At 60.7% G+C, this 49586-nt stretch carries 64 protein-coding genes and 1 tRNA gene (1 of these 65 cut by a window edge); 41 read left to right on the forward strand and 24 right to left on the reverse strand.

What is annotated here, in order from left to right; translation table 11 throughout:
* The 5 genes from AB4048_RS17665 to AB4048_RS17685 all read left to right on the forward strand — a co-directional run.
* Positions 1 to 437, forward strand: the 3' portion of a protein-coding gene (locus AB4048_RS17665; protein WP_442203292.1) for a thymidylate synthase. Its footprint begins 358 nt before the window's first position; the window shows 437 of its 795 coding nt (coding positions 359-795); the start codon falls outside the window, past its left edge; it ends in the stop codon at positions 435 to 437.
* An 11-nt stretch (positions 438 to 448) separates the two neighbouring features.
* Positions 449 to 961 (forward strand): dihydrofolate reductase, encoded by a 513-nt coding sequence (locus tag AB4048_RS17670; protein WP_442203293.1) that lies wholly within the window; start codon positions 449 to 451, stop codon positions 959 to 961.
* Between the two features lie 181 nt (positions 962 to 1142).
* Positions 1143 to 2243: an FtsH protease activity modulator HflK gene (gene hflK, locus AB4048_RS17675; protein WP_442203294.1), complete on the forward strand. Its 1101-nt coding sequence runs from the start codon at positions 1143 to 1145 to the stop codon at positions 2241 to 2243.
* Positions 2243 to 3196 (forward strand): protease modulator HflC, encoded by a 954-nt coding sequence (gene hflC / locus AB4048_RS17680; protein WP_442203295.1) that lies wholly within the window; start codon positions 2243 to 2245, stop codon positions 3194 to 3196. Before hflK ends, hflC begins: the two co-directional genes overlap by 1 nt.
* Positions 3197 to 3376: 180 nt before the next feature.
* On the forward strand, positions 3377 to 5068 hold the full coding sequence (locus tag AB4048_RS17685) for a DegQ family serine endoprotease (RefSeq protein ID WP_442203296.1): 1692 nt from the start codon (positions 3377 to 3379) through the stop codon (positions 5066 to 5068).
* A 38-nt stretch (positions 5069 to 5106) separates the two neighbouring features.
* Here AB4048_RS17685 and AB4048_RS17690 read toward each other — a convergent pair whose 3' ends face one another.
* The 4 genes from AB4048_RS17690 to serB form a co-directional block, all read right to left on the reverse strand.
* Complete coding sequence (locus AB4048_RS17690) at positions 5107 to 5721, reverse strand: GNAT family N-acetyltransferase (RefSeq protein WP_442203297.1); 615 nt, start codon at positions 5719 to 5721, stop codon at positions 5107 to 5109.
* A 40-nt stretch (positions 5722 to 5761) separates the two neighbouring features.
* The gene (locus tag AB4048_RS17695) at positions 5762 to 6076 is read right to left on the reverse strand and encodes a helix-turn-helix domain-containing protein (RefSeq protein WP_442203298.1); all 315 of its coding nucleotides are present in this window, start codon (positions 6074 to 6076) and stop codon (positions 5762 to 5764) included.
* Positions 6073 to 6396 (reverse strand): type II toxin-antitoxin system RelE/ParE family toxin, encoded by a 324-nt coding sequence (locus tag AB4048_RS17700; RefSeq protein WP_442203299.1) that lies wholly within the window; start codon positions 6394 to 6396, stop codon positions 6073 to 6075. Before AB4048_RS17700 ends, AB4048_RS17695 begins: the two co-directional genes overlap by 4 nt.
* 79 nt (positions 6397 to 6475) lie before the next feature.
* Positions 6476 to 7366: a phosphoserine phosphatase SerB gene (gene serB, locus AB4048_RS17705; RefSeq protein ID WP_442203300.1), complete on the reverse strand. Its 891-nt coding sequence runs from the start codon at positions 7364 to 7366 to the stop codon at positions 6476 to 6478.
* On the opposite strand from serB, the gene miaA reads away from it, so the two are divergent.
* A complete protein-coding gene (gene miaA / locus AB4048_RS17710; protein WP_442203354.1) occupies positions 7365 to 8261 on the forward strand; it encodes a tRNA (adenosine(37)-N6)-dimethylallyltransferase MiaA in 897 nt (298 codons plus the stop codon). The two genes, serB and miaA, sit on opposite strands and share 2 nt — an antisense overlap.
* Positions 8262 to 8280: 19 nt before the next feature.
* Here the strand turns inward: miaA and AB4048_RS17715 are convergent, their stop codons facing one another.
* The gene (locus tag AB4048_RS17715; protein WP_442203301.1) at positions 8281 to 10269 is read right to left on the reverse strand and encodes an ATP-binding protein; all 1989 of its coding nucleotides are present in this window, start codon (positions 10267 to 10269) and stop codon (positions 8281 to 8283) included.
* Positions 10270 to 10597: 328 nt separating this feature from the next.
* On the opposite strand from AB4048_RS17715, the gene AB4048_RS17720 reads away from it, so the two are divergent.
* Both AB4048_RS17720 and ilvN read left to right on the forward strand, forming a co-directional pair.
* Entirely contained in the window at positions 10598 to 12391 is a 1794-nt protein-coding gene (locus AB4048_RS17720; RefSeq protein ID WP_442203302.1) for an acetolactate synthase 3 large subunit, read from the forward strand.
* Positions 12392 to 12414: 23 nt separating this feature from the next.
* On the forward strand, positions 12415 to 12987 hold the full coding sequence (ilvN, locus tag AB4048_RS17725) for an acetolactate synthase small subunit (RefSeq protein WP_442203303.1): 573 nt from the start codon (positions 12415 to 12417) through the stop codon (positions 12985 to 12987).
* A gap of 32 nt (positions 12988 to 13019) precedes the next feature.
* Here ilvN and AB4048_RS17730 read toward each other — a convergent pair whose 3' ends face one another.
* The gene (locus AB4048_RS17730; RefSeq protein WP_442203304.1) at positions 13020 to 13865 is read right to left on the reverse strand and encodes an aldo/keto reductase; all 846 of its coding nucleotides are present in this window, start codon (positions 13863 to 13865) and stop codon (positions 13020 to 13022) included.
* Positions 13866 to 13936: 71 nt separating this feature from the next.
* On the opposite strand from AB4048_RS17730, the gene AB4048_RS17735 reads away from it, so the two are divergent.
* The 6 genes from AB4048_RS17735 to AB4048_RS17760 all read left to right on the forward strand — a co-directional run bounded on the left by AB4048_RS17735 (position 13937) and on the right by AB4048_RS17760 (position 16952).
* Complete coding sequence (locus AB4048_RS17735) at positions 13937 to 14206, forward strand: AbrB/MazE/SpoVT family DNA-binding domain-containing protein (RefSeq protein WP_442203305.1); 270 nt, start codon at positions 13937 to 13939, stop codon at positions 14204 to 14206.
* Positions 14193 to 14558 carry a type II toxin-antitoxin system PemK/MazF family toxin gene (locus AB4048_RS17740; RefSeq protein ID WP_442203306.1) on the forward strand — a complete coding sequence of 122 codons (366 nt, stop codon included), beginning with the start codon at positions 14193 to 14195 and terminating at the stop codon, positions 14556 to 14558. The genes AB4048_RS17735 and AB4048_RS17740 overlap by 14 nt, the downstream gene beginning before the upstream one ends.
* Positions 14559 to 14646: 88 nt before the next feature.
* Positions 14647 to 15240: a LysE family translocator gene (locus AB4048_RS17745; protein ID WP_442203307.1), complete on the forward strand. Its 594-nt coding sequence runs from the start codon at positions 14647 to 14649 to the stop codon at positions 15238 to 15240.
* A 23-nt stretch (positions 15241 to 15263) separates the two neighbouring features.
* Positions 15264 to 15908 carry a nitrile hydratase subunit alpha gene (nthA, locus tag AB4048_RS17750; RefSeq protein ID WP_442203308.1) on the forward strand — a complete coding sequence of 215 codons (645 nt, stop codon included), beginning with the start codon at positions 15264 to 15266 and terminating at the stop codon, positions 15906 to 15908.
* Entirely contained in the window at positions 15905 to 16564 is a 660-nt protein-coding gene (nthB, locus tag AB4048_RS17755; protein WP_442203309.1) for a nitrile hydratase subunit beta, read from the forward strand. Before nthA ends, nthB begins: the two co-directional genes overlap by 4 nt.
* Before the next feature lie 16 nt (positions 16565 to 16580).
* The gene (locus AB4048_RS17760; protein WP_442203355.1) at positions 16581 to 16952 is read left to right on the forward strand and encodes a nitrile hydratase accessory protein; all 372 of its coding nucleotides are present in this window, start codon (positions 16581 to 16583) and stop codon (positions 16950 to 16952) included.
* On the opposite strand, the gene AB4048_RS17765 is transcribed toward AB4048_RS17760, so the two are convergent.
* The 4 genes from AB4048_RS17765 to AB4048_RS17780 form a co-directional block, all read right to left on the reverse strand.
* Positions 16949 to 17545, reverse strand: coding sequence for a hypothetical protein (locus AB4048_RS17765; protein WP_442203310.1), 597 nt, complete (start codon positions 17543 to 17545; stop codon positions 16949 to 16951). The genes AB4048_RS17760 and AB4048_RS17765 overlap by 4 nt on opposite strands.
* Positions 17546 to 17710: 165 nt before the next feature.
* On the reverse strand, positions 17711 to 18499 hold the full coding sequence (locus AB4048_RS17770) for an anti-sigma factor family protein (RefSeq protein WP_442203311.1): 789 nt from the start codon (positions 18497 to 18499) through the stop codon (positions 17711 to 17713).
* Positions 18496 to 19050 (reverse strand): RNA polymerase sigma factor, encoded by a 555-nt coding sequence (locus AB4048_RS17775; RefSeq protein ID WP_442203312.1) that lies wholly within the window; start codon positions 19048 to 19050, stop codon positions 18496 to 18498. The genes AB4048_RS17770 and AB4048_RS17775 overlap by 4 nt, the downstream gene beginning before the upstream one ends.
* Positions 19034 to 19414, reverse strand: coding sequence for a COG4315 family predicted lipoprotein (locus tag AB4048_RS17780; RefSeq protein ID WP_442203313.1), 381 nt, complete (start codon positions 19412 to 19414; stop codon positions 19034 to 19036). The genes AB4048_RS17775 and AB4048_RS17780 overlap by 17 nt, the downstream gene beginning before the upstream one ends.
* 136 nt (positions 19415 to 19550) lie before the next feature.
* Between AB4048_RS17780 and AB4048_RS17785 the strand changes: the two genes are divergently transcribed.
* On the forward strand, positions 19551 to 20678 hold the full coding sequence (locus AB4048_RS17785; RefSeq protein ID WP_442203314.1) for an ATP-dependent DNA helicase: 1128 nt from the start codon (positions 19551 to 19553) through the stop codon (positions 20676 to 20678).
* Positions 20679 to 20893: 215 nt separating this feature from the next.
* Positions 20894 to 21232, forward strand: coding sequence for a hypothetical protein (locus AB4048_RS17790; protein ID WP_442203315.1), 339 nt, complete (start codon positions 20894 to 20896; stop codon positions 21230 to 21232).
* A gap of 51 nt (positions 21233 to 21283) precedes the next feature.
* On the opposite strand, the gene AB4048_RS17795 is transcribed toward AB4048_RS17790, so the two are convergent.
* Positions 21284 to 22408 (reverse strand): LLM class flavin-dependent oxidoreductase, encoded by a 1125-nt coding sequence (locus AB4048_RS17795; protein WP_442203316.1) that lies wholly within the window; start codon positions 22406 to 22408, stop codon positions 21284 to 21286.
* Between the two features lie 186 nt (positions 22409 to 22594).
* Here AB4048_RS17795 and AB4048_RS17800 point away from each other — a divergent pair, with 186 nt between their 5' ends.
* Entirely contained in the window at positions 22595 to 23191 is a 597-nt protein-coding gene (locus AB4048_RS17800; protein WP_442203317.1) for a winged helix DNA-binding protein, read from the forward strand.
* Here the strand turns inward: AB4048_RS17800 and AB4048_RS17805 are convergent.
* Positions 23188 to 23880: a MerR family transcriptional regulator gene (locus AB4048_RS17805; RefSeq protein WP_442203318.1), complete on the reverse strand. Its 693-nt coding sequence runs from the start codon at positions 23878 to 23880 to the stop codon at positions 23188 to 23190. The two genes, AB4048_RS17800 and AB4048_RS17805, sit on opposite strands and share 4 nt — an antisense overlap.
* A gap of 446 nt (positions 23881 to 24326) precedes the next feature.
* On the opposite strand from AB4048_RS17805, the gene AB4048_RS17810 reads away from it, so the two are divergent.
* Positions 24327 to 25079 carry a pyridoxine 5'-phosphate synthase gene (locus AB4048_RS17810; RefSeq protein ID WP_442203319.1) on the forward strand — a complete coding sequence of 251 codons (753 nt, stop codon included), beginning with the start codon at positions 24327 to 24329 and terminating at the stop codon, positions 25077 to 25079.
* A gap of 82 nt (positions 25080 to 25161) precedes the next feature.
* On the opposite strand, the gene AB4048_RS17815 is transcribed toward AB4048_RS17810, so the two are convergent.
* Complete coding sequence (locus AB4048_RS17815; RefSeq protein WP_442203320.1) at positions 25162 to 26049, reverse strand: SDR family oxidoreductase; 888 nt, start codon at positions 26047 to 26049, stop codon at positions 25162 to 25164.
* Between the two features lie 141 nt (positions 26050 to 26190).
* Between AB4048_RS17815 and AB4048_RS17820 the strand changes: the two genes are divergently transcribed.
* A complete protein-coding gene (locus AB4048_RS17820) occupies positions 26191 to 26604 on the forward strand; it encodes a winged helix-turn-helix transcriptional regulator (protein ID WP_442203321.1) in 414 nt (137 codons plus the stop codon).
* Positions 26605 to 26623: 19 nt separating this feature from the next.
* Here the strand turns inward: AB4048_RS17820 and AB4048_RS17825 are convergent, their stop codons facing one another.
* The 4 genes from AB4048_RS17825 to AB4048_RS17840 all read right to left on the reverse strand — a co-directional run bounded on the left by AB4048_RS17825 (position 26624) and on the right by AB4048_RS17840 (position 30304).
* The gene (locus AB4048_RS17825) at positions 26624 to 27850 is read right to left on the reverse strand and encodes an MFS transporter (protein WP_442203322.1); all 1227 of its coding nucleotides are present in this window, start codon (positions 27848 to 27850) and stop codon (positions 26624 to 26626) included.
* A gap of 50 nt (positions 27851 to 27900) precedes the next feature.
* The gene (locus AB4048_RS17830; protein WP_442203323.1) at positions 27901 to 28518 is read right to left on the reverse strand and encodes a TetR/AcrR family transcriptional regulator; all 618 of its coding nucleotides are present in this window, start codon (positions 28516 to 28518) and stop codon (positions 27901 to 27903) included.
* Between the two features lie 72 nt (positions 28519 to 28590).
* Positions 28591 to 29523, reverse strand: coding sequence for a bifunctional helix-turn-helix transcriptional regulator/GNAT family N-acetyltransferase (locus AB4048_RS17835; RefSeq protein WP_442203324.1), 933 nt, complete (start codon positions 29521 to 29523; stop codon positions 28591 to 28593).
* A 64-nt stretch (positions 29524 to 29587) separates the two neighbouring features.
* Complete coding sequence (locus tag AB4048_RS17840; RefSeq protein WP_442203325.1) at positions 29588 to 30304, reverse strand: aspartate/glutamate racemase family protein; 717 nt, start codon at positions 30302 to 30304, stop codon at positions 29588 to 29590.
* 158 nt (positions 30305 to 30462) lie between these two features.
* On the opposite strand from AB4048_RS17840, the gene AB4048_RS17845 reads away from it, so the two are divergent.
* Positions 30463 to 30927 (forward strand): Lrp/AsnC family transcriptional regulator, encoded by a 465-nt coding sequence (locus AB4048_RS17845; protein WP_442203326.1) that lies wholly within the window; start codon positions 30463 to 30465, stop codon positions 30925 to 30927.
* A 21-nt stretch (positions 30928 to 30948) separates the two neighbouring features.
* Here the strand turns inward: AB4048_RS17845 and AB4048_RS17850 are convergent, their stop codons facing one another.
* Positions 30949 to 31278, reverse strand: coding sequence for a hypothetical protein (locus tag AB4048_RS17850; RefSeq protein WP_442203327.1), 330 nt, complete (start codon positions 31276 to 31278; stop codon positions 30949 to 30951).
* Positions 31279 to 31399: 121 nt separating this feature from the next.
* Positions 31400 to 32443 carry an NAD(P)-dependent alcohol dehydrogenase gene (locus AB4048_RS17855; protein WP_442203328.1) on the reverse strand — a complete coding sequence of 348 codons (1044 nt, stop codon included), beginning with the start codon at positions 32441 to 32443 and terminating at the stop codon, positions 31400 to 31402.
* 199 nt (positions 32444 to 32642) lie between these two features.
* On the opposite strand from AB4048_RS17855, the gene AB4048_RS17860 reads away from it, so the two are divergent.
* The 3 genes from AB4048_RS17860 (at position 32643) to ilvC (ending at position 35401) form a co-directional block, all read left to right on the forward strand.
* The gene (locus AB4048_RS17860) at positions 32643 to 33569 is read left to right on the forward strand and encodes an AraC family transcriptional regulator N-terminal domain-containing protein (protein ID WP_442203329.1); all 927 of its coding nucleotides are present in this window, start codon (positions 32643 to 32645) and stop codon (positions 33567 to 33569) included.
* Between the two features lie 116 nt (positions 33570 to 33685).
* On the forward strand, positions 33686 to 34339 hold the full coding sequence (locus AB4048_RS17865) for a TetR/AcrR family transcriptional regulator (RefSeq protein ID WP_442203330.1): 654 nt from the start codon (positions 33686 to 33688) through the stop codon (positions 34337 to 34339).
* Between the two features lie 42 nt (positions 34340 to 34381).
* Positions 34382 to 35401 carry a ketol-acid reductoisomerase gene (ilvC, locus tag AB4048_RS17870; RefSeq protein WP_442203331.1) on the forward strand — a complete coding sequence of 340 codons (1020 nt, stop codon included), beginning with the start codon at positions 34382 to 34384 and terminating at the stop codon, positions 35399 to 35401.
* 47 nt (positions 35402 to 35448) lie between these two features.
* Here ilvC and AB4048_RS17875 read toward each other — a convergent pair whose 3' ends face one another.
* The gene (locus AB4048_RS17875) at positions 35449 to 36036 is read right to left on the reverse strand and encodes a class I SAM-dependent DNA methyltransferase (protein ID WP_442203332.1); all 588 of its coding nucleotides are present in this window, start codon (positions 36034 to 36036) and stop codon (positions 35449 to 35451) included.
* Positions 36037 to 36222: 186 nt separating this feature from the next.
* Here AB4048_RS17875 and AB4048_RS17880 point away from each other — a divergent pair, with 186 nt between their 5' ends.
* Positions 36223 to 36477, forward strand: coding sequence for a type II toxin-antitoxin system ParD family antitoxin (locus AB4048_RS17880; RefSeq protein WP_442203333.1), 255 nt, complete (start codon positions 36223 to 36225; stop codon positions 36475 to 36477).
* Positions 36477 to 36773, forward strand: a complete 297-nt coding sequence (locus tag AB4048_RS17885; protein WP_442203334.1) for a type II toxin-antitoxin system RelE/ParE family toxin — start codon at positions 36477 to 36479, stop codon at positions 36771 to 36773. The genes AB4048_RS17880 and AB4048_RS17885 overlap by 1 nt, the downstream gene beginning before the upstream one ends.
* Positions 36774 to 36881: 108 nt before the next feature.
* Here the strand turns inward: AB4048_RS17885 and AB4048_RS17890 are convergent, their stop codons facing one another.
* Positions 36882 to 37139 carry a GlsB/YeaQ/YmgE family stress response membrane protein gene (locus tag AB4048_RS17890; RefSeq protein WP_442203335.1) on the reverse strand — a complete coding sequence of 86 codons (258 nt, stop codon included), beginning with the start codon at positions 37137 to 37139 and terminating at the stop codon, positions 36882 to 36884.
* Between the two features lie 149 nt (positions 37140 to 37288).
* Between AB4048_RS17890 and AB4048_RS17895 the strand changes: the two genes are divergently transcribed.
* The 8 genes from AB4048_RS17895 to AB4048_RS17930 all read left to right on the forward strand — a co-directional run bounded on the left by AB4048_RS17895 (position 37289) and on the right by AB4048_RS17930 (position 43202).
* The gene (locus AB4048_RS17895; protein ID WP_442203336.1) at positions 37289 to 37738 is read left to right on the forward strand and encodes a YidB family protein; all 450 of its coding nucleotides are present in this window, start codon (positions 37289 to 37291) and stop codon (positions 37736 to 37738) included.
* A 242-nt stretch (positions 37739 to 37980) separates the two neighbouring features.
* A complete protein-coding gene (locus AB4048_RS17900) occupies positions 37981 to 38238 on the forward strand; it encodes a type II toxin-antitoxin system Phd/YefM family antitoxin (protein WP_442203337.1) in 258 nt (85 codons plus the stop codon).
* A 6-nt stretch (positions 38239 to 38244) separates the two neighbouring features.
* On the forward strand, positions 38245 to 38655 hold the full coding sequence (locus AB4048_RS17905; RefSeq protein ID WP_442203338.1) for a type II toxin-antitoxin system VapC family toxin: 411 nt from the start codon (positions 38245 to 38247) through the stop codon (positions 38653 to 38655).
* Positions 38656 to 38758: 103 nt separating this feature from the next.
* Entirely contained in the window at positions 38759 to 39988 is a 1230-nt protein-coding gene (locus tag AB4048_RS17910) for an aminotransferase-like domain-containing protein (protein ID WP_442203339.1), read from the forward strand.
* Positions 39989 to 40172: 184 nt separating this feature from the next.
* Positions 40173 to 41285: an endonuclease/exonuclease/phosphatase family protein gene (locus AB4048_RS17915; RefSeq protein WP_442203340.1), complete on the forward strand. Its 1113-nt coding sequence runs from the start codon at positions 40173 to 40175 to the stop codon at positions 41283 to 41285.
* Entirely contained in the window at positions 41285 to 42013 is a 729-nt protein-coding gene (locus tag AB4048_RS17920; RefSeq protein ID WP_442203341.1) for an NUDIX hydrolase, read from the forward strand. Before AB4048_RS17915 ends, AB4048_RS17920 begins: the two co-directional genes overlap by 1 nt.
* Positions 42014 to 42083: 70 nt before the next feature.
* Entirely contained in the window at positions 42084 to 43001 is a 918-nt protein-coding gene (locus tag AB4048_RS17925; RefSeq protein ID WP_442203342.1) for a PhzF family phenazine biosynthesis protein, read from the forward strand.
* A 125-nt stretch (positions 43002 to 43126) separates the two neighbouring features.
* A tRNA-Lys gene (locus tag AB4048_RS17930) sits at positions 43127 to 43202 on the forward strand.
* A 54-nt stretch (positions 43203 to 43256) separates the two neighbouring features.
* On the opposite strand, the gene AB4048_RS17935 is transcribed toward AB4048_RS17930, so the two are convergent.
* The 3 genes from AB4048_RS17935 to AB4048_RS17945 form a co-directional block, all read right to left on the reverse strand.
* The gene (locus tag AB4048_RS17935; protein ID WP_442203343.1) at positions 43257 to 44321 is read right to left on the reverse strand and encodes a tyrosine-type recombinase/integrase; all 1065 of its coding nucleotides are present in this window, start codon (positions 44319 to 44321) and stop codon (positions 43257 to 43259) included.
* 389 nt (positions 44322 to 44710) lie between these two features.
* Positions 44711 to 45112, reverse strand: coding sequence for a hypothetical protein (locus AB4048_RS17940; RefSeq protein WP_442203344.1), 402 nt, complete (start codon positions 45110 to 45112; stop codon positions 44711 to 44713).
* Positions 45113 to 45186: 74 nt separating this feature from the next.
* Entirely contained in the window at positions 45187 to 45849 is a 663-nt protein-coding gene (locus AB4048_RS17945; protein WP_442203345.1) for a helix-turn-helix domain-containing protein, read from the reverse strand.
* Positions 45850 to 45982: 133 nt separating this feature from the next.
* Here AB4048_RS17945 and AB4048_RS17950 point away from each other — a divergent pair, with 133 nt between their 5' ends.
* The 8 genes from AB4048_RS17950 to AB4048_RS17985 all read left to right on the forward strand — a co-directional run bounded on the left by AB4048_RS17950 (position 45983) and on the right by AB4048_RS17985 (position 49480).
* Positions 45983 to 46192, forward strand: coding sequence for a transcriptional regulator (locus tag AB4048_RS17950; RefSeq protein WP_442203346.1), 210 nt, complete (start codon positions 45983 to 45985; stop codon positions 46190 to 46192).
* Between the two features lie 184 nt (positions 46193 to 46376).
* Positions 46377 to 47126 (forward strand): hypothetical protein, encoded by a 750-nt coding sequence (locus AB4048_RS17955; protein WP_442203347.1) that lies wholly within the window; start codon positions 46377 to 46379, stop codon positions 47124 to 47126.
* The gene (locus AB4048_RS17960; RefSeq protein ID WP_442203348.1) at positions 47123 to 47320 is read left to right on the forward strand and encodes a hypothetical protein; all 198 of its coding nucleotides are present in this window, start codon (positions 47123 to 47125) and stop codon (positions 47318 to 47320) included. The genes AB4048_RS17955 and AB4048_RS17960 overlap by 4 nt, the downstream gene beginning before the upstream one ends.
* A complete protein-coding gene (locus AB4048_RS17965) occupies positions 47317 to 47823 on the forward strand; it encodes a hypothetical protein (protein ID WP_442203349.1) in 507 nt (168 codons plus the stop codon). Before AB4048_RS17960 ends, AB4048_RS17965 begins: the two co-directional genes overlap by 4 nt.
* Complete coding sequence (locus AB4048_RS17970) at positions 47820 to 48002, forward strand: hypothetical protein (protein WP_442203350.1); 183 nt, start codon at positions 47820 to 47822, stop codon at positions 48000 to 48002. Before AB4048_RS17965 ends, AB4048_RS17970 begins: the two co-directional genes overlap by 4 nt.
* On the forward strand, positions 47999 to 48190 hold the full coding sequence (locus AB4048_RS17975; protein WP_442203351.1) for a hypothetical protein: 192 nt from the start codon (positions 47999 to 48001) through the stop codon (positions 48188 to 48190). Before AB4048_RS17970 ends, AB4048_RS17975 begins: the two co-directional genes overlap by 4 nt.
* The gene (locus AB4048_RS17980; RefSeq protein ID WP_442203352.1) at positions 48183 to 48686 is read left to right on the forward strand and encodes a hypothetical protein; all 504 of its coding nucleotides are present in this window, start codon (positions 48183 to 48185) and stop codon (positions 48684 to 48686) included. Before AB4048_RS17975 ends, AB4048_RS17980 begins: the two co-directional genes overlap by 8 nt.
* A 554-nt stretch (positions 48687 to 49240) precedes the next feature.
* The gene (locus AB4048_RS17985; protein WP_442203353.1) at positions 49241 to 49480 is read left to right on the forward strand and encodes a hypothetical protein; all 240 of its coding nucleotides are present in this window, start codon (positions 49241 to 49243) and stop codon (positions 49478 to 49480) included.
* Positions 49481 to 49586 lie beyond the last annotated feature (106 nt).

The following is a 49586-nucleotide window of genomic DNA, read 5'->3' on the forward strand; positions in this document are numbered from 1 at the left end:
AGACCAATCCCAATTCGCGCCGCCATATCGTTTCGGCGTGGAACCCGGCCGAGGTCGACGAGATGGCGCTTCCGCCCTGCCATTGCCTGTTCCAGTTCTACGTGGCCGACGGCAGGCTTTCCTGCCAGCTCTACCAGCGTTCTGCGGATATTTTCCTGGGCGTACCCTTCAACATCGCCTCCTACGCGCTCCTGACCTTGATGGTCGCGCAGGTGACCGGGCTGAAGCCCGGCGATTTCGTCCACACGCTCGGCGACGCGCATCTCTACAAGAACCATTTCGATCAGGCGCGTATGCAACTGGCGCGTACGCCGAAGCCGTTGCCACGGATGCGCATCAATCCAGCGGTCAGGGATATCTTCTCGTTTCGCTATGAGGATTTCGAGCTCGTCGGCTACGAAGCGGACGCCAGTATCAAGGCGCCGATCGCCGTGTGAGACAAAGCGACATGACGGACATCAAGACGACCATCGTGGTCGCGGCTTCGAGAAACGGGATCATCGGCAGGGATGGCGACATGCCCTGGCGCCTATCGACGGATCTCAAGCGCTTCAAGGCGCTGACGATCGGCAAGCCTATCATCATGGGCCGCAAGACCTTTCAAGCGATCGGCAGGCCTTTGCCCGGGCGTCCGAATATCGTCATCACCCGCGATGAAAGCTTTGCCGCCGATGGCGTGGAGACGGCGCATTCGCTCGGAGCCGCGATCGATCGCGCACGCGGTCTCGCGCTAGAGAGCGGCGCGGACGAGATCTGCATCGTCGGCGGCGGCGAAATCTATCGCCAGGCGATCGCCATGGCCGACATTCTTCATGTGACGCACGTCGAGGCCGATGTCATCGGCGACACCTCATTTCCGGCGATCGATCCGGCAATCTGGGCCGCCGAAGGTGAGCTCGATGTCCCGCCTGGCGAAAAGGATACCTTTCCGACGCACTTTGTCACTTATCGCAGGCGCTGACGGGCGCGGCTCGGCACGTTGTCGCATTCGGCAAAAGCAACTATTTTTCAATAAAGCCAGATAAGTTCCTAAGGCTGCGTTGAAAGCGCAGGACGCGATACCTATAACGGAAGCAGTCATTGCCGCCCCGGGTTCAACGGAGGGCGGCGACGGGGAATGTGGCACCAGCGAAGAGGTTTTAATGCCCTGGAGCAATCAGAACGGCGGCGGCCCTTGGGGCGGCGGCGGCGGTAACAATCAAGGGCCTTGGGGGCAGGGACCGAACCGGCCGCGCGGCAGCGGCGGTCCTCCAGATCTCGAAGAGATGATCCGCCGTGGTCAGGATCGGCTGAGGGGCTTGGTACCTGGGGGTTTCAACGGCGGCGTTTTCCTGGTGATTGCGGGCGTCATCCTCGTGTTCTGGCTGTTTCAGTGCATCTATACCGTTCAGCCGGATGAGCGCGGCGTCGAGCTGCGGTTCGGCAAGCCCCGCAACGAAGTCTCGCTGCCCGGCCTGCACTTCCATTTCTGGCCTATGGACAAGGTTGAGATCGTCAAGGTCACGGAGCAGCAGCAGAACATCGGCGGGCGCTCCGGCTCTTCGTCGAGTTCCGGCCTGATGCTGACGGGCGACCAGAACATCGTCAACGTGCAGTTTTCCGTGCTGTTCACCGTGAGCGATCCACGGGCCTATCTCTTCAACGTAGAGAACCCGGCTGAAACGCTGCAGCAGGTCGCTGAAAGCGCCATGCGCGAGATCGTCGGGCGCCGCCCGGCTCAGGACGTTTTCCGCGACAATCGTCAGGTGGTCGCCGAAGAGGTGAAGGCGATCATTCAGGATACGATGGACCGCTACGGCTCGGGCATCTCCATCAACGCCGTGCCGATCGAGGATGCCTCGCCGCCGCGCGAAGTGGCCGATGCCTTCGACGAGGTGCAGCGTGCCAACCAGGACGAGGACCGTTTCGTCGAGGAGGCCAACCAGTACGCCAACCAGAAGCTCGGCCGTGCTCGAGGCGATGCCGCCCAGATCCGTGAAGAGGCCGCCGCCTACAAGGACCGCGTCGTGAAGGAAGCGCAAGGTGAAGCCCAGCGCTTCGTCTCGATCTACGACTCATATGCCAAGGCGCCGGACGTGACCCGCACTCGCCTGTTCCTGGAAACCATGGAATCCGTCTTGAAAAATTCGAACAAGATCGTCATCGACGACAAGCAGGGCGTTCTTCCGCTGCTGCCGCTGAACGATATCGGCAAAGCCGCGGCAGCCGCCGCCGCACAGCCGCAAGCGAAGGAGGTCAAGTGATGACGTCCAACCGTTTGCCGGCCATTCTGATTGCCGTGGGCATCGTGCTGCTTCTCGTCTATTCCTCGGTTTTCGTCGTCAACGCCCGCGAGCAGGCGATCGTTCTGCGGTTCGGACAGATCCGCGAAGTTCGCTCGGAGCCAGGGCTCTACTTCAAGCTGCCCTTCGCTTTCATGGACGCTGACCGCGTGCAGTATATCCAGGATCAGCAGCTGCGCTTCGATCTGGACAATATCCGTGTCCAGGTGTCGGGCGGCAAGTTCTACGAGGTGGACGCCTTCGTCGTCTACCGCATCAAGGATCCGCGCCGTTTCCGGGAAACCGTATCGGGCGATCGTGATGCCGCCGAATCGCGGCTTCGCACCCGCCTCGACGCTTCGCTGCGCCGCGTTTACGGTCTGCGTGGCTTCGAAGCCGCGCTTTCCAACGAGCGCGCGGAGATGATGGCCGAAGTGCGTGACGATCTGCATCGCGACGCCGAGACGCTCGGCCTCAACATCGAAGACGTCCGCATCCGCCGGACTGACCTGACGCAGGAAGTCTCGCAGCAGACCTATGAGCGTATGAAGGCCGAACGTCTTGCCGAGGCGGAGCTCATCCGCGCACGAGGCAATGAGGAAGGCCAGCGGCGCCGCGCCATCGCGGATCGCCAGGTGGTGGAACTCGTTGCCGATGCGCATCGCGATAGTGAGATCCTGCGCGGTGAAGGTGACGGCGAGCGCAACCGCGTCTTCGCGGATGCCTTCTCGCGGGATCCGGCTTTCTTCCAGTTCTATCGCTCGATGACGGCCTACGGACAGGCTCTGACGTCGCCGGGCACCACGCTGGTGCTGTCGCCGACCTCCGACTTCTTCCGTTATTTCAATAGCGCTGGGGGCTTGCCGGGCACGCCCGTGCCCGGCGCACCGGCGCTGGCCGCTCCCTCGGCCCCGGCGGCTCCCGCTGCCAACTGACCGACGGAAAGACTGTTTTTCCAAACGCAAGGGCCGCTCTTCGGGGCGGCCCTTGCTGCAAGTGGGTGGCTTAGAACGGTCGGGAGATCGCGCGGGAAATTCGCGAAAAGGTGATTTCGTCCTTCATCAATCCGCCGTATGTTCATGTTCAAAACCTCCCTTTCGATACGAGGAAATTTGATGGCTTCGACCATTCGCCCGACCTTGAGACGTTCGTTCGCCCTGCTTGCCGGCACAGTTCTCCTCGCCGGTCCATTGCTGAGCGGCGTCCAGGAGGCACGCGCGCAGTCGGCCGTTGCCGCACCGGGCGTACCGGCGCGGAACGAAATTCCCGTCGCGCCGCCACCACCCGCTGCACCGGCGCCGGTTCCGCCCTCGGGCACGACACCGGCAGCCCCCGCCGTACCCGGTGTATCGGCCGGCCCGGCTTCGGTGGCCGATCTCGCTGCCGGCCTTCTCGATGCCGTCGTCAATATCTCGACCTCGCAGAAAGTGAAGGACGAGGGCGCTGGCCCGGCTTCTCCGCGCGTGCCGGAAGGCTCTCCCTTCCAGGAGTTCTTCAACGATTTCTTCAAGGACAAGGGCGGCAAGAACAGCAACCGCAAGGTCAACTCGCTCGGCTCCGGCTTTGTCATCGATCCCTCGGGCTACATCGTCACCAACAACCACGTGATTGAAGGCGCCGACGACATCGAGGCGATCTTTCCGAACGGAACGAAGCTCAAGGCGAAGCTGATCGGCACCGACACCAAGACCGACCTTTCGGTGCTGAAGGTCGAGCCCAAGCAGCCGCTGACCGCGGTCAAGTTCGGCGATTCCAGCGCGATCCGCATCGGCGACTGGGTGATGGCGATCGGCAATCCCTTCGGCCTCGGCGGTTCGGTGACCGTCGGCATCGTCTCGGCGCGCGGGCGAAACATCAACGCCGGCCCCTATGACAACTTCATCCAGACGGACGCGGCGATCAACAAGGGCAATTCCGGGGGACCTCTGTTCAACATGAAGGGTGAGGTGATCGGCATCAACACGGCGATCATCTCGCCGAGTGGAGGCTCGATCGGCATTGGCTTCTCTGTGCCATCCGAACTCGCCGAAGGTGTCGTCAAGCAGCTCATGGATTTCGGCGAGACCCGACGCGGCTGGCTCGGCATTCGCATCCAGCCGGTAACCGACGATATCGCGGCAAGTCTCGGATTGAGTGGGGCCAAGGGCGCGCTCGTCGCCGGCATCATCAAGGGTGGGCCGGTCGACAACGGTTCGATCAAGGCAGGCGATGTGATCCTGAAATTCGACGGCAAGACGGTGGGTGAAGTCCGAGACCTGCCGCGCGCCGTGGCGGAAAGCCCTGTTGGCAAGGAGGTCGAAGTCGTCATCCTGCGCAACGGCAAGGAAGAGACCGTCAAAGTCACGCTCGGTCGCCTCGAAAACGATCAAGTGAAGGCTGATGGTTCGGACTCTGAACTCGTTCCCGACAGCGGCGTCCTCAATCCTAACGAGGGCGAAGGGGACGATCAGGCGACTAATCCGGATCAGCAGCAGGACGATCAGCAGCAGGCGCCTTCCGCCGAGGCGGCAAAGAGCATCCTGGGCATGAAGCTTTCCGCACTCGATGCTGAGAGCCGCAAATCCTTCGGCATCGCCGACAGCGTGGATGGCGTCGTGATTACCGACGTGACAAAGGGCTCGCCCGCTGCCGACAAGGGGCTAAAGCCCGGCGAGGTCATCGTCGAGGTGGCCCAGGAATTCATGCAGTCGCCAGGGGCTGTGTCGACGAAGGTCGCCGCCCTCAAGAAGGAAGGCCGCCGTAACGCCCAGATGATGATCGCTTCGGCGAACGGCGATCTGCGCTTCCTCGCCGTGCCGCTCAACTGAGCGGCGGGCACCCTCTAGCTTCGAAACACGTAAACGCTCTATCTGTTTGTTTTTACGCAATTCCGGACGGAAAACCGCGTCGCGGACGTGCTGCCGCCTTGTCGTTGCCATTCCACAGCGGTCAGGCGATAAAGCACATGACGCTTCAGGTGAGGGTGGCTATCGGGAACGCGGGGATGGTCGAAATCGCCGTTCCTATCGTGAAGCATGCCGATCCGCTTCATGACCGCGATCGAGGGGAGATTGTCCTTGACGGCGAAGGAGACGATCTCGTCGAAATCCAGCGTCTCGAAGCCATAGCGCAGCAGGGCGCTCGCCGCCTCGCTCGCCAGCCCTTGTCTCCAGTAACGCTTTGCAAGGCGCCAACTGATCTCGATCGTTCCCTGGCGGATAAAAGGCGCAAGATCGGTGCGCGCCAGGCCGCAGAAGCCCGCAACCTTGCCATCCGCTTTCAGCTCGATTGCGTAGAAACCGATTCCGGTTTCCTCAATAAGCGCTTGAATATAATCGAAAAGCTTCTCCGCTTCCTTGCGGTCGCGTCGCGCCGGAAAGAAGCGCATCACGTCCGGATCGGAATTGATTTCGAAGAAGAGATCGCGGTCTTCCTCGCGCCAGTTGCGGATGACGAGCCGGGGTGTTTCCAGGATGATCATGGGAAGGGCCGCTCAGGAGATTTCAACCAGGCTCGCGGTGCTACGAGGTCGACCGCTTCGATTTTGGCTTCTCGAAACGGATGCGCAATATAGTTCCTGTTGCTTCGGCAAAGCGCTGGAGGGTTCTCGTCGACGGCATGGAGCGCCCGCTTTCGAGCCGCGCGACGACCGCTTGCGTCGTGCCCATAGCCTGAGCAACCTCTTCTTGCGTCATCTCAGCTTCGGCGCGCGCCTTGATCAGAGCTTCCGCAAGCGCGAATTCCTCCTCGAGAGCGTCGTATGCCGCGATGTAGCCGGGCTCCTTTCGCCACTCTTCGAAGGCATTCCGGGCAAGAAGACTATCCTTCCTGTTCATCTGATCTCCTTTGCCTTCCTGAGAGCCATTTCGATCTCCCGGCGCGGCGTCTTCTGGGCTTTCTTCACGAAGACATGAACCACGACAACTCGTCTTTCGCTAACTGTCACATAGGCGGCGCGAGCGATCCCTTCGCGCCCCTGTAGTCGCATTTCCCACAACGGCCCCTCAAGATGTTTGACATAGGGTTCACGCATGGCAGAGATCCCGTGTTCCTCCATCAGATGCGCTATGCGCTCGAAGCGAGCCCGCATGTCCATGGGCAAGGCGAAAAGCGCGGATTTTACATCCGCATTCAGGAACTCGACCGTCCAATTCATGAAATATGCCAATTTTGCAATGATTTTCAATGCAAATTTTCTATATTCCCGGCTGTATTGTCAATCGCCTCAATTGCACCTAGGCCTTGATGAAATCCGCCTTGCGGTAGCCCTGGATGTAGAGAAGGGCAGACAGGTCGCCGTGGTTGATGCGCATCCTCGCCTGCGCGGCAACGGTGGGTTTGGCGTGAAGGGCGACGCCGGAGCCGGCGAGCTGGAGCATGCCGAGATCGTTGGCGCCGTCGCCGACGGCAAGCGCTTCGTCGGTGGAAATGCCGAGTTTGTCGGTGATGTCGTTAAGCGCGTCGACCTTGGCCTGCTTGCCGAGGATAGGCTCGGCGACCAGCCCTGTCAGGATGCCGTTGTCTTCCAAGAGGATATTGGCGCGGTTTTCGTCGAAGTCGAGCGTGGCGGCGATGCTGTTTGTGAAGACCGTGAAGCCGCCCGAGACGAGCGCCGTGTAGTAGCCCTTCGCCTTCATGGTCGCGATCAGTTCCGGGCCACCAGGTGTTAGCGTGATGCGCTTGGCGATCACCTCGTCGACGACCGAGAGCGGCAGTCCCTTGAGGAGGGCGACGCGCTCGCGCAACGCCGGCTCGAACTCGATCTCGCCGTTCATGGCGCGGGCGGTGATTGCCGCTACCTTCTCCTTCAGGCCGACTTCGGCGGCGAGCTCGTCGATGCATTCCTGGCCGATCATCGTCGAATCCATGTCGGCGATCAGCAGTTTCTTGCGGCGGGTCTCGGCATCCTGGACGACGAGATCGACCGGCAGGTTGCCGATCGCGGCGAGGATGGTTGCCTCGGCTGCGGAAAGGTCGCTACCGTCCCGAAGCGCCAGATCACAGGCCACGCCGTCGGCCAGCCAGTAGAGCCCCGACGCTTTCACGGCCTCTGCGGCCTGTTCGGCGAGCGCAGGCGAAAGAACAGGGTTTGACGGATTGGCGATAAGCGTGGCAACGAAGGCCATGATGGGAAATCCTGAAAACGATATCGACGCGATCCTGATAACCGGGCCGACCGCGAGCGGCAAGTCCGCTTTGGCGATCGAGTTGGCGCGCCGCCACGGCGGCGTGGTCGTGAATGCCGACAGCATGCAGGTCTACGATACCCTGCGCATTCTGACGGCACGGCCATCGCACGAAGAGATGCAGGGCATTCCGCACCATCTTTACGGCCATGTCCCGGCCGGAAAGTCCTACTCCACCGGGGAATGGCTGCGTGAGGCGCAGGTGCTGGTCCAGGATTTGCGGGCGCAGGGGCGAATGCCTGTCTTCGTTGGCGGCACCGGTCTCTATTTCAAGGCGCTGACCGGCGGGCTTTCCGACATGCCGCCCATTCCGGCATCCGTGCGTGCGCGACTGCGCGAGCGCCTGACGGGCGAGGGTGCCGAGGTCCTGCACAAAGAGCTTGCTGATCGAGACGCCGCCATGGCCGAAAGCCTCAATCCGCAGGACGGCCAGCGCATCGTGCGGGCCCTGGAGGTGCTGGAGACGACCGGCCGTTCCATCGCGGCGTTTCATGGCCGCCGTGGTCCTGTCGTCATCGAGCCCGCCCGTGCGCGAAAGGTCGTCGTCCTCCCCGATCGCGACGTACTGCATGCGCGTATCAATGCGCGCTTCGAGAAGATGCTGGCGATAGGCGCCGAGGACGAGGTTCGCGCTTTGCTGGCGCTTCGGCTGAACGGGGACATGCCGGTCATGAAGGCGATAGGTGTCTCGCAGATTGCCGCGATGCTGAAGGGTGAGATCGGCCGCGAGGACGTGATCGAGACGAGCGCTGCAGCGACCCGCCAATATGCCAAGCGTCAGATGACCTGGTTCCGCAATCAGATGGACGAGAGCTGGGAGCGGATCAAACCGTAGCTGCCCCGACGCAGGCACTTCAATCCTTGTTGTAGAGGCTGCTGAGCGGCTTCTTCAGGATGCTGTCACGCAGCGACGGCCGTTCCAACGGCGGTGCACCTGAGGCTTCCTGGCGGCGAAGATCGGCAAGCCTTTCCTCGATCGACGTCGATCGCGCAGCGCCGAAGATTGGACCGCCGGCCGGGCGCGGCAGCATGTCCGGCCGATAAGGTTCGATTGGAGTGGCATCCGCCACGCCCATCGGGGACGAAGGGGGCTCCCTATCATCTTCTTCCTCGTATCCCGCCAACGCATCGGATCCCACCGCCGCAGCCGCGGAGTAGCTTTGCTGGAAAGAGGAAATATCGGGACCTGACGCCGATCGCATGCGGCTGACGATGGTGCGAAGATCGGCGATGCGGGACGTCTCGTCCATGTCTCTCTCGATCGCACCGCTTTGCGCTTTCGGCAAAAGACTTTGCTCGACGCGGGCAAAGCGCATGCGCATCGGCACGGGAATGGCCTCGCCGAAGGCTATCGCCTCGCCATTGCCGATGGATGAGAGAAAACTGGTTGTCGAGATGGACGAGTTCGGAATGGCCGAGCGGATGATTTCCTGGTCGTGCTCGTTGGCAAGCCGCATTGCGAACACCGTGGAGCACTGCGAAAGGATGGTCTGGTCCAGCTCGCCTGGACGCTGGGTGATGATACCGAGCGAGGCGCCGTATTTGCGGCCTTCCTTGGCGATGCGGGCGATCGCCTGCCGGGTCGGGAAGAAGCCGAGCGTGGGATCCGAAGGAATATAGCGGTGCGCCTCTTCGCAGACGACGAGCATGTGGATCGCTCCGTCGCTCCAGAGCGCCAGTTCGAAGGCCATGCGGCAGAGCACGGAAGCGACCGAATTGACCACTTCCGAGGGGATGCCTGACAGCTGGAAAGTGCAGATCGGCCGATCGTCGCCGGGAATGCGGAAGATATGCGCGATCGTCTCCATGATCGTGTCGCTGATCGTATTGTTGGAGAACATGAAGTGATAGCGCGGGTCGTTGATCGCCGAGGCGATGCGGATTTTCAAGGCGCGAAGATAGGGCTTCTCCTGCCGGCCCTCGAGGCGGCCAATACGCTCGTCGATGAGCGCCAAGAGATCGGCGATGCGATAAGGGACCGGAGTGTCCGCCGTGATCGAGCTTTTCTCGCTCTGTCGCCGCATTTGCGGCGTGTCGCCGCCGCGAAATGCGCGCTTGGCTTCCGGGATGATATCGCGCAGCAGGTCGAGCTCGTCCGCACTCGGCGAACGCCCGCGGAAGATCACCTCCATGAATTCCTCAAGCCGCATCAGCCAAAAAGGCAGGTCGAGCGTTTCGGTGTCGATCACCACCGAATGCTGCGGGAATGCGGCGGCGAACTCGTTGTGCGGGTCGAGAATGAGAACGCGTAGCTTGGGATCCGCACTGATCGCCTTATGCAGGAGCAGCGAGACGGCGGTCGATTTGCCGACGCCGGTCGAGCCGACGACCGCGAAATGTCGAGACAGCATGGAAGGAACATGGATCGTTGCGTCGATGTCTTCGTCCTGCGTCAGCGTGCCGACGACGCAAGTGTCGCGCAGTCCGGAATCGTAGATGCGTTTCAGGTCGCTGACACGGATCCTGTGGGCGATGGCGCCGAGATAGGGGTAGCGCGATATGCCCGTCGAGAACTCCTCGCTGCCGTCTGGTTTGACGCGGACCTCGCCGAGTAGTTCCACCTCGATCCGGAAGAGGTTGTCTTCTCCTTCACCCCAGACGTTGCCGTTGGTGGTCATCGCATAGACGAGGGCCGCTATTCTGTTGCCGCCAACGTTGATGGAGATCAGCCGGCCGACCGACCAGAGCTCGGTCAGCTCCGTGGCACCTTCGGCAGCAGTTGCCGCAATCGTTGCCCGCGATCCGCTGCAGGCGACGACACGGCCGAGGAATCGGTTGCCCGGTGTCAGTTGGTCGCGGCGATCCGATGGATTGCTGTCGTGGCTCTGCGAGTTGTGCGGCAAACGAACTACTCCTGCTAATATACTAGACAATAGAACGTGCTACTTAACAAACCCCTTTCAGCTTTCCCCTCGACGCGGCGGGCATTGGGGCAGGGTGCGGTTTTTTATTGCGGTACGCGTTGACGTTACGAAATTTTCTGTCTATCAATTCCGGCCATGATGATTTCGACGGTTCTTATCGTGGTGGGAAGGCGCATGGGCAGGATGGTGTAACCATCCGGCGATAGCCACCCATGCGCTAAACGACAGGCTCCCCAAGGAGCCTTTTTTTATGCCCGAAATCGGGCTCAAGCTTTCGGCACAATCAGCACATAGTGGAAACAATGGAATGACCGGCACAGACAACCAGACGAACGGCAATCGAATGACGGGAGCGGAGATCGTTCTGCAGGCGCTCAGGGACAACGGCGTCGAGCACATCTTCGGATATCCGGGCGGCGCCGTGCTGCCGATCTATGACGAGATCTTCCAACAGGACGACATCAAGCACATCCTCGTTCGCCACGAGCAGGGTGCTGGCCACGCCGCCGAAGGCTATGCGCGCTCGACCGGCAAGGTCGGCGTCATGCTGGTCACGTCCGGTCCGGGTGCCACAAACGCGGTGACGCCGCTTCAGGATGCGCTGATGGACAGCATTCCGCTGGTCTGCCTGAGCGGTCAGGTGCCGACCACGCTCATCGGTTCCGACGCCTTCCAGGAATGCGATACGGTCGGCATCACGCGGCCTTGCACGAAGCACAACTGGCTGGTGAAGGACGTCAACGAGCTTTCCCGCGTCATCCACGAGGCCTTCCGCATCGCCAAGAGCGGCCGTCCGGGACCGGTCGTCGTCGATATTCCGAAGGACATCCAGTTCGCCACCGGCACCTATACGCCACCGGAGGCCAATACGATCCAGAAGAGCTATCAGCCGAAGGTTCAGGGAGACATCAACAAGATCTCGGCCGCGATCGAACTGATGGCCAACGCCCGCCGGCCGGTCTTCTATACCGGCGGTGGCGTCGTCAACTCCGGCCCGGAAGCCTCCCGGCTGTTGCGCGAGCTGGTCGAACTCACGGACTTCCCGATCACCTCGACGCTGATGGGCCTTGGCTGCTATCCGGCCTCGGGCAAGAACTGGCTCGGCATGCTGGGCATGCACGGCTCCTATGAGGCCAACATGGCGATGCACGATTGCGACGTCATGGTCTGCGTCGGCGCCCGTTTCGACGACCGCATCACCGGCCGTCTCAATGCGTTTTCGCCGAATTCGAAAAAGATCCACATCGACATCGATCCGTCGTCGATCAACAAGAACGTCCACACCGACGTCGGCATTCTGGGCGATATCGGCAACGTGCTGGAAGACATGGTTCGGCTCTGGCGGGCGCAGCCCAAGAAACCCGAGAAGGCGCAGACCGCCGAATGGTGGACGAGCATCGACCGCTGGCGGGCGCGCAATTCCTTCGCCTATAAGCCGCATGATGACGTCATCATGCCGCAATATGCCATTCAGCGGCTCTACGAGCTCACCAAGCACCGCGATACCTACATCACGACGGAAGTCGGCCAGCATCAGATGTGGGCAGCGCAGTTCTTCGGCTTCGAACAGCCGAACCGCTGGATGACCTCGGGTGGCCTTGGCACCATGGGCTACGGCCTGCCGGCAGCGCTCGGCGTGCAGATCGCGCACCCGGAAAGCCTGGTCATCGACATTGCCGGCGATGCCTCGATCCAGATGTGCATCCAGGAGATGTCGACGGCGATCCAACACAGCGCCCCGATCAAGATCTTCATCCTCAACAACCAGTACATGGGCATGGTGCGGCAATGGCAGCAGCTGCTGCATGGCAACCGGCTGTCGCATTCCTACACCGAGGCGATGCCGGACTTCGTCAAGCTGGCGGAGGCGTACGGCGCCGTCGGTCTGCGCTGCGAGAAGCCGGGCGATCTGGACGGCGCGATCCAGGAGATGATCGACGTCAAGATGCCTGTCATCTTCGATTGCCGCGTCGCCAATCTCGCCAACTGCTTCCCGATGATCCCCTCCGGCAAGGCGCACAACGAGATGCTCTTGCCCGACGAGGCGACCGACGAAGCCGTCGCCAATGCGATCGACGCCAAGGGCCGGCAGCTGGTCTAACCCATACGGAAACGGACAGAACAATGAACGCACACCTTCAACCCACCGGCTCAGCCTATTTCATCTCCCCCGAGACGGCGGCGGCCGAGAGCCATACGCTCTCCGTTCTCGTCGACAACGAACCGGGCGTCCTTGCGCGCGTGATCGGCCTCTTCTCTGGCCGCGGCTACAACATCGAGAGCCTGACCGTATCGGAAACCGAGCATCAGGCGCACCTTTCGCGGATCACGGTCGTGACGCGCGGTACGCCGCAGGTGTTGGAACAGATCAAGGCTCAGCTCGAGCGCATCGTTCCGGTCCACCGCGTGGTCGACCTGACGGTTCGGGCGCGCGAGCTGGGGCAGGAACGGCCGATCGAACGCGAAGTCGCCCTCATCAAGGTCGTCGGTGCGGGGGAAACGCGCGCCGAAACGCTCCGTCTGGCCGACGCCTTTCATGCCAAGGTGGTCGACGCTACCGTCGAGCACTTCATTTTGGAGATTACTGGCAAGTCGTCGAAGATCGATCAGTTCGTCGCGATCATCAAGCCGCTCGGCCTGCTCGAAGTCTGTCGCACCGGCATCGCAGCGATGAACCGCGGTCCGCAAGGCATGTAGTTCGTCGGGCAATTGTTTTTGGAGCTGCTGGATCAGATCATTTCCAGCGGCTTTTTTCGTGTCGGTGGCGCAAAGGCTGCATCGAGGGCGACGCGGTCGGCTGCTGTCAGTTGGATCGACGCCGCTTCGCGATTTTCGCGGACGCGATCGGGGTGCGCCGATTTCGGAATGGCGATGACGCCCTCCTGGGCGATAATAAAGGCCAGCGCCACCTGCGTCGGCGTTGCCTGATGCGCCTTGGCGACATGAATGAGGGTGGGATGGTGGGCGAGCCGTCCCTGCTCGATCGGCGAATAGGCCATGATCGGGATGCCGCGTTGCCGGCACCAGGGCATGAGCTCGAACTCTATGCCGCGGCGAGCGAGATTGTAGAGCACTTGATTTGCAGCGACGTTACCGCCGCCGGGCACGGCCAACAATTCCTCCATGTCGGCGGTGTCGAAGTTCGAAACGCCCCAGGCCGCGATCTTGCCGTCGGCCTGCAGGCGCTCGAAGGCGGCGACGGTTTCGGCAAGCGGATGGCTGCCGCGCCAGTGGAGAAGATAGAGGTCCAGCCGATCTGTCTTCATCCGGCTCAAGCTGCGCTCGCAAGCTTCGATCGTGCCAGCGCGACTGGCGTTCCACGGATAAACCTTGCTGACGAGAAAAACGTTGTCCCGCCGGCCATTGATTGCCTTGCCAACGACTGTTTCGGCGCCGCCGTCGGCATACATCTCAGCCGTGTCGATCAGCGTCATGCCAAGGTCGAGCCCGGTCGTGAGGCTCTTCACCTCATCGTCGGCGCGGGCCTCGGTCTCGCCCATGTTCCAGGTCCCCAGTCCGAGCACCGGCACGGTGACGCCTGAGGGAAGAGCGACGTTGGCAAGAGGATTGCTCATCTCTATCCTCCTTGGTTGCCGCTAATTTGCGAACACCAACAAATGATATACAGTGTATATCAGAGGTGACCATGATGAAAGCTACGGTTTCCAGATGGGGAAACAGCATCGCCATCCGCTTGCCGAAATCGGTGACGGAGGCAATGCATCTGCGCGAAGGCGATGTTGTCGATATCAGCGTCGACAACGGGCGGGGCAGTTTTGAGAAGCAGGGCATAAGGCTCGCACCACCGTTGGACGAGATGATCGCGGAAATGGATCGGCTGGGTTGGGAGAACGAACCGGCGACAGTTGATTGGGGACCGGACGTCGGCTCGGAACGCGTCTATGATCGAGAGTGAAGTCTTTCCCTCGGCAGGGGACATTTACCTGGCAAATCTCGATCCGACGAAGGGAAGCGAGCAAGCTGGAACGCGGCCGGTCATCATCATCTCCGCGCAAGCGATGAACCAGCGATCGCTGCGTGTGCTCGTCTGTCCGATCACAGGCAACATGCAGCCGTGGGCGACCAAGCTTGCCTTGCCCGATAACCTCAAGACGCGCGGCATGGTGCAGACCGACCAAATTCGTTCGATCGACAAGAGCGAGCGGCTGCTGCGTCGCATCGAGGCAACGCCGCATGCGTATTTGCTCACCGTCCGCAGCTATGTCGGCCGTCTCCTCGATCTCGAGGTTCCCTTCGAAAGCCGCTGAAATCGTCATGTCACCATGACAATTCAAGGCTGCTTTTTCCCTCGGCTCAATGGTATGCAGCGACACGGTTCGCCTGAAGGAAACAATCATGCCGCTGGATACGTTTCTGGCCCTCGTACTATTTGCGTTTACGACATCGATCACGCCTGGTCCGAACAACATGATGTTGTTTGCCTCCGGCGTGAATTTCGGCTTCCGCAGGACGATCCCGCACATGCTCGGCATCGGCGCGGGATTTCTGTCGCTGCTGCTCGCCGTCGGCCTTGGGCTTGGCGCGGTCCTGCACACCATGCCGCTCGTCTATCTCACGCTGAAATTTGCCGGCGGGGTCTATCTCGTCTGGATCGCCTGGAAGATCGCCACGTCCCGGTCGCTCAGCGAAAAGGAAAGCGGCGCGCGGCCGATGTCCTTTGCGGCGGCCGCCGCCTTCCAGTGGGTCAATCCAAAAGCCTGGGTCATGGCCGTCACCGCGATGGCGACCTACACTATCCCGCAGCTCTATCTGGTAAGCGTACTGATTGTCGGCGGCGCCTTTGCCGCGGTCAATGTGCCGAGCGTTTCGACTTGGGCCGGGTTTGGGTCCGCGCTGCGCGACTGGCTTTCTCATCCCGTCAGGCTGAAATGGTTCAACATCACCATGGCTCTATTGCTGGTGCTTAGCCTGTGGCCGATGCTAAAGTAGGCTCAGCACGCGGGGAGGCTGCCATGTCGCATAGTCACCACCACGATGATCACGATCATCACCACGAGCACGACAACCGTTATTCCGACATGCAGGCAAGGGTGAAGGCGCTCGAGACGCTGCTTGCGGAGAAGGGGCTCATCGACCCGGCGGCGATCGATGCGATCGTCGAGACCTATGAGACGAAGATCGGGCCACGCAACGGCGCGGCCGTGGTGGCGAAGGCCTGGAGCGATCCGGATTTCGCCGAATGGCTGAAGCAGGACGCGACGGACGCGATCGCCAGCCTCGGTTTCACCGGCAGACAGGGCGAGCATATGCGTGCCGTGTTCAATACGCCCGACACCCACAATCTGGTCGTCTGCACGCTCTGCTCCTGCTATCCGTGGTCGGTTCTTGGCCTGCCACCGGTCTGGTACAAGGCGCCCGCCTACCGCTCGCGCGCCGTCATCAATCCTCGTGCTGTTTTAGAGGAATTCGGCCTAACGTTGCCTAGCACAAAGAAAATCCGCGTCTGGGATTCCACGGCGGAATTGCGTTATCTGGTGATACCCGAAAAGCCCGCGGGTACCGAGGCTATGGACGAGGCGCAACTGGCAGCGCTCGTCAGCCGCGATGCGATGATCGGCACCGCCATTGCCGGCCAACCATCGGAGGAGACGGCATGAACGGGCCGCACGATCTCGGCGGGCAGATGGGCTTCGGTCCGGTTGCGCCCGAACCCAACGAGCCGGTTTTCCATTCCGATTGGGAAAAGCGCGCGCTCGGCCTCACGCTTTCCTGCGGTGCCTTCGGCTACTGGAACATCGACGAAAGCCGGCATGCGCGCGAAAGCATTCCGCCGGCCGACTATCTCGCGGCGAGCTACTACGAAATCTGGATGCGGGGTCTCGAGACACTGCTGGTGCGCCATGGCTTTGCGACGGGCGAGGAGCTGACCACTGGTCGCTCATTGCTGCAGGGAACCGCACCAAAGCGCGTTTTGAAGGCGGACATGGTGCCGGGCGTGCTTGCCAAGGGCGGACCCTGCGACCGGCCGCTTGATATGCAGCCGCGATTTGCCGTCGGCGAGGGCGTGCGAACGAAAAACTTCAATCCGACGACGCATACGCGCCTGCCGCGCTATGCGCGCGCCAAGGCGGGCGTGATCGAGGCGGTGCAGGGATCGTTCGTTTTCCCCGACGACAACGCCCATGGCAAGGGCGAAAATCCGCAATGGCTCTACACCGTCACATTCGAGGGATCTGAAATCTGGGGTGAGGGCGCCGACCCAACGCTCACCGTCTGCATCGACGCCTGGGAGAGCTATCTTGAGCGTCTGTGATGCGGCGTTGCCGCTGATGGAGTCGCCACTCCTGCCGAAATCGGCGGACGGCGAACCGGTCTTCCCCGAGCCATGGGCGGCGGAGGCCTTCGCGATAACAGTGCATCTGCGCGCGCGCGGCGTGTTCAGCTGGGGTGAATGGGCCGAGCAACTGTCGGTGCAAGTGCACAAGCCCGGCCGTGCCGAGGACGGCAGTGACTACTATGATTGCTGGGTCGCCGCGCTCTCGGCGCTGCTGGTCGACAAAGGGATCGCCGGCGCCGACGACATCCTGGCTCTCCAGCATAGCTGGCAGCGGGCGGCGGAAGCCACGCCGCACGGCAAGCCGATCGTCATCCAGAATGACCCCCAGCGCTCCCCTGAGAAGGGCGCTGGCAACCAGGGCTAGGATGCTGTGATCTTGGTGCCGTTTCTGTTGAGGTACATGGCTGCGATAACTGCGGCAGAGCACAATATCAGGGCGATTGGGTTCAAGAGCGTCGTCAGATTGTAGTTTTCCGTGGCAAAGATCGAAAGAGCGTATTGCACGATCGCAATGGCATAGAAAACGATGCTGTCTTCGGTCGGGCGCGCAAGCGCCTTGCGAAAGATCATATGGAAAGCGGCGATGTCGACCAACGTTATGATGATGACCGCAAACAACGGATCCTGCGTATAGAACCACAGCGGCAGGGCCGCCAGCGCCGCGACAAGCGTCCAGATGTCTCGCTTCGAGATGTACTTTACGTCGGCGCGAAGAGACAGGCCAACAACGACGAAACAGAGTACGGCGACCATCCCCATAGCCCAGGCGCCCGGTCCCGCACCCGCGGACCACTGCGCCGTTGCAACGATTGCAGCGCCGATGCCCCAGATAGAGTAAGAGAAAACATGTGGGTGTAGCTCGCCGGAATAGGTTCTCCAGCTATAAGGGCCATACTGGAGAAGGGTGACGAGCAAGGACGCTATGCCGAATATCTCGCTCTGGCCGAACTGCGACATGAGGCTTTCTCCACACTCGTGGTATGAAGGCAACCATACCGGGAGTATGTCGTCAACGCCTCGTGAGTATATTTGTCATTTGCAGGGGTAATTTTCCAATCTGCAACCTTCTGCGTGTCGGGTCATCCAGGCAACCGGGCAGAACCAATCCTCTACGCTACATTGTCATGTTGGAAACTGCCTGTAGCACTCCTCCGCCACCTGCCGCAGCGTCTCGCGCGAAATGTCGCCGGTGACGGCATAACCGAGCTTGCCGTCGATCCAGTAGAAGGTTTCGACCGGGCCGGCATTGGCGAAGCGGAAGCTTGTCGTGTCGTTTTCCGGGTTATGGCCGATGAGGATGGTGATCCGCTTGCCGGTCGCGTCCTCATACATGAAGAGCGCGCCCGGCGTATCGTTGACCGGCAGAAGCCTGCCGCCGACGAGATGAAAGCCGAGGCTCTGCAGGTTCGGGACCTTGAGATCGGTGACGCCCAAGCGTTTTCCGAGCCAGGTCGCGAGGTGGGCTTCCTGGTCGGCACCCACTTCAACCGGGTGGCGGACTTCGCTGGCATAGATGAGGAAGGCGGATTGCGCCTGGCGCGGCAGGGTTTCGAGCGCCGTCAGTTGTAGCTCAGGTGGAGACAGGAGCGGCGGTCCATAATGGCCGGCGACCGCTCCGACGATGAAAATACCCGCTGCGGCAGCGACGCTGGATAAGCGCGGCATCCAACTCGGCCACCTACCCTCCTTGCGCGCTCGGAGCAGGGCGGCATCGCCGTCCTTCGCTGCATGGTAGGGTGCAAAAAGTGTCCTGATGCTCTCGTTCTGCGCCTTCCAGGCCGCGACCTTTGCGGCGTCCTCGGTGTTGTCTGCGAGCCAGGCTTCGATGCGGGCAAGATCTGCCGTCGGCAGCTGCTCGTCGGCGAAGGCGTGGAGTTCCGCTTCGGTCACGGTCGGGTTTCGTTCACTCATCTTGGTCTCCGAAGCGTAATGACATTGTCGGCATTCATCAGGTTGGTCAGGCGCAGTCGCGCACGCGACAGCCGCGACATCACCGTGCCGATCGGGATATCCAGCATCGTCGCAACGTCGCGGTAGCTATGGCCCTCGACGACAACAAGCATGAGGATCGATCGGCTCTCCGGGGCGAGGCTGTCGAGGGCCGCCTCCAGCCGCGACCGCTCGAGCGGATCGGATGCCTTTTCCTCGGCCGGCAGCTCCGCGCTTGCGGCGATGTCGACAAAGTCCTGGCGGCCTTTCTGGCGCAAGCCGCTACGGTAGAGGTTGGTCATGATGGCGGTCAGCCAGGCGCGCAGATTGACCCCGCGCCATTGCGCGCGGCGGGCGAGGGCCTTTTCCACGCAGTCCTGCAAGAGGTCTTCGCCATCCGCGTCCGAACGCGCAAGGCTTCGCGAATAGCGCCTGAGCGCGGGCATGAGCGCCAGAATTTCGGCTTCGAACGTGCCGGATGCGGGGGTGTTTGCCCCCGCATCGCCGTCATCCGTGCTATGGCCGTGCGGCATCCCACACGCCCTTCACGCCGTCGCCGGAAACGTCGCCGGCTTTGGTATCCTTGATCCACAGGTAGAGCGGCATGCCGTCCTTGGCCCACTGTTTCTTCCCGTCCTTGCGGGTCACGAGCGAATATGCACCGTCGGCCTTGGCGTTGTCACTCGCCATGAAGGGCGGCCAGTTCTTGGCGCAATCGTCGTAGCAATTGGACATGTCCTTCTTGTCGTTCTTGAAGGTGTAAAGCGTCATGCCTTTCGCGTCGGCAACGACCTTTCCCTTCGATGTCTCGACCACCTTGACTGGCGCCTCGGCAAAAGCGGCCGTCGCGGCGGTCGATGCCAGGATCAGGACCGGCAGGTAAAGTGCGGCTTTCATGGCTGTTCTCCTTGGGTGCAAGGGCTCGCGATTGTGCGTGCCGAACATGAGACGCTCAAACGGCCTGGTTTATTCCCGGCCCACCACGGCTTTTATCGCTTGCGCAGGGTGTGCGAATCCTGCCAAGTCGCTCCCCATGCAATTCGCACCGCAACAGGACGAGGCCCTGAAGGCCGTTGCCAGATGGCTGAAGGAAGGGCGGGCGCCGCTCTTCCGCTTGTTCGGCTATGCCGGCACGGGCAAGACGACGCTTGCGCGGCATTTTGCCGAGCATGTCGACGGCGAAGTCTTGTTCGCGGCCTTCACCGGCAAGGCGGCGCAGGTGTTGCGTTCCAAGGGGGCGCACAACGCAAAGACCATCCACTCCCTCATCTACCGTCCGCGGGGCGAAGAGGCGGTGGAAAACGAGGAGACCGGCAAGACCTCGATTGCGCCGATGTTCGCCATCAACCGCCTGAGCCCGGTCGCAAAGGCGGCGCTGATCGTCGTCGACGAATGCTCGATGGTTGACGAAGCGCTCGGCAAGGACTTGATGAGCTTCGGTACGCCGATCCTCGTGCTCGGCGATCCCGGCCAGTTGCCGCCCGTTACCGGCGGAGGCTATTTCACCAACCAGGAGCCGGACTACCTGCTGACGGATATTCACCGGCAGGCGCGTGACAACCCGATCATTCAGCTTGCCATGCATGTGCGCGAGGGCAAGGAGATCATGCACGGCGACTACGGCACTGCGCAGGTGATTTCCAAGAGTGAGGTGACGCAGCCGCTGGTGCTGGATGCGGATCAGGTGCTGGTCGGCACGAACAAAACGCGCCGGCGATACAATCAGCGTCTGCGGGAGCTGAAAGGCTTCACGGCGGACTATCCGCAGTCCGGCGACAAGCTGGTCTGCCTGCGAAACGATCCGGCCAAAGGCCTGCTCAACGGTTCGCTCTGGCAGGTGATGACATCGTCCCGAGAGACGACCAAGCCGGGCATCAATCTTCTGGTGAAGCCGGAAGACGACGACATGGACCGAGGGGCGGCGAAGATCAAGCTGTTGAAGCAGGCCTTCGAGGACGTCGACGGTGAGATCCCCTGGTCGACGCGCAAGCGCTATGACGAGTTCGACTTCGGCTATGCACTGACGGTTCACAAAGCGCAGGGCTCGCAGTGGAACAACGTCGTGCTCTTCGACGAAAGTTGGGCGTTTCGCGACACGCGGGAGCGGTGGCTCTATACGGCGATTACCCGCGCCGCCGAGACGCTGACGATCGTGCGCTGAAGGCTCGGTGCTTGCCGAAACCATGCTGATCGGCCATCCTGGATCGTCATAGAACTGCGCCAGCAGGGACATCCGCGACTTGAACGGAGGTCGGCATGGACCCAAGTCGGAGCCGCAAGCCGCCCGTTTCCTACGGGGAAGCAAGAGCGTTCGCAATCAAAGCTGAAGTCCCCGACACGCAAGCCGAGCACTTCGTCTTTCCGGCGCAGAAAACGATGTACGGCGGAAAGGACATCGCTGCGGGCGACACGATCTTTATCTTCTCGAGCGAGAACGAAGGAGGCCAGGGTCTTGTCGCGTCGGGTATCGTCACCGCCGCGCAGGCCGTTCCCAAAGTTTTGGGCCTCGCGCGTCAGACACCGCGGGTCAGTATCTCTATCAAACGAATTGCGCTGGCCAAGCGACCGCTCGGGCGTGGGCAGTTGAAACCGCTTAAGGACTGGGGCGACGGCCGGCCCGCGACCGAACTCAATTTCAAGTTCTATCGCCAGGCGACAAACAAGATTGCCGGCATTTCCGACGAGGCCGCAGCCTTCCTCGCTACGTTCTTCTGAGCCATCTCCCCCACGTGGGGGAGATGTGTGCGACGACAGTCGGCCCCAGCCTTAAGCGACGGCTGCCGCCATCTTCTGCGCCGGGCGGATGCCGCGCGCCTCCAGGATCGGCAGGACGTTGTCGCGGAAGTAGGGGAACTCTTCGACATAGTCGACAAAGGAGAGCGTCGTTCCACCGAAGCCGGCCTCATGCAGGGAGATGATGCCCTCTGCCACCTGTTCTGGCGTGCCGACCAGCGGGAAGCCGCCGTGGCCTGCCGCCATGCGATCGCGGATCAGGGCCAGGAGATCGTGCGGGAAGGACTGAGCGTGGGCGAACTGCAGACGAACGAGATTGTCGACCGCTTCCCAGTCCGCATTGGTCTTGCCTGTGTGTTCCAGATAGTCGCGCGCTTCCTTTTCGGTCGGGCGGCAGACGACGTGGGAGAAGGTCAGCACGTCCACCGGGCGCCCGGCGTCGACCCCTTGCACCTTCAATGCCGCGATCTCTTCCTTCGAACGGGAAAGATCGATTGCCGGCGTGAACAGGAAATTGGCGTTTTTCACCGCGAACTTGCGGCCTTCTCCGGAGCCGGCGGCGTTGAGGATCGGCAGTTCCGCTGCGGGACGGGGATCGCCAAGCACGTTCTTCAGCTGGAAGAACTTGCCGTCCCAGTCGAAGGCTTCGGTGCGGGTCCAGAGTGCCTTGACGATGTCGAACCATTCCTGCGCGTAGCCGTAGCGTGTCTCGTGATCGTCGGGGAGCGTCAGTCCGAGCGCTTCATACTCAGGCTTGTTCCAGCCGGCGACGATGTTGAGGCCGACGCGGCCGCCGCTGATCTGGTCCATGGTTGCCAGCTGCTTGGCGACAACGACTGGGTGGTTGGCGGCGGTGTGGATGGTGGCGAAGACATTGATGTTGCGCGTCTGGGAAAGGAGCGCGGCCGCCCAAGTGATCGTTTCCAGCACGTTGCCATGAAAATTGGTTTCCCCGCCGTAGCCAATCCAGCGGGCGATCGGCAGCATGAAGTCGATGCCGGCGTCGTCAAGCATCCGGGCAAGCTTGAGATTGTTTGCCCACGAGTTGTCCCAGCGTTCCGGTACCTTGGTCACCGTCATGCCGCTGGAGCAGTTGCTCGAAAAGGTACCGAGCAGGAAATGGTCGGCCGAGAGCATGCTGTTGCTTTGAGAGGTCATTCGCTGTTCTCCGTTTTATGTTGGAATTTATAATAGAAAGTCTATTTTAAGATCCCAATGGACGCAATAGCGCTCTTCCGGCATCTTCCGATGCGTGAGCAACGCAATAAATCGGAATCGATTCATGGGCTTATGCGCCTTCGTTGCCACGGACTGCCGCCGATGCGCGGCGATGAGGAGATATGGATGAGCAAGCGCCCGACGTCACCGGAGGCCGAAAAGAACGCGCTGGACCGCAGCTGGCATCTGGCACGCACGGCCTTGGAAATCGATGTTACCGAGGTCGAGTATGCGCTGATGCGGTGCTTCGAGGCATTCGGCCGCTGGCAGGCCGAATGCCTGGCCTCCGTTTCGGATTTTTCCGCAACCGGTCCCGAGAATGCGCTGCTGCACGTCATCCGGATGAACGACCGTCCGAAGAGCATGCGTGACCTTGCCCACATGACCAACCGCGAGGACATTCCGAACATCCAGTACAGCTTGCGCAAGCTGATCCAGGGCGGCCTGGTCGTGCGCAGCGGCAGCGGCAGGTCCGGCGTCGTCTACGAGGTGACGGAAGAGGGGCGCGATGTGACCGACCGCTATGCCGCCGTGCGGGCAGTTCTCCTGGTCGGCGGCGTCGAGCGTGTGCCCGAGCTCAGCAAACGTATGGAAGAGGCAGCGCGCACGCTGGAGCTGATGACCGGAATATACGAGCAGGCGGCACGCTCTGCCGCAACCCACCGCCGCCGGCCGGGCGCGCATCTCGCCGGTCGGACGACCGGCACGGGCAATCAAACCTAAGGTTTAACGATCCCTAACAACACCGCCTTGGCGATCGCTTGAAAACGGCTGTCCGTGCCGAATTTACCGATGATCGAGGCTTCGATAGCAAAGGCGGCATCGGTTCCGATGTTGAGGTTCCGTGCGATCTTGGCGGTCGATTGACCCTCGGCCATGAAGGTCAGGTAATGCCGCTCCTCGGCGGTCAGCGCGGAGGGGGCCTGGTTGTCGTTGAGCCGATCGGATTCCGCGGCGCTGCTATATTCGAGGAGCTCGGTGATGCGCTGCGCCTGGCGCTGAAAGATCGTGAGCTCGGCCGTCAACTCCTGCATGCGAGCGGAGAGCGCCGCGTGAAAAGTCGCCTCGGCCGCTTCCTGTGTTTCGGCAAGGCTGAGTTCGTCCATCATCGTCTGGATCGCGGCGATGGACATGCCGATCTCGCGGCAGACATTGATGACGGCCATACGCAGCACGTCGTTCAAATCATAGACGCGCATTAGGCCGACCCGGCTTGCCGCGATCAGGCCCTTCTCCTCGTAAAAGTGCAGGGTGCGATGGGTGACATGAAAGGCATTGGCCATATCGGCGATAGCGATCGGACCGTTCGGCAGTTCCGGCGGCAGGGCCGCGGCGGGAAGAAAATGGTATTTGGCGCGCGCCTGCGAGGCAAGCTTCGCCGCTGCGAACATCTGTTTGGAACCGTCAGGCATAGGCCCCCCTTCCTGACATCATGTGGCTCTATGGCCCTTACTGTGGCATGCGTCTCATCTATGCCTGTTTAACTAGTCCGAATTGGCGATGACCGAAGATGACGCCGATCCATGGCGGCCCCCGGTTGTCGCTCCCGCAGCGCAGATCCCCGGCGATTTCGTTTGTAAAAGGAACGCCTGCACAATGGGTTGGAAAACGCGCATACCCGCCTTACACTGTACCCCCCGGCGCGAAGGCGGATCGCTGCCTACCGTTCAGGAGCGTAACTCTTTTTAGCAATTTTAGGAATCGCCCGAAGGACGTAGCAACTCGGGCGGGTCAATCGGCCAAGGGGTGAGTGCTATCAAACTTTTGCATAGGTGGATGTTGGAATCTCGTTGGTCTTGTCGTTGCTGATCACTTAAAAGCGTGAACTAGCCTTTTCTACAATCGACGGATCCCATCCATGCCCGCCAAGCTCTCCGTGAACCTCAATGCCATCGCCATGCTGCGCAACCGGCGCGACCTGCCGTGGCCGAGCGTTGCCGGGCTCGGGCGCATCGCACTCAGTTCGGGCGCGAGCGGACTAACCGTGCATCCGCGTCCCGATCAGCGCCATATCCGCTTTTCCGATCTGCCGGTGATCCGCGCGCTGATAGACGACGAGTTTCCTCAGGCCGAATTCAATATCGAGGGTTATCCGACCGACGAGTTCTTTGATCTCTGCGCGGCGGCAGAGCCCGAGCAGGTGACGCTCGTTCCCGACGATCCTGCTCAGGCCACTTCCGATCATGGCTGGGATTTCCGCAGGCACGGGGATTTGCTCGGCGAAGTGATCGCGAAGTACAAGAAGATCGGTTGCCGCGTATCGCTCTTCGCCGACGGCGACGGTGACGTGGAAGCGGTGGCAATCGCCAAGGCCACCGGCGCCGACCGCATCGAACTCTATACCGGCCCCTACGGCGGCTTTTACGATCAGCCGGAACGCGCAGCGCCAATCCTCGAAGCACTCGGGAAAACCGCGGACGCAGCACTCGCCGCGGGGCTTGCCATCAATGCCGGCCACGACCTCACGGTCGCCAACCTTCCGCCGCTGATGAAGCGCATCCCGAAGCTTGCTGAGGTGTCCATCGGCCATGGGCTGACGGCCGACGCGCTCGAATACGGCATGGCCGAAACGGTGCGTCGCTTCCGCCGCGCCTGTGGGCAGACCGTCTAAGTCTGAGAGCGGACCGACGGCGAATACCGGCTCGCCGCGACTTTGGCGATAGAAGCGGGGAGGCGGGCTCCCCGCTTGTGGCTCATCCCACCAGTGCCGTTCTGTGCTCTTCGAAGAAGCTCTTCAACGTCTGCGGCTGACGACCGGTCAGCTTGTGAAAATCATCGGTGACGAGATCGAAATTGCCGGCGCGGATGTTGGCGTCGGCTGAAACGAGCATGTCCACGACGAATATCGGCAGGCCGGCGCCTGTCATGCCGGCGGCGAGCTGTTCGTCGTTGACCTGCACCACATCGAGCGGCTTGCCGACGACTGCCGAAACGACGGCGGCGACCTCTTCCGTCGTCGTGGACTGGCTGCCAGTCAACGTATAGACGGCATTCGCGCTTGTTTCGGCCGCAAGCGCCGCGGCGATCGCCAACGCACAATCTTCACGCGAGATATAGGCGACGCGACCGCCGGCGGTCGCCGTGTACCATTTGCCGCCCTCAAGATTGTGCGGCAGCGACATCATGAAGTTGTCGATGTACCAGGCGTCCCGAAGAATCGTATGGGAAATGCCGCTCGCCTTGATGGCGTTTTCTGTGCCGAGGTGGTCGGGCGCGAAAGTGACCAGCGATTTGTCCGGGCTGGGCATCGAGGTGTAGAGGATATGCTTGATGCCGGCCGCCTTGGCCGCCTCGACCGCGGCCGTGTGCTGGCGAAGGCGCTTGCCGGGTGTGTCGAGCGCATCGGTGCTGATGATCAGCAGACGGTCGATACCGGAGAAGGCGGCCCCAAGCGTTGCCGTATCGTCGAAATCGGCCTTGCGGATATCGACGCCCTTGGCCGCAAGAGAGGACAGCTTGGCCGGGTCGCGGGTGGCGGCGACGATATTGCCCGGCGCGACCTTGTAGGTCTCGGTCAGGTGATGGATCACCCGCTGGCCGAGTTGGCCGGCGGCGCCGGTGACGAGAAGCTTGCTGGTCATGGGAGTTTCCTTTTGCCATGCTCGCCGCTTGCGCGGCTCGGTATCAGTAGTCTCAAAAAGAGAGCAGCACTACAATAGGAATTGACGGCTCCACGTAAAGAAGGCAGTTTTCTTTCCCTACGTTACCAAAAAGGAACCGGCATGAGCGCCATCGTCAACATGCGCAACAAGCGCGTCGCTCCCGACCGCAACGTCGATCTGACGCAGCTCGATTTCGCCAATTGCCCGGTGCGCGACCTGCTTTCGCAGATCGGCGGCAAGTGGGCCGTCTTGCTGCTGGAGGCGTTGGCGCAGAAGCCGCATCGCTTCGGCGAACTCAGGCGGATGGTTCCCGACATCTCGCAGCGCATGCTGACGCAAACGCTCCGCGACCTGCAGCGCGACGGTTATGTCGGACGCGAGGTTTTTCCGACCAAGCCGCCGAGCGTCGAATACCGGATGACCGATCTTGGATGGTCGCTTTACGAACCCCTGGCACAGCTTCTGAACTGGGCGGAGGCCAACCACGTCGCCGTCCGCGCGGCACGTGTCCGCTTCGACGAGGCCGTCACGTGAATGCGCTCACTCTGATCGCCTAGGCGGATCGGCGGGAGCGCTTCTCGGTCGTGAAGGTGACAAGTGCCAGCAGCGGGAAGCAGAGACCGATCCAGGAGGTGAGGTTCCAGCCGCCGGTCGCGTAGGCCCAGCCACCGACCGCAGAGCCGATGGCGCCGCCGCCGAAGGCGCTTGCCATATAAAGCCCGTTCAAGCGGCTGCGATGCTCGCCACTGATCTGGTAGATCGCCCGCATGCCGAGGACGGCGTGGGTCTGTACCCCGAAGTCGAGCAGGATGCCGGCGAATGTCAGCAGTGCCAGTTGCGGCATTGAGCCGCCGGCGCAGAGGTGCGCCAATAGGAAGGCTGTGATGGACAGCAGAATGGCAAAAGCCGTTGCGGGTGTTGTCATGCCGCGATCGGCGAGCCGGCCGGCGATCGGCGACGCGATCGCGCCGGCAGCACCTGCGAGCGCAAAGAGCGCGATGCCGTTCTGCGTCAGCCCGTAGGCGGGGCTGGCAAGCAGGAGCGGCGTCGTCGTCCAGAACAGGCTGAACGCACCGAACAGGCTCGCCTGGTAGAGGGCGCGGCGCTGCAGCACCGGCCTGTGAAGCGCCAGATGGCCCATGGAGGCGAGAAGCTGTCCGTAGTGAAGTTTCGTCTGCGGCCTGCGCACCGGCAATATCGAGCGCAGAACGACGGTCAGCACCACCATTACGACGGCCGACACGATGTAGACGGCCTGCCAGGACGATATCTCCGAGAGGAAACTCGCCACCGGCCGAGCAAGCATGATGCCGGTCAAAAGGCCGCCCATGACGTTGCCGACCACCCTGCCGCGTTCGGCGTCGGTCGCCATTGAGGCGGCGAAAGGTACCAACACCTGCACCGCGGTCGACGCAAGGCCGATACAGAGCGCGGCGGTCAGAAACCACACCGGCGACGTGGCAAAGGCCGCGCTAAGCAGCGCAAGGGCCGCAATCGAGACCAACAGTGTTACCAATCTGCGGTTCTCGAGCAGATCCCCGAGCGGAACGATCAGCAACTGACCGAGGCCGTAGCCGATCTGCGTCAGCGTGACGATGAGGCCCGTGGCGGCCGGATCGAAACCCAGCGCGTTGCTGATCGGACCCGCCAGTGGCTGGCCGTAATAGAGGTTCGCGCCCACCAGTCCGCAGGCGGTCGCGAAGGTGAACATCATCCCGCGCGAGATCGTCGGGGAAGCGGCGGGCTCCACGTCGGGGCGGCACGCGGCGGTGGCGGTCATGCGGTACTCCTGGTCGATGCGGGCGTGGGAAGGCGCGGCGATGGGCTAATTCAGTCGAGGATCCCTAGGGCAGCTTCAGCGACGGCGGCCATTTCGGCGTGGCTGCGGCCGGTCTTGCCGACTACGCGCATGCCGCTCATCAGGCAGAGCAGCGTTCGGGCTGTCGTCTGAACGTCGAGGTCCGCACGGATGCTGCCGTCTTCCTGGCCGAGGGCAATCAATCTGGTCACGAGCGTCTCGTTGGCGTTAAAGGCGGTGGCCACGCGGCTTGCGGCCTCATCGTCGAGGAGCGCCAGGTCATCGGCGCTGCGGACGACGAGGCAGCCGCGCTTGCCGATCGCTCCATGAGAGGAGTCGGCATAAACACGCAAGACCGCCAGTAGCTTGTCTCGACCGTTATAGGCGCCGGCGATCGCCTCGTCGAAGGTGGCGACGCGGACGGCGCGGTAGCGGTCAAAGGCGGCGAGAAAGATGCCGCGCTTGTCCTTGAAGGCTTTGTAAACGCTGCCGGCGGCGAGCCCCATTGCCGAGGTGAGGTCGGTGATCGAGGCGGCGTGATAGCCGCGCTCGGCAAAGACGGCGAGCGCCTTGTCCAGCGCTGCTTCCATGTCGAATTCTCGCGGCCTGCCACGCAGCCGCATCGGGGCGATTTCGGTCTCGGTGATCATGTCGAGCTTTTTAGGAAATGATCGTTTCCAAATCAAGCGCAATATGAAACTGCGACGCCCATGTTGCTGGAGCTAGAGATCGAGACGCCAGGTCTGGCCGTTGAGGAGGGGCCCGAACATTCGGTGCTTCTCTTCGGAAATCAAACTGAAGCCGGCGCGAAGGTAAATGCCGCGCGCCGCTTCGAGATTGTCGTTGGTCCAGAGCGACAGCTGTCGGTAGCCGTGACGGCGGGCAAAGGTGATGCATTCCTCGACCAGCGCGCGTCCGAGCCCAAGACCCCTCGCGGCCTTGTCGACATAGAGCAATCTGAGCTTCGCAACCCCGTCGCCGCCGTCGGTGATCATGACCGAGCCGACGTTGAGGCCGCCGCGCTCGGCGATCCAGCAATGCTCCTTGTCCGGATTGAAATTCGTGAGGAACCGGCCGGCGACCTCGGCCACTAGCCCCTCGAAGCGCATGTCCCAGCCGAATTCATCATGGTAGAAACGCCCCTGGCTTTGAACGATCCATCCGATATCGCCGGGGCGATGTGCGCGAATGATCGCCGTTGCCGTGCTTGCAGCGGGCGCATCGAGAATGGTGCGGATGGTGTGCATCGCCTCGACCACGCGGTCCGGCGCTTCCTGTGGCAAATCGCTGAAACGCTCGGCTATCTGCGCGCGGGAACGCTTGGCGAATTCCTCGAACAGAGACTGTCCCGTGGCAGTCACGCGGATGATCTGGCTGCGGCGGTCGGCGGCGTCGGCTTCCGTGGCGATCAGGCCGTCGGCCCCGAAACGCTTGAGGATGCGGCTGAGATAGGCTGCGTCGAGATGAAGATCGCGCTTGAGTGCAGTCGCCGCGATGCCGTCGTGAGATGCGATCTCGAAAAGGACGCGGGCCTCTGTCAGCGTATAGGCGCTGTCCAAATAGGCTCGGTTCAGGACACCGAGGAAATTCGTATAGAAGCGGCTGAATTCGCGCACCGCTTCGATGGCGGCCAAGGGTGAAAAGGCAGCGGACATGACACAGTCTCCTTGGAGACTATGTCTAATATTTAGTTGACTGAGTCAAGTATACATGCCGCGATCAAGCGGCGCATTCGCTCTGTTGGGTCGTCCCAAATGCGAAGTCCACGGCAGCTTCGGCGTGGATCGCAGTGGAATCGAAGCCGGGGAGCGGCAGTGCTTGCGGATCGAGGATGAGGCAGATTTCCGTGCAGCCGAGGATGACGCTATCCGCACCCGCCGCCTTGCCGCGCTCGATGATGGCCATCAGCTTTTCGCGCGAGCTATCGAGGACGGTGCCGGCGCAAAGTTCGTTGAAGATGACGTCGTGCACCACGGTGCGGTCTTCGGCATCCGGCACCATGGCCGAGACCCCCTGGCGCGCCATGCGCTCGATGTAGAAGCCATGCTCCATGGTGTAACGCGTCGCGAGCAATAGCGGCCTGCGGCAGCCGGCTCGCTTCAATTCGGCGGCCGTTTCGTCGACGATATGGATGAGCGGAATGGAGACGCGGGAGGCCACCTCATCGGCGATCAGGTGCATGGTGTTGGTGCAGATCAAGACGCACTCGGCGCCGCCTACCTGCAGCTTTATGGCGATATCGGCAAGCCGCGCCGCTGCCTGGTTCCAGCGACCGGCCTTCTGCAGCGCTACGATTTCCGCAAAGTTCACTGAATGCATCAGGACATCGGCAGAAGACAGCCCGCCGAGACGCCGGCGCGCCGATTCGTTGACGAGGCGATAATAGACCGCAGAACTTTCGAAGCTCATGCCGCCGATGAGGCCGATGGTGCGCATAAATTGTCTCTTCCCGTTTGCTTACGATGACCAGATCATGGAGCAAAATACGCGAGCAAAGTTTGCATTTTTTACGAAATGACGCCTATATCTACCGCATGAATTTGCGCGATTTCGTCACATTGCGCAATATGTCGGCGCGGGTCTGGGAGGATAGCATGCTCGATGAGCGCGACAGGAAAATTCTCGACCTCTTGCAGAGCGACGCGGGCGTGTCCGTAACGGACCTTGCCGACCGCGTGGCGTTGTCCGTCTCGGCCTGTTCGCGCCGCATCCAGCGGTTGGAAGAAAGCGGCCATATCGCCAGGCGTATCGTCGTGCTCGATCGCGATAAGATGGGCGTGCCGACCACTGTCTATGCTCTCGTCAAGACGGCGCATCATTCCGACGACTGGATCGAGAATTTTCGAAAGGCGATCAGCGACATTCCGGAGATCGTCGAGGCGCACAGACTGACTGGAAACTACGACTATATCGTCAAGGTCGTGCTGCCGCGCGTGGAGCACTACGACGTGGTCTACAAGCAACTCGTCCGCAAGGTCGAACTGTTCGACGTCACGGCCTCGATCTCGATGGAAACCCTGAAAAGCGGAATGTCTATACCGGTCGGCTATGCGCGGTAGCGATTTTCTCGGATCGTCGGCTCAAATGGCTTCGTAGGCAAAGAACAGACCGATCATTGCGATGCATACAAGCCCGATGAGGAAGCAGATGTCGGCGACCGATTCCATCCGCTTGCTGATCCTCGGACGGGTGACATATCGTATCGACAGGTAGGACGTTACCGCGCTCACCAGAAAAAATAATGACGTCAACGCTGCGAGTTCATCGACGCGACTGGGGCCGATCCGGCCCTCGACCACCTTCACCAGGCCGATCAGCGTCGTACAGATGCCGATCATCGTTCCCGACGTCGGCAGGATGTGGCGCGACAGCACGCGATCTTCGGACTGGGATTGGGCTCTCTCGGTCATCGCTTCCGCTCCGTGAATTTGCGGTCGCATTTAATCGATTGAAGCCCCGGTGCAAAGGCCTTTTCGTGGGGTGCGACAGTCCGTCATGAGGCGGCCGGGCTGGCGGCCGCCTCAACGCGGATCAGTTGAGCGACGCGATATCGATCACGAAGCGATAGCGTACATCGCTTTTCAGAACGCGCTCATAGGCGGCGTTGACCTCCTGGATGTTGATCTTCTCGATCTCCGACACGATGTTGTGCTTGCCGCAGAAATCAAGCATCTCCTGGGTTTCCTTTATCGAGCCGATCATCGAGCCGGAAAGGCTCCGGCGACCCGGAATCAGAGAGAAGGCGTGGACCGGGATCGCATGTTCGGGAACACCGAGCAGCACCATGGAGCCGTTGACCTTCAGCAGGCTGAGATAGGCGTTCCAGTCGATTTCGGCGCTGACCGTGCAAAGGATGAGATCGAAGGTTCCGGCAAGCTTCTTGAAGGTCTCGGCATCGCTGGTGGCGTAATATTCCTTGGCGCCGAGCTTCAGTCCGTCTTCTTTCTTGGAAAGCGTCTGGCTGAGCACTGTTATATCGGCGCCAAGGGCCGAGCCGAGCTTGACGCCCATATGGCCAAGGCCACCCATGCCGACGATCGCAACTTTCTTGCCGGGGCCGGCGTTCCAGCGACGCAGCGGCGAGTAAAGCGTGATGCCGGCGCAAAGCAGCGGAGCCGACGCATCGAGCGGCAGGTTTTCCGGGATCGAAAGGACATAGCCTTCCTTGACGACGATCGAGTCGGAATAGCCGCCCTGCGTCGGCGTCTTGCCGTCGGCTTCGACGCCGTTATAGGTCACCGACAGACCGGGCATGTACTGTTCGTTGTCGACGTCGCGGCTGGCGCAACCAACGCAGCTGTCGACGAAGCAGCCGACGCCGACACGGTCGCCGACCTTGAATTTCGTGACCTTCAAGCCGACAGCAGTGACGATCCCGGCGATCTCGTGGCCGGGGACGATAGGATAGACGGCGTTCTTCCACTCGTTGCGAACGGTATGAATGTCGGAGTGGCAGATGCCGGCAAACTTGATGTCGATGACGACGTCATCGTCGTTCGGTTCGCGCCGTTCGAAGGTGAAAGGAGCGAGGGGTTTCGACGCGTCGGTTGCGGCGTAGCCTTTTGCGATGGGCATGGGAATGTCCTTCTTGTCGAGGGTGGAATGTGACGGTGCCCTTATGCCTTTTCTATTGTCACTGGTGTTAGAGCGATCCTCTTAGGTTTGTGCCCGATCCTGCAAAAGTGTGGCGGAGGACTATTTGCCGGGCTCGAAATGCACTCTACATTGGGGCCAGCCGATCGATCGGCTCCATCCTCCACCAGAGCGCCTTTGCATGACCCTGATTTTCAATCCCTATCATGAAATCGCCTCGATCGCTGCGCGTTTCACGCCTGGCGAAGGAGAGTTCCAGACCGCCATCGAAGGCGTCGGGATAAGCCGTCGCTCGAAACCGAGCGCGCCCTGCCATAGCAGCTATCGTCCATGCTTTGCGATGGTTATCCAGGGCGCGAAAAGCCTTCAGCTCGGAACGGACACCATCAACTATGCTGCCGGCGACTATCTGTTGACCTCGCTTGATCTACCGGTTGCATGGAGGGTTGTAGAAGCCAGCCCCGAGGTGCCGCATTTTTGTGTCACGCTCGCCATCGACAGCGAAAAGCTTCTCGATCTGCTCAGCCGCGCCGAGATCCAGCGATTGGCCGAGCCGGCAGCGGGCCAGCGCGGCATCGTCGTCAATGCCGCCACGCCCGAGCTGCTCGACGCTGCCGTACGAATGCTCCGCTTGCTCGATACTCCTGATGACATCGCGGCGATGGCGCCGCTGATCGAGCAGGAACTGCTCTACCGCATTCTGACCGGGCCGGCCGGCGGCCAGCTCGTCAACATCGCGGTCGCCGACAGCCACGGCAATCGTATTGCGCGCGCAATTGCCTGGATCAGAGAGAATTTTGCACGAGCGTTGCGCATCGAGGATCTGGCCGAGCACGTCAATATGAGTGTCTCGTCCTTCCACCATCACTTCAAGGCGATCACGGCCATGACGCCCGGACAGTATCAAAAACAGCTGCGGCTGCATGAGGCACGCCGGCTGATGCTGATAGAGCGGCTGGATGTCGGCACAGCCGGTCACCGGGTCGGCTATCAAAGCCCATCGCAGTTCAGCCGTGAATACAGCCGCCTCTATGGCTTGTCGCCGCTCAGAGATGTCGAGAGCATGCGTGCGCCCATGGCTGCCGAGCAGGGCGGTTCCGGCAGATAGCCGGATGGGTTTCTAGAAATTGCCGAGCACGAGCCCAAAGTGCTTGACGCCTGCCACGAGCTGCGGCATAAGGCGTGCGAACCGTACCGTACGGTACGCAATTGGGAGTGGCGATCGTGCCAAGCGATGCAGGTCAGTCGAGCGAATTTTCGCCGCGCCAGAACGCAGTTCTGGAACAGGCGCTGCAGCTGCTTGTCGAGGGCGGCGAAAAGGCGTTGACGACGTCCGGCGTCGCGCGCGCGGCCAACTGCTCCAAGGAGAGCCTCTATAAGTGGTTCGGTGACCGCGATGGCCTGTTGTCGGCCATGATCGCGTATCAGGCAAGCAAGGTGCGCACCTTTGAACGCAATGGCGAGCGCCTTACGGCCGCAAGCCTTCACGACCATCTTGCCATCTTCGCCCATGACCTTCTGGAAGTGCTTGCCGGCGACGTATCGCTGGCGCTGAACCGGCTGGCGGTCGGCCAATCGCACCGGGACGGGTCGAAGCTCGGCAAGCTGCTCATCGAGCGCGGGCGGCGCCAGATCGACCGCCGTGCCATGGCGTTGATCGATGCGGGCAAGCGGGCAGGGCTCCTGCGCTTCACCGACGCCGACGAGGCCTACCACACGCTCTACGGGCTGATCGTATCTGACCTGCATGTGCGCATGCTTCTCGGCGAACCGGGACCGAAGGATGTGTCCCGTCAGGCCGAGAAGGCGGTCGGCGCGTTTCTCAGGCTCTACGGCACGGAAAAAGTTTCGGCGGACGCGGCAGCGACCGTCTTCTGATCACAAAACCAACATCGGACAAGCAAAGGGAAGGAAGAAACAATGCGCGTCTATTACGATCGTGATGCCGATCTCAACCTCATCAAGGCCAAGAACGTGGTCATCGTCGGCTACGGCTCCCAAGGCCGCGCCCACGCGCTGAACCTCAAGGACAGCGGTGCTGTCAACGTCGTCATCGCGCTCAAGGCTGGCTCGGCCACCATCAAGAAGGCGGAGGCCGACGGCTTCAAGGTCATGACCGTTGCCGAAGCCGCAAAGTGGGGCGACCTCCTCATGATGGCGACCCCGGACGAGCTCCAGGCCGACATCTACAAGGCCGACATCGCCGGCAACATCCGGGACGGCGCCGCGATCGCCTTCGCCCACGGCCTCAACGTCCATTTCGGCCTGATCGAGCCGAAGGCTTCGCTCGACGTCGTCATGATCGCGCCGAAGGGCCCCGGCCACACGGTTCGCGGCGAATACCAGAAGGGCGGCGGCGTTCCCTGCCTCGTCGCCGTTCATCAGAACGCTTCCGGCAACGCGCTTGAACTCGCGCTTTCCTACGCCTGCGGCGTCGGCGGCGGCCGTTCGGGCATCATCGAGACCAACTTCAAGGAAGAGTGCGAAACCGACCTCTTCGGTGAGCAGGTCGTTCTCTGCGGCGGTCTGGTCGAACTCATCCGCGCCGGCTTCGAGACCCTGGTCGAAGCAGGCTACGCGCCGGAAATGGCATACTTCGAGTGCCTGCACGAAGTGAAGCTGATCGTCGACCTGATCTATGAAGGCGGCATCGCCAACATGAACTACTCGATCTCCAACACGGCCGAGTGGGGCGAATACGTCACCGGCCCGCGGATCATCACGGAAGAGACCAAGGCCGAGATGAAGCGCGTGCTCAAGGACATCCAGACCGGCAAGTTCACGTCCGAATGGATGCAGGAATACCGCTCGGGCGCTGCCCGCTTCAAGGGTATCCGCCGCGTCAACGACGCCCACCAGATCGAGGAAGTCGGCGCCAAGCTGCGCGGCATGATGCCCTGGATCGGCAAGAACAAGCTGGTCGACAAGGCCCGCAACTAATCTCGTCACCGAATGGTGACTTTAAGGCCGGAGCGAAAGCCCCGGCCTTATTTTTGTGCTTTGAGATAAAGCCAGCTCGTGGGCTGGTCGTCGTAGCCGCCCCCGGCCGCTTGCGCCATCGACACGGTCGACCATCCGCCCTTGTGCAGCAGGCCCGTTAGCCACGTCGGTGAGGGATAGTTATAGTATCGGCCGAAAGCATCGTGCCCCTCCGCTGATCCCTCCTTGAAGCTCGCGTGGAAAACACCGCCGGACTTCAATGCTCGGTGGATGCGTTGAAGGACGTCCGGCAGTGTGGCGCGGGGAACATGCAGTAGGCTCGCTTCTGCCCAGATCCCGTCATAGGCATCTTCCGCCTCCAGTTCTTCCGCAAGCATGACGCGGACCGCGGTGCCGAGCAGCTTTTCCGCTTCCTTCGCCATACCCGCGGAACCATCCGTCGGCGTAACCTCGTAACCTTTCGAGCGCATATAGGCGCTGTCATGGCCGCCACCGCATCCGAGCTCTAAAATGGCGCCGTGGGGCGGCAGTGCCGCCAGAAATTCATTCAGGCGTTCCAGCGGAAGGCGGCGCCTGCGGCCGGCGTAGACGGGCGCGTTATCATCATAAAACGAAGCTGTATTGTCACTCTGCATGCTGCAATCCAGAAAGTAGACGCAATCTCCGAAGCCGCGCTCCTGGCGAAAACGACGGGGTCAATGCACTATAATCCCCTATGCGCAAAATCGCGTGCCTCGGCTGTGAAGCACTAGCGGCTCAACAGCTGTTCGATTGATCGAGTTATCAAAAATTGATAATATCCGATAAGTGAAAGGGACAATATGCCATCCAGCTACAATATCGGCCCCCACTATGAGGGCCTTGTTCAAGAGCTTATCAAGAGCGGGCGTTACGCCAGCGCGAGCGAGGTCATGCGCGACAGCCTGCGCCTTTTGGAAGAGCGCGAGGAACAGCGCAAGGCTCGCCTCGAGGCTCTGCGCGCTGATATCCGGGAGGGGGCGCAGAGCGGGACGGGCCTGCCTGCCGATCAGGTCTTTGATCGTCTCGAAGCGAAATACGGCGGAAGCCAATCCTAGTGGCGATCACCTTCGCCCCGGCTGCCATGCAAGACTTGGAAGAAATCGGCGACTATATCCACGCCGATAATGCGACCGCCGCCTTTCGCTTCATTAGAGAACTGCGGGAGCGATGCAGCCGACTGGCTGACGCGCCGCGCGGCGGCGCGCCGCGGCCTGAGATATGGGTCGGCCTCCGCTCGGTTCCTTTCGGCCGCTACGTCATCTTCTATACACTTGCCGGCGACGAAGTTCGTATCGAACGTATTCTGCATGGCTCCCGTGACATCGGGACAGTATTCACCGACGACAAGTAGTGGCCTGCAAGCGATGTGACGACACCGTCGCCGAAGGGGAACCTGAATCTTGTCAGGAGAGTTGGCGATGCGTCCACGACTCGGCCGCCAACCGTTAGAATACAGCGGCTACATGGAGCGCCGGCCCGACATTGCGTGATAGACCCAAAGCACTACCACAGCCCCGATGATCGAGACGACTATGCTGTAGATGTTGAGGCCGGTGACGCCGGAGGCGCCGAAGAAGCTGAAGATCAGACCGCCGGCGATCGCGCCGACGATGCCAAGGACGATATCCATGAGCATGCCCGAACCGCTCTTGTTGACGATCTTGCTGCCGATGAAGCCGGCGATAAGTCCAAGAATAATCCAGCTGATAACAGACATTTGCCACTACCCTCCTTGATTGGTTGCCTATCGCGACCATCTTCCATCTCAAGCTAGACGTATGGGCTGTGAAATCAAGTTCGATTGCATTTCTGGTTGCCGGCTCGCTTCTGGTTGCCAACAAGATTAGGAAGAAAGAGGAGATTGCTATGGGCATTTTTGATGACGCCGTTCCTGGCGGCAGCATATCGAAGCCGATCATGATCGCGCTCGGCGCGCTGCTTGTCGGCAAGCTTCTCGGCGGCGGCGCGGGACAGGATACCTCCGCCACGCAGCAGCAGCCCGGTGCCACCCCGCAAGGGGGCGACGGCGGCCTGATGGGTGGACTGGGCGGCCTTCTCGGCAAACTGACTGAAGCCGGTCATGGCGACGCGGTCGATTCCTGGGTCAAGCCCGGGGCGAACCAACCGATCTCGCCCGGCAGCCTCGGCAATGCGCTCGGCTCGCAGACGATCAGCGATCTCGCGCGCAAGGCCGGTGTCAGCGAGGATGAGCTGTTGCAGCAACTCTCGCGCGTGTTGCCCGGTGTGGTCGACAAAGTGACGCCGCAGGGGCAGATTCCCGGCCTCGAACAGCTCTCGTCGCTGTTCCGCTCGTAAGCGCCCCGGACGCTTCCACGTGAGGCCCGATGTCAATGCCTTGCTCCCGCCTGGGGGCAGGGCATCGTTGCGCTATTGAGCGATAGCGTTTCGGCGCACGTCTTTGCGACGTGGACGATATTATCGATCCGTGAAATGGGCATTCAGCCTGAAGGACGCACGCTTGAAACGGCGCGTGAAAAAGACTAGGCTACTGACTAGTCATAATGACCAGGCTACTGACTAGTCATTTGGAGGTCGCGATGCGTCAATGGCCGGTTCAAGATGCCAAGGCTCGGTTTAGCGAGATGCTGGATGCCTCGTTGGAGGAGGGGCCACAACTCGTCTCCAAAAGGGGCGAGCCAAAGGCGGTGCTTGTCTCAGTCGATGAATGGGAAAACCTGCAGAGACGGGCAAAGCCCAGCGCCAAGGAGGCGCTTCTCGCGCCGGAACCGCGCTTTGAACTGGTGGTTCCGCCTAGGGGGCAATTGAAGCGTAGAAGGCCCCCGGCCTTCGAATAGTCGCCGATGTATATTCTCGACACCAACATCATTTCAGAGTTGCGGCGTCCGAAGCCGCATGGTGCAGTGCTGGGCTGGATCGGAAGCGTCGGCGCGGACGCACTCTATCTGTCAGCGGTGACCGCGGGCGAGATCCAGGCCGGCATCGAGATCACGCGAAAGCAGAACGCGGCGAAGGCCGATGAGATCGAGGCGTGGCTGACGAGCGTTTTGCGCTCGGTTGCCGTGCTCGACGCAACCGCGCCGGTGTTCCGCAAATGGGCGCAGCTTATGGATTCCAAGTCAGATGACCTCATCGAGGATTGCCTGATCGCCGCCACGGCGATCGTGCATGGAATGACATTGGTGACGCGAAACGTACGTGATTTCGCGGATTTTCCGGTCACCGTGCTCAACCCCTTCGAATACCAACCGTGATCTCCTGCTTTGTCACCGTGACAAACAAATAGGTCAGCAATATTGACTTATTTTTTATTGCGTGATTTTGTTGCGTGAAGCAACGAAATTACGAGGAAACCCTATGTTGGATTGGGAAAATATCTTTGCGACGCGCTCTTCCCGCATGCGCGCCTCCGAAATCCGCGAACTTTTGAAACTGCTCGAGCGTCCCGACATCATCTCGTTTGCCGGCGGCATTCCGGATCCCGCGCTGTTCCCGGATCAGGAATTCAAGCAGGCCTATGCCGATATATTTTCAAGCGACGCCGTGAACGCGGCGCTGCAATATTCGGTCAGCGAGGGCTATAAGCCGCTGCGGGAATGGCTTGTAAGGCAGATGGCCGGGCTCGGCGTTGCCTGCGAGCTTGAAAACGTCTTCATCGTCTCCGGCTCGCAGCAGGGCCTCGACTATCTCGGCAAGCTCTTCCTGTCGCCGAAGGACACGGCATTGGTCACCGCGCCGACCTATCTCGGCGCGCTGCAGGCTTTCAACGCCTATGAGCCCACCTACGATCAGCTGACGCCGAACGGCAACCGGACGCCGGAGGCCTACCGCGCCGCTGCCGAAACAGCCGGCGGCCGCGTCAAGTTTGCCTATCTTTCCGCCGACTTCGCCAATCCGACGGGCGAGACGGTCGACCGCACCGGTCGCGAAAAGCTGATCGATCTTGCCGACGAGATGGACATCGCCATTATCGAAGACGCCGCATACCAGAACCTGCGCTATGACGGCGACGCGGTTCCGCCGATCCTTTCGCTGGAGATCGCTCGCAAGGGCCAAATCAATCACACGCGCACGATCTATTGTGGCAGCTTCTCCAAGACGCTGGCGCCGGGGCTTCGCGTCGGCTTCGTCGTCGCCAATGCCCAGGTCATTCGCAAGCTCGTGCTGATGAAGCAGGCGGCGGACCTGCATTCCTCGACCATCAACCAGATCGCCATCAGTCTCGTGGCCGAGCGCGCTTTCGACGCGCAGGTCGCAAAGATCAGGAAGACTTATGGCCAGCGCCGCGACTGCATGCTGAAGGCGCTCGCAAAGTATATGCCGGCCGGCACCAGCTGGACGAAACCTGAGGGCGGCATGTTCATCTGGGTGACGCTACCCTCCGGCATGGACGGCGCCAAGCTCCTGGCGCGTTCGCTGGAGACCGTGAAGGTTGCCTTCGTGCCCGGCCAGGCGTTTTTCGCCGACGGCTCCGGCGCCAATACCTTCCGTGTCAGCTTCTCCTGCGCCAACGATCAGATGATCGAGGAGGGCATAAGCCGGCTGGGAAGCCTGATCGCCAGTGAGCATGCGGCTGTGGCCGCATAGGAAATCGGCACGGACGGCTCAAATCCAGACGTTGGTCTGGGCCGTCCGCCTGCCGCCGAAGATGGCCGTTCCGCGAGGCTCGGCAGGCAGGCCTGGCGGGGTTGGATCGCCACCTTTTCACAAGGCGGTTGTGCCGATCGATCGCCTGTGCTTGATTTGCCGTTGTCACAAAAGCGGATCGATCATGTCCCTGCGTCTTGCGACCTTCAACGTCGAAAATCTTCTGACCCGCTTCGACTTCACCGGCTATCGCAACCAATTGCGGCAGGACCGAGTGCTGCGGCTCTTCGACGTCCGCAGCGAAGGCGTCTATCAGCAGCTGGAGCAGGCGCGCGTGGTTGCGGCGACGGACGATACACGTCAGATGACGGCACTTGCTATCGCCGACACCGACGCCGACATCATCTGCCTGCAGGAAGTCGACAGCCTCGCCGCGCTCGATGCGTTTGAATACGGCTATCTCTACCGGATGGTCGGCAGCGGTTACCGCCAGAAATTCCTTCTCGAAGGCAACGACGGCCGCGGCATCGACGTGGCGGTCATGCTGCGCGAGGAAACCCGCGACGGCCAGCGCATCGAGGTTCGCGACGTCAAAAGTCACGTCCTGGTGACGTACCGCGATTTCGGGCTTTTCACCGACGAACTGGCGTCTCTCGGCCACCATGTCGACGACAAGGTGTTTAAGCGCGATTGCCTGCAAGTCGACCTCCTGATCGGCGATGTTCCGATGATGCTCTACGTCGTGCACCTGAAATCGATGGGTGGAGCGCGGGAGGGCATGGACGGCCGTCACGCCACCATGCCCGTGCGCCGTGCCGAAGCGCTCGCGGTGCGGCGCATCATCGAGGATCATTTCGGGGCCGCCCATGCGGGGACGAAGAACTTTGCGATCTGTGGCGACATGAACGACTACCAGGAGCGGATAGACGTGATCGGCACACGCCGCACCGGCTATCGCTTCGAGCATCGCGAGGAACCTCTGAGCGCCCTCGACGTCTTCTCCGCCGACGGCTTTGCCGAAAACGTGGTGAAGCGCCGCGATCCCATGGATCGCTGGACGCTCTATCATGCGCGCGGGCCGCAGGAACAATGGCTCTGCCAGCTGGACTACCTGTGGCTTTCGCCGGCGCTTGCCAAGGCGAATGCCACGCGAAAGCCGGAAATCATCCGCGGCGGCCAGCCTTATCGCACCGTATTTCCGCCGGGCCAGGAAATCGACCGTTACCCCCGCACCGGCTGGGATCGGCCCAAGGCCTCCGACCATTGCCCCGTCGTCATGACGCTGGATCTCCCGTGATGGCTTCCCTTTCCGAAACCACCGCCGGCTGGCCGCCGGAGCGTCGCGTCTTTCCGATCCGCAGCATCGAACTTACCGTGCTTGCCGCCGAGCATCCGCTCAGCACTACCGAGGCGGCCGCGATCTCCGATAATTGGAAGCGGGAGACCGATGCCAACCCGGCGCTCTTCGACGGGCGCATGGTACTTTTTCAGCGGCTGGTGGCGAGCGAGGAAGGGGTGCGCGGCGAGGGCTACGTCACGCCGTTCTCCGCCTTCATGTGGTGGCGTCGGCAGCAGCCACGCGCTTCAGGCTTTCACGTCTTCGCATACCCGGTTGTTGCGAGTTCGGACGGCGCGCTGGTTGCGATCCGCATGGGGCCGAAGACGGCCAATGCCGGCCAGGTCTACTTCGCCGCGGGCTCGCTCGAGGACGTCGACATCGTCGACGGTCGCTGCGACGTGGAGAAAAACATGCGACGCGAGGTGCTGGAAGAGACGGGCCTCGACCTTGCCGAGGCTGAGGCAGGGGCAGGTTACTATGCCGCGCATTCAGGCCGGGTGCTGACCCTGATGCGGCTCTTCCAGTTTCCGGAGACGGCGGATCAGTTGGTCGCGCGCATCGAACGGCATATCGAGGTTGCCGAGGAGGAGGAAATAGCCGAGGCGGTCGTCATCCGCTCGGCTGATCCATCTGCCCACGCCTACAACGCCGCCATGCTGCCGATCATCGCGTGGTATTTTTCCTGACGGCCTCCGCCTTGCGCGAACCGACTGCGTCGGGCAGGTTGCCGATCTGAATGTGTGAAGGGGAGCAAGAGTGGCTCGCAGCTACAGCGTCTATGACGTCTTTACCGAAGAGAGACTTGCCGGCAATCCGCTCGCCGTCGTCTTCGACGGCGATGGCCTCAGCGAAGAGGCAATGCAGGCCATCAGCCGCGAGATGAATCTCTCGGAGACTGTGTTCGTCTGCAAGCCACCCAATCCGGCGCATAGCGCCGCCCTTCGCATTTTCACGCCGCGACGCGAGCTGCCGTTCGCCGGCCACCCCACGGTTGGTGCTGCGATCGCGCTTGCCGAGCGGACGCACGCTCACCACGGCGGCGATATCGATCTGGTTTCGGTGCTCGACGAAAGGGTCGGCCCGGTGCGCTGTGCGGTCCGCCTGCGCCAGCAGCGGGCAAGCTTCGCCGAATTCGACCTGCCGCGGAAGTCGCAGCAGATCGCCCTTCCGCTCGACAAGCTCGGCATCGCCAATGCGCTCGGCCTCAAGGTCAACGAGATCGGCTTCGAGAATCACGTGCCTTCGATCTGGAGCGCCGGCGTGCCGTTCTTGCTTGTGCCTATCCACGACGTCGGCGTGGCGGAGAGGATCGAGTTCGATCCCCACCTATGGGACAAAACCGCACCCTTCGTGGAAGGGGCGCTTGCCTCCGCATACGTCTATTGCCGTCGCGCGGTGAACCGCACGGCGAAGTTCCACGCCCGCAAATTCGGAGCCGGACCCGGCCTCGTCGAGGATCCGGCGACGGGAGCGGCGGTCGCGGCTCTCTCGGGCGCCATCCATCGCTTCGACCTGCTGCCGGACGGGCATCATCCGATCATCGTCGAGCAGGGGCTGGAGATGGGCCGCCCCTCCTTCATCCACCTGCACATCGACGTCGAAGGCGGCGAAATTTCCAACGCGCGGATCGGCGGGCACGCGGTCCGTCTAGCAAGCGGAACACTCGATCTTTGATTTTTAACGCTTTTTCTTTGCCGCTCGATTTTTTTTGCAGATTTGCTAAAGAAAATTCGTCTGCCCGCTGGACAATGAAACCGAAGCTATTTATATGCCCGGTCACGCCGCCAGCAAGCGGTGACGGGTGATTAGCTCAGTTGGTAGAGCAGCTGACTCTTAATCAGCGGGTCGTAGGTTCGAGCCCTACATCACCCACCATTTTCAAGCACTTAGACTAGGTTTATTTTCCTCGTTTTACAGTTTGGCTCCGTTTTACACTTCTCGGTGCTTTTTTGTTCCTCGCCCGATCGCGTCGATTACCTCCTGTCCAGCGAGGTAGTGCTTCCGGATGATCGTCTCGGCGTCGGCCTCAGAGTGGCCAGAAATCTCCGAAATCAGCTTGATCTTCTCGGCGTGCGATCTGTCGAGATGACTATAGGCATAGGTGATCGCCGTGCCGCGAAGGTCGTGAAACGTCACGCCCGTGATCCCCAGCCGCTTCATCTCCTTGCGCCATGATGCCCTGAACCCGCTCGACGTCCAGTTCTGTCCGAACGAGTTCACAAGCACGCGCTGTTGCTCCCCCTCCTTAGCCTTCCTTAAGCCCGGCAGGATATCCGGTGCCACCATCACGCGAACCTTCGCTCCGGTCTTTCCCTGTTTGATCGATACCCGGTCGCCGTCGAAGGCGATCGTCGGCATGGTCAGGACGTCCGCCTGCCGCTGCATCGTCCATAGGGCGATCAGGGCCACATCGCGCAGATGCGGCACGCCCTCGGCGATGAGTTTCGTCAACTGTTCATCGGACCAGATGATGTCGCGGCGCGTGCCTTCATGCAGGCGCTCGACCTCTTCCAGTGGATTGCGTAAAATATCCTCATTTCCCTTTGCCCACGAAAACAACCGCGATAGCAGTGCTATATGCATGTCCGCAGAGCGCGGCGCATCCTTCATGGTATCTCGCCATGTCAGGAAGAGCTTTCGGCTCCCTCGGGCTTCTATGGCCTGCACAGGGAACCTCTCGAACTGGAGGCGGATCGTCTCGAACTGCCGCTCATAGTCGCGTCGGGTGGAAGGTGCCAGCGTCTGGTATGCCGCTGTCTTCACGAATTCGTCGATCAGGGAGCCGATCGTCCCCTCGGCGACGGTCTTTTCTTTGACCTTTTTTTCCCGGTCACGGGTAAGCCGGACAAATTCCTGCGTGAAAGCCTTGGTGCCGGGCTTGGGAAATATCCTGGGCGCACCTTTCCCCCGCCATGCATAATAGTACGTTTTGAACGTTCCGTCGGCCAATTCGACGTTGACCTCATGAACGCCGACCAGCTTTCCATCCACCATTGAGCCATCCCTCCAGAGCCTTTTCCGCGGTATCTTCTTCTTGTTTGGCCGCGAAATTCCGTGGTGCGAATTCTATTTCACCGCACGGGTGCATAATCACCCGCACGTTGTTCATCGCTGCCGCGGCAGCAGCATCGGCTATTTCGGATCTAGTGTAAGTGCGGGCTCTCCTCATTCTAGATCTTCCACGTTATTTTCATAGGCTCTAGTCAATTCGCCTCCTTAGCCAGAGCCGACAACACATCGTCCCACGTTGGCATAGCGGCCTGCAGTCGCGATTTTGTGCGGTTCTGGGCCCGCCGATTTCCGAAAGGTGTTGAAAAGCCGCCAACGAAGCGTTTGTCGAACGTGGCAACTGACACGCCGATACTCGGCGACCTGCTCCCTGTTCACTCTGGCCAGGAAGCCTCCAGGCGGCGTAGGCGCGGGTCAGAGATCCAATCGTCAGCCATCCAAATCAAGGTATTGTGCACGTCACAGTCGAAGAAAACCTCGCATGCGCAGTTATGGACGAATCCAATCTCGTACTCTGTCAGATTTTCCAGTTCGGGAATTGCTGCCTTCAGGTCCGAGTTAAGGACGTCAACCTCCTCCGACAGGACCCCCTTCGCCAAGTAGACGCCAATCACACGGGAGACAAACGGAAGATACTTGGCAGAGTCCTTTGCCATGCTTGTCCAAGGGTGTTCGGGTGTTGAGGGGGGCATCTTGGCGACGGCCGAGTGCATATCTTGGATTGTCGCGTCTACGCGCACCATCGGCATCGGGACGGTGTTGGGGGTGTCGGTCATATTCGCTCCATCTATTTGAATGAAGCGATTTAAGCACTGCTTTATTAATTTATCAAGTACAGCTTGATAAAAATCTAGGATGTTCGGTAATAGCGGCGATGCTCGCGGACCGTGCCGATAACTTGACCTGAGTTTTCAGCATTTACGACAATGGGCTTTCGGTCCGCGGCAAGATAGCGCAACTCGAATATGGGAACTCGATTTTTATCCACACCGAGGGGAAAGAACTGCGCGAGAAAAGGGTCCATGTGGCCAACTTCCGCCACGACATAGTCGGCCTTTTCGGGGGCCCGACCCGTGTCAATGATAACATGGTCTCCGTACTGGAAAACGGGTGCCATGGCGTCGCTTTTGCACTCCAATGCGAACACTTCCCCAATTGGTTTCCAGCGAATATCGAAGAAGTCTTCGCCATAGAATTCTTCCGGCTCTTCCCAATTACCCTGAAGATTAAGCCATTCTGCTCTGCTGCCCCAAGGGACCAGCGGAGCTTTCACAGCCGGCTTGTTGCCAGGCGCCATCTTCCACAGCATGGTCTCGATGGAGATATGGTGTTGTGCCGAAAGGCGGATTTCTAACATTTTTGATATGTCGATCAGGTTTTTGGAGTTCGGGGCAGTCTTGTCGGTTTCCCACTGAGAAACTGCTTGCACGCTGATATTGAGGCGCTCCGCAAGCTCGCCCTGAGTCATGTTCCGGGCCTTACGTGCCTCTCGAATCGTTTCACCTAAAGTCACGATATCGTCCGTCCTTTAATTTGCAGAGATTATAAAGGATGGCTTTAGTGGTGCAATCAAGTCGTACTTGATAATATGGTCAAGTCATGCTTTAATTCTTCTAATGATTTCAGCTAACCCGATGGAATAGCGCATGTCTCTCGACAAGGCAAAACGGGCCGTTGGTGGTCCAGGAGAATTGGCTCGTAGGCTCGGAATTTCGATCCAAGCTGTCAGCCAGTGGAAGAAAGTCCCCGGCGAGCGAGTGCTCGCAGTTGAACGTGCGACCGGAGTGTCGCGCTCCTCCCTCCGCCCGGACCTATATCCGCAGGAGCCGTCAGCTTCTGAGATGGCCTCCCTATGACGCGCCCCATAGACCACGAGCGCAACGAGATCGTCGTCCTAGCGGCTCGGTGGCACGCCGAACAGAAATACCCGCCACAGCCGATTGTCCCCGGAATGCGGCCTCGCTTCAATCTGACGGCCTTGCAAGCGACCGAGGCTTGCGCGCCGGCGCGGAAGTTCCGGATTTTAAGGAAGGAACGCGGATGAGCCATTATCGCAAGATTGACGTCCGCGTCTGGAACGATGCTCGCTTCATGTCCCTCACGCTTGAGGGGCGGCTCGCGTGGTTCATGCTCCTCACCCACCCCATGATGACGTCGCTGGGGGCGATCCGAGCGACCCTGGACGGACTGGCTGCGGAGCTGGCGATGGGCACGGAAGGCCAACGGGAAGCCTTCCGTGAAGGCTTACAGGATATCATCGACAAAGGCATGGCGGATCACGATCCGAATGCCAACTTAATCGCGCTGCCAAACTTCCTGAAATACAATAAACCGGAATCTCCGAACGTCGTGAAGGCGTGGGCTAGCTCCGCCGAAATGCTGCCGGAATGTGAGCTGAAAGATCTTACAATTCAACGCTCTATCACTTATGCCGAAGGTCTGGGGAAAAGCTTCAAGGAAGCCGTCCATAAGGCTTTCCCGAAGGCTTCCGGTAAGGCTTCCCCTAAGGCTTCCCCTATACAGAGAGCAGAGAAGCAGAGACCAGAGAGCAGAGATCCAGATTATGCTTTGGAGAAGGAAAAAGACTCTTCAGAGGATACGAATACGCGAAAGACGATGTTCACGGCTTTCCCCATTCCCGCCTCTGCAGCAGAAGGCCGAGCACTGCTCAAGGACAAAGGGGTTCCCACAGATCAGCTTGACGCGTGCCTAAGGCTTCTGATGGGTGGAAACTTTTCGCCCTACGAGCTGGAGGGGATCCTTTTAGATGTGAGGAGGAGTGCGGCATGAGGTCCTACAATCCAAACCAGTACGATTTGTTTTCTTGGGTGAGCCATCGAACGGCCGTGGTTATCGAGCCTGCGCCAGCCGAGGTCATTGATCTGACGCCGGCGATCATCAAACACATCTGCGCTCAGCCATACCCGTTTCCGAAGAAGGATGGCAATGTCGTGACGTTCCTAGCAAGGAGGGTTGCGGCATGAGCGACGAAATGATCGTGCCTCATCCGGACTATGTCTGCCTTACGATCGTCGACGATGACAACCGCGTAGGCCTTCGAAAGGAGGATTCGACCGGCATCCCGCACAAGCATCTACAGCCGCACCAACCTCGACCTCGTAGTCGCTGCTCTGCAGAAGGCACGGGAGGCATTGTCATGATCGTCAAAGCCCACCGTAGCGGATCGTTCTATGCGGCGGATAATGGCAACTGGTGTCTGGCTGGGCCATCCGGCTCGACAGAGCAGACTTGGGCGTGGATTGACGCCCATTCAGCGCATAGCGACCATAACAAACCGCCAAGCCCCGCGGCTTTGGCGCCCACCTTGCTGCAGCAGTCTATCTCAAGGAAGACGAGGTGCAACGGAAGGCGAGCCGTCGACGGTTTGCGCCTCACCGATAGGCAGGCGAACTGGTGGCACGGAATCCTCAAGCACCACATCCCGACGTATGAACCGAAACCGGACCAGATGGAGATGGGTGTATGACCGCAACCAAGCCAGCGGATCTGATTGACCAGATGCGACATCTGGAGACCCTCGGATGGGCCTTCACCCATGCGGAGGCCAGAGACGCCTACCGACGCGCTACGGGCGAGGACATTACTCCCTCGCTCGATCGATATCGGGGATGGCTGGAGGAAAACCTGCTGGGAGGCGACGCGTGATCGATGATGAGGTCCTCGCCGGCCGTGTCCTCGGCCGCTCACCGAAAATGGACGCTTCCATGATGGAAATATCGTGCCAATTGGAACAATCGAACGGCCGATTGGAACAACCTATCGCTGAGGTCGCCAAGCCCAGAATCGCACGAGAGCGCGCTGGTATTGCGCTGAAAGGAAAGCCCAATGACTGAAGTTCAAAAGCGCGGCAATCCCGTTACGCCGACGAAAGGCAAGGCGGTGAAGAATGATCTGGAACCGATCGGAAAAGCATTCGGATCGAAAAATCCCAATTTCATAAACGGACTATTAAACCAGCTGATCGGTATTGGCTCGCAAGGTCCAAAGGCGGACGTGGAGGGAACAGCTTTCGTTGTGGCCATGGTCGCCGGCGTTAAGCCGCAAGATCAGGTCGAGATGATGCTCGCAGCCCAGATGGCGGCCGTTCACAATGCCACGATGACGTTTGCCCGACGCCTTGCTCATGTCGAGAACATCCCTCAGCAGGACAGCGCCTCAAGAGCCCTTAACCAACTCGCCCGAACCTTCGCGGCCCAGGTGGAAGCCCTGAAACGATACCGGACAGGTGGACAGCAGCAAGTCACGGTGAAGCACGTAACAGTCAATGAAGGCGGACAGGCCATAGTCGGCAATGTCTCGCAGGGGGGGCAGGGTGGATCCAAAAAATAAGATCAACCTCATGAACCTAGCACCCAGGTGCAGAGCCAAGGCGAAGCGGACGGGATGCCAGTGTCAATCGCCAGCCGTTACCGGCTTTAAGGTTTGCAGAATGCATGGCGCTCGCGGAGGTGCGCCTGGAGGCAAATGCAATGGGAATTACCGACATGGCAGCTCCACAAAGGAGACGCTTGCCGCCTTGGCAGAGGTTCGATCGCTTATGCGGATATGCCGGGAAACACTTGGTGCTATTTCGGACTAGCCGGAGGTTAAGAATGGAGCCAACCGGAAGACTTCCAAAGATGAGTTGGGGTTGAGGTGAGCGACGTCGTTGCGAGAAGACAGGGGAGAAGGAGGCTCCCGCGCGACCGTGGTCGTAACTTTAATCCACAATACTGGCGCTCCCAAGCTGCGTGAATTGCCGGCGTTCGTTGCGGACGGCCGTTCAAATCCGCTCGATCCGTCGAACGTGATCGGTGATCGGGATCATCGTGCGCAATCTTGGCCGCTACGGCCAAGCGCCACGAGGGGAAAATTCAATGTCATAAACCACAGGAGAAAAGACCATGACTAAACTTGAACAACTCTGTGCACAGCTGAATGAAGAATGCCGCCGAGCCAAACGCAAAGACGCTCCATTTCTCGAGGCGGAACTGATCTATATGCTGGCCGAAATCATTCACAGAAGTGTGGACTGGGTTGCGGACGAGATATACGTCAGTTGGGTCGCAGACCACCTGTGCGAAGTATTGCAGTACATCCGCTCCAGGGGCGGAAAAACAGTCCTGACTGTTGATTTGCGCTGAGAGCTGACCCGGGATTGCGGGAAAATATCACTGAGAATTGACCCATGTTTCAATCATCCCCTGTGGTTTCAGCGGGGGCTTTGGAGTGATCGACATGGCGTTACTG

Origin of the sequence: Rhizobium sp. RAF56 (assembly GCF_052113965.1) — a bacterium.
Lineage (GTDB): Bacteria > Pseudomonadota > Alphaproteobacteria > Rhizobiales > Rhizobiaceae > Rhizobium.

Excerpts from the sequence above, each read along its gene's own strand:
- AB4048_RS17830 (WP_442203323.1), bottom strand. The coding sequence starts at position 28,518 with ATGATCACCGAGACCGAAATCGCCCCGATGCGGCTGCGTGGCAGGCCG.
- AB4048_RS17875 (WP_442203332.1), bottom strand. The coding sequence starts at position 36,036 with ATGCAGAGTGACAATACAGCTTCGTTTTATGATGATAACGCGCCCGTC.
- AB4048_RS17760 (WP_442203355.1), top strand. The coding sequence starts at position 16,581 with ATGGAGTCGCCACTCCTGCCGAAATCGGCGGACGGCGAACCGGTCTTC.
- serB (WP_442203300.1), bottom strand. The coding sequence starts at position 7,366 with ATGGCCTTCGTTGCCACGCTTATCGCCAATCCGTCAAACCCTGTTCTT.
- AB4048_RS17745 (WP_442203307.1), top strand. The coding sequence starts at position 14,647 with ATGCCGCTGGATACGTTTCTGGCCCTCGTACTATTTGCGTTTACGACA.
- nthB (WP_442203309.1), top strand. The coding sequence starts at position 15,905 with ATGAACGGGCCGCACGATCTCGGCGGGCAGATGGGCTTCGGTCCGGTT.
- nthA (WP_442203308.1), top strand. The coding sequence starts at position 15,264 with ATGTCGCATAGTCACCACCACGATGATCACGATCATCACCACGAGCAC.
- AB4048_RS17850 (WP_442203327.1), bottom strand. The coding sequence starts at position 31,278 with ATGACCGAGAGAGCCCAATCCCAGTCCGAAGATCGCGTGCTGTCGCGC.
- AB4048_RS17910 (WP_442203339.1), top strand. The coding sequence starts at position 38,759 with ATGTTGGATTGGGAAAATATCTTTGCGACGCGCTCTTCCCGCATGCGC.
- AB4048_RS17670 (WP_442203293.1), top strand. The coding sequence starts at position 449 with ATGACGGACATCAAGACGACCATCGTGGTCGCGGCTTCGAGAAACGGG.
- AB4048_RS17915 (WP_442203340.1), top strand. The coding sequence starts at position 40,173 with ATGTCCCTGCGTCTTGCGACCTTCAACGTCGAAAATCTTCTGACCCGC.
- AB4048_RS17835 (WP_442203324.1), bottom strand. The coding sequence starts at position 29,523 with ATGTCCGCTGCCTTTTCACCCTTGGCCGCCATCGAAGCGGTGCGCGAA.
- AB4048_RS17985 (WP_442203353.1), top strand. The coding sequence starts at position 49,241 with ATGACTAAACTTGAACAACTCTGTGCACAGCTGAATGAAGAATGCCGC.
- AB4048_RS17770 (WP_442203311.1), bottom strand. The coding sequence starts at position 18,499 with ATGAGTGAACGAAACCCGACCGTGACCGAAGCGGAACTCCACGCCTTC.
- AB4048_RS17935 (WP_442203343.1), bottom strand. The coding sequence starts at position 44,321 with ATGGTGGATGGAAAGCTGGTCGGCGTTCATGAGGTCAACGTCGAATTG.
- AB4048_RS17920 (WP_442203341.1), top strand. The coding sequence starts at position 41,285 with ATGGCTTCCCTTTCCGAAACCACCGCCGGCTGGCCGCCGGAGCGTCGC.
- AB4048_RS17805 (WP_442203318.1), bottom strand. The coding sequence starts at position 23,880 with ATGCCTGACGGTTCCAAACAGATGTTCGCAGCGGCGAAGCTTGCCTCG.
- hflK (WP_442203294.1), top strand. The coding sequence starts at position 1,143 with ATGCCCTGGAGCAATCAGAACGGCGGCGGCCCTTGGGGCGGCGGCGGC.
- AB4048_RS17810 (WP_442203319.1), top strand. The coding sequence starts at position 24,327 with ATGCCCGCCAAGCTCTCCGTGAACCTCAATGCCATCGCCATGCTGCGC.
- AB4048_RS17980 (WP_442203352.1), top strand. The coding sequence starts at position 48,183 with ATGACTGAAGTTCAAAAGCGCGGCAATCCCGTTACGCCGACGAAAGGC.
- AB4048_RS17775 (WP_442203312.1), bottom strand. The coding sequence starts at position 19,050 with ATGCCGCACGGCCATAGCACGGATGACGGCGATGCGGGGGCAAACACC.
- AB4048_RS17825 (WP_442203322.1), bottom strand. The coding sequence starts at position 27,850 with ATGACCGCCACCGCCGCGTGCCGCCCCGACGTGGAGCCCGCCGCTTCC.
- AB4048_RS17695 (WP_442203298.1), bottom strand. The coding sequence starts at position 6,076 with ATGAACAGGAAGGATAGTCTTCTTGCCCGGAATGCCTTCGAAGAGTGG.
- AB4048_RS17860 (WP_442203329.1), top strand. The coding sequence starts at position 32,643 with ATGACCCTGATTTTCAATCCCTATCATGAAATCGCCTCGATCGCTGCG.
- AB4048_RS17840 (WP_442203325.1), bottom strand. The coding sequence starts at position 30,304 with ATGCGCACCATCGGCCTCATCGGCGGCATGAGCTTCGAAAGTTCTGCG.
- AB4048_RS17740 (WP_442203306.1), top strand. The coding sequence starts at position 14,193 with ATGATCGAGAGTGAAGTCTTTCCCTCGGCAGGGGACATTTACCTGGCA.
- AB4048_RS17955 (WP_442203347.1), top strand. The coding sequence starts at position 46,377 with ATGAGCCATTATCGCAAGATTGACGTCCGCGTCTGGAACGATGCTCGC.
- AB4048_RS17690 (WP_442203297.1), bottom strand. The coding sequence starts at position 5,721 with ATGATCATCCTGGAAACACCCCGGCTCGTCATCCGCAACTGGCGCGAG.
- AB4048_RS17880 (WP_442203333.1), top strand. The coding sequence starts at position 36,223 with ATGCCATCCAGCTACAATATCGGCCCCCACTATGAGGGCCTTGTTCAA.
- AB4048_RS17820 (WP_442203321.1), top strand. The coding sequence starts at position 26,191 with ATGAGCGCCATCGTCAACATGCGCAACAAGCGCGTCGCTCCCGACCGC.
- AB4048_RS17730 (WP_442203304.1), bottom strand. The coding sequence starts at position 13,865 with ATGAGCAATCCTCTTGCCAACGTCGCTCTTCCCTCAGGCGTCACCGTG.
- ilvN (WP_442203303.1), top strand. The coding sequence starts at position 12,415 with ATGAACGCACACCTTCAACCCACCGGCTCAGCCTATTTCATCTCCCCC.
- AB4048_RS17965 (WP_442203349.1), top strand. The coding sequence starts at position 47,317 with ATGAGCGACGAAATGATCGTGCCTCATCCGGACTATGTCTGCCTTACG.
- ilvC (WP_442203331.1), top strand. The coding sequence starts at position 34,382 with ATGCGCGTCTATTACGATCGTGATGCCGATCTCAACCTCATCAAGGCC.
- AB4048_RS17800 (WP_442203317.1), top strand. The coding sequence starts at position 22,595 with ATGAGCAAGCGCCCGACGTCACCGGAGGCCGAAAAGAACGCGCTGGAC.
- AB4048_RS17685 (WP_442203296.1), top strand. The coding sequence starts at position 3,377 with ATGGCTTCGACCATTCGCCCGACCTTGAGACGTTCGTTCGCCCTGCTT.
- AB4048_RS17815 (WP_442203320.1), bottom strand. The coding sequence starts at position 26,049 with ATGACCAGCAAGCTTCTCGTCACCGGCGCCGCCGGCCAACTCGGCCAG.
- AB4048_RS17905 (WP_442203338.1), top strand. The coding sequence starts at position 38,245 with ATGTATATTCTCGACACCAACATCATTTCAGAGTTGCGGCGTCCGAAG.
- AB4048_RS17720 (WP_442203302.1), top strand. The coding sequence starts at position 10,598 with ATGACCGGCACAGACAACCAGACGAACGGCAATCGAATGACGGGAGCG.
- AB4048_RS17940 (WP_442203344.1), bottom strand. The coding sequence starts at position 45,112 with ATGACCGACACCCCCAACACCGTCCCGATGCCGATGGTGCGCGTAGAC.
- miaA (WP_442203354.1), top strand. The coding sequence starts at position 7,365 with ATGATGGGAAATCCTGAAAACGATATCGACGCGATCCTGATAACCGGG.
- AB4048_RS17790 (WP_442203315.1), top strand. The coding sequence starts at position 20,894 with ATGTACGGCGGAAAGGACATCGCTGCGGGCGACACGATCTTTATCTTC.
- AB4048_RS17890 (WP_442203335.1), bottom strand. The coding sequence starts at position 37,139 with ATGTCTGTTATCAGCTGGATTATTCTTGGACTTATCGCCGGCTTCATC.
- AB4048_RS17970 (WP_442203350.1), top strand. The coding sequence starts at position 47,820 with ATGACCGCAACCAAGCCAGCGGATCTGATTGACCAGATGCGACATCTG.
- AB4048_RS17735 (WP_442203305.1), top strand. The coding sequence starts at position 13,937 with ATGATGAAAGCTACGGTTTCCAGATGGGGAAACAGCATCGCCATCCGC.
- AB4048_RS17950 (WP_442203346.1), top strand. The coding sequence starts at position 45,983 with ATGTCTCTCGACAAGGCAAAACGGGCCGTTGGTGGTCCAGGAGAATTG.
- AB4048_RS17700 (WP_442203299.1), bottom strand. The coding sequence starts at position 6,396 with ATGAATTGGACGGTCGAGTTCCTGAATGCGGATGTAAAATCCGCGCTT.
- AB4048_RS17785 (WP_442203314.1), top strand. The coding sequence starts at position 19,551 with ATGCAATTCGCACCGCAACAGGACGAGGCCCTGAAGGCCGTTGCCAGA.
- hflC (WP_442203295.1), top strand. The coding sequence starts at position 2,243 with ATGACGTCCAACCGTTTGCCGGCCATTCTGATTGCCGTGGGCATCGTG.
- AB4048_RS17960 (WP_442203348.1), top strand. The coding sequence starts at position 47,123 with ATGAGGTCCTACAATCCAAACCAGTACGATTTGTTTTCTTGGGTGAGC.
- AB4048_RS17765 (WP_442203310.1), bottom strand. The coding sequence starts at position 17,545 with ATGTCGCAGTTCGGCCAGAGCGAGATATTCGGCATAGCGTCCTTGCTC.
- AB4048_RS17845 (WP_442203326.1), top strand. The coding sequence starts at position 30,463 with ATGCTCGATGAGCGCGACAGGAAAATTCTCGACCTCTTGCAGAGCGAC.
- AB4048_RS17900 (WP_442203337.1), top strand. The coding sequence starts at position 37,981 with ATGCGTCAATGGCCGGTTCAAGATGCCAAGGCTCGGTTTAGCGAGATG.
- AB4048_RS17795 (WP_442203316.1), bottom strand. The coding sequence starts at position 22,408 with ATGACCTCTCAAAGCAACAGCATGCTCTCGGCCGACCATTTCCTGCTC.
- AB4048_RS17855 (WP_442203328.1), bottom strand. The coding sequence starts at position 32,443 with ATGCCCATCGCAAAAGGCTACGCCGCAACCGACGCGTCGAAACCCCTC.
- AB4048_RS17895 (WP_442203336.1), top strand. The coding sequence starts at position 37,289 with ATGGGCATTTTTGATGACGCCGTTCCTGGCGGCAGCATATCGAAGCCG.
- AB4048_RS17780 (WP_442203313.1), bottom strand. The coding sequence starts at position 19,414 with ATGAAAGCCGCACTTTACCTGCCGGTCCTGATCCTGGCATCGACCGCC.